Annotated in this window: 53 protein-coding genes and 1 pseudogene (2 of these 54 cut by a window edge); 27 read left to right on the top strand and 27 right to left on the bottom strand. The window is 71.9% G+C overall.

Features of this window, described 5'->3' with window-relative positions:
- From BMZ30_RS12635 to BMZ30_RS12620, 4 genes are all read right to left on the bottom strand, one after another.
- Nucleotides 1-704 carry the 5' end (the start) of an ABC transporter permease gene (locus tag BMZ30_RS12635; protein WP_093379480.1) on the bottom strand. The gene continues 1,036 nt to the left of window position 1, outside the view, so 704 of the gene's 1,740 nt are visible here — the first part of the coding sequence; it begins with the start codon at nt 702-704; its stop codon lies beyond the left edge, outside the window.
- 93 nt (nt 705-797) lie between these two features.
- Nucleotides 798-1,844, bottom strand: a complete 1,047-nt coding sequence (locus BMZ30_RS12630) for an ABC transporter substrate-binding protein (RefSeq protein ID WP_093379477.1) — start codon at nt 1,842-1,844, stop codon at nt 798-800.
- Nucleotides 1,845-2,060: 216 nt separating this feature from the next.
- Nucleotides 2,061-2,765 (bottom strand): response regulator transcription factor, encoded by a 705-nt coding sequence (locus BMZ30_RS12625; protein ID WP_093379475.1) that lies wholly within the window; start codon nt 2,763-2,765, stop codon nt 2,061-2,063.
- Nucleotides 2,762-3,592 carry a sensor histidine kinase gene (locus tag BMZ30_RS12620; protein ID WP_093379472.1) on the bottom strand — a complete coding sequence of 277 codons (831 nt, stop codon included), beginning with the start codon at nt 3,590-3,592 and terminating at the stop codon, nt 2,762-2,764. Before BMZ30_RS12620 ends, BMZ30_RS12625 begins: the two co-directional genes overlap by 4 nt.
- Before the next feature lie 41 nt (nt 3,593-3,633).
- Here BMZ30_RS12620 and BMZ30_RS12615 point away from each other — a divergent pair, with 41 nt between their 5' ends.
- Nucleotides 3,634-4,284 (top strand): GNAT family N-acetyltransferase, encoded by a 651-nt coding sequence (locus BMZ30_RS12615; RefSeq protein ID WP_093379470.1) that lies wholly within the window; start codon nt 3,634-3,636, stop codon nt 4,282-4,284.
- Nucleotides 4,285-4,312: 28 nt separating this feature from the next.
- On the opposite strand, the gene BMZ30_RS12610 is transcribed toward BMZ30_RS12615, so the two are convergent.
- Together BMZ30_RS12610 and BMZ30_RS12605 are read right to left on the bottom strand one after the other, a co-directional pair.
- Nucleotides 4,313-5,074, bottom strand: a complete 762-nt coding sequence (locus BMZ30_RS12610; RefSeq protein ID WP_093379467.1) for a hypothetical protein — start codon at nt 5,072-5,074, stop codon at nt 4,313-4,315.
- Nucleotides 5,071-5,970 carry an ABC transporter ATP-binding protein gene (locus BMZ30_RS12605; RefSeq protein WP_093379465.1) on the bottom strand — a complete coding sequence of 300 codons (900 nt, stop codon included), beginning with the start codon at nt 5,968-5,970 and terminating at the stop codon, nt 5,071-5,073. Before BMZ30_RS12605 ends, BMZ30_RS12610 begins: the two co-directional genes overlap by 4 nt.
- A gap of 172 nt (nt 5,971-6,142) precedes the next feature.
- Between BMZ30_RS12605 and BMZ30_RS12600 the strand changes: the two genes are divergently transcribed.
- Genes BMZ30_RS12600 through BMZ30_RS12590 form a run of 3 tightly spaced genes read left to right on the top strand, consistent with a single transcriptional unit; the run spans nt 6,143 to nt 9,453 of the window.
- The gene (locus tag BMZ30_RS12600; protein ID WP_093379462.1) at nt 6,143-7,360 is read left to right on the top strand and encodes a sensor histidine kinase; all 1,218 of its coding nucleotides are present in this window, start codon (nt 6,143-6,145) and stop codon (nt 7,358-7,360) included.
- A complete protein-coding gene (locus tag BMZ30_RS12595; protein WP_229828420.1) occupies nt 7,348-8,019 on the top strand; it encodes a response regulator transcription factor in 672 nt (223 codons plus the stop codon). Before BMZ30_RS12600 ends, BMZ30_RS12595 begins: the two co-directional genes overlap by 13 nt.
- Before the next feature lie 60 nt (nt 8,020-8,079).
- Nucleotides 8,080-9,453 carry a DUF2254 domain-containing protein gene (locus tag BMZ30_RS12590; RefSeq protein ID WP_093379459.1) on the top strand — a complete coding sequence of 458 codons (1,374 nt, stop codon included), beginning with the start codon at nt 8,080-8,082 and terminating at the stop codon, nt 9,451-9,453.
- On the opposite strand, the gene BMZ30_RS12585 is transcribed toward BMZ30_RS12590, so the two are convergent.
- Together BMZ30_RS12585 and BMZ30_RS12580 are read right to left on the bottom strand one after the other, a co-directional pair.
- A complete protein-coding gene (locus BMZ30_RS12585; protein ID WP_143073209.1) occupies nt 9,454-9,882 on the bottom strand; it encodes a hypothetical protein in 429 nt (142 codons plus the stop codon).
- Nucleotides 9,883-9,923: 41 nt separating this feature from the next.
- Nucleotides 9,924-10,442 carry a GNAT family N-acetyltransferase gene (locus tag BMZ30_RS12580; RefSeq protein WP_093379454.1) on the bottom strand — a complete coding sequence of 173 codons (519 nt, stop codon included), beginning with the start codon at nt 10,440-10,442 and terminating at the stop codon, nt 9,924-9,926.
- An 88-nt stretch (nt 10,443-10,530) separates the two neighbouring features.
- Between BMZ30_RS12580 and BMZ30_RS12575 the strand changes: the two genes are divergently transcribed.
- Nucleotides 10,531-11,448 (top strand): SDR family oxidoreductase, encoded by a 918-nt coding sequence (locus BMZ30_RS12575; protein WP_093379452.1) that lies wholly within the window; start codon nt 10,531-10,533, stop codon nt 11,446-11,448.
- Nucleotides 11,449-11,526: 78 nt separating this feature from the next.
- Nucleotides 11,527-12,309, top strand: a complete 783-nt coding sequence (locus BMZ30_RS12570; RefSeq protein ID WP_093379629.1) for a VOC family protein — start codon at nt 11,527-11,529, stop codon at nt 12,307-12,309.
- Between the two features lie 3 nt (nt 12,310-12,312).
- Here BMZ30_RS12570 and BMZ30_RS12565 read toward each other — a convergent pair whose 3' ends face one another.
- From BMZ30_RS12565 to BMZ30_RS12545, 5 genes are all read right to left on the bottom strand, one after another.
- Nucleotides 12,313-13,635, bottom strand: a complete 1,323-nt coding sequence (locus BMZ30_RS12565; RefSeq protein WP_093379449.1) for a hypothetical protein — start codon at nt 13,633-13,635, stop codon at nt 12,313-12,315.
- Entirely contained in the window at nt 13,623-14,969 is a 1,347-nt protein-coding gene (locus BMZ30_RS12560; RefSeq protein WP_093379447.1) for a hypothetical protein, read from the bottom strand. Before BMZ30_RS12560 ends, BMZ30_RS12565 begins: the two co-directional genes overlap by 13 nt.
- Nucleotides 14,957-16,294 carry a hypothetical protein gene (locus BMZ30_RS12555; RefSeq protein ID WP_093379444.1) on the bottom strand — a complete coding sequence of 446 codons (1,338 nt, stop codon included), beginning with the start codon at nt 16,292-16,294 and terminating at the stop codon, nt 14,957-14,959. Before BMZ30_RS12555 ends, BMZ30_RS12560 begins: the two co-directional genes overlap by 13 nt.
- Nucleotides 16,267-17,499, bottom strand: coding sequence for a hypothetical protein (locus BMZ30_RS12550; RefSeq protein WP_093379442.1), 1,233 nt, complete (start codon nt 17,497-17,499; stop codon nt 16,267-16,269). The genes BMZ30_RS12555 and BMZ30_RS12550 overlap by 28 nt, the downstream gene beginning before the upstream one ends.
- 129 nt (nt 17,500-17,628) lie before the next feature.
- Nucleotides 17,629-17,802: a CsbD family protein gene (locus BMZ30_RS12545; protein ID WP_093379439.1), complete on the bottom strand. Its 174-nt coding sequence runs from the start codon at nt 17,800-17,802 to the stop codon at nt 17,629-17,631.
- A gap of 99 nt (nt 17,803-17,901) precedes the next feature.
- On the opposite strand from BMZ30_RS12545, the gene BMZ30_RS12540 reads away from it, so the two are divergent.
- Nucleotides 17,902-18,558: a pyridoxine/pyridoxamine 5'-phosphate oxidase gene (locus BMZ30_RS12540; RefSeq protein ID WP_093379437.1), complete on the top strand. Its 657-nt coding sequence runs from the start codon at nt 17,902-17,904 to the stop codon at nt 18,556-18,558.
- 4 nt (nt 18,559-18,562) lie between these two features.
- Here the strand turns inward: BMZ30_RS12540 and BMZ30_RS12535 are convergent, their stop codons facing one another.
- Genes BMZ30_RS12535 through BMZ30_RS12525 form a run of 3 tightly spaced genes read right to left on the bottom strand, consistent with a single transcriptional unit; the run spans nt 18,563 to nt 21,208 of the window.
- A complete protein-coding gene (locus BMZ30_RS12535; RefSeq protein WP_093379434.1) occupies nt 18,563-19,138 on the bottom strand; it encodes a 1-acyl-sn-glycerol-3-phosphate acyltransferase in 576 nt (191 codons plus the stop codon).
- Between the two features lie 52 nt (nt 19,139-19,190).
- Nucleotides 19,191-20,006, bottom strand: a complete 816-nt coding sequence (locus tag BMZ30_RS12530) for a hypothetical protein (protein ID WP_093379432.1) — start codon at nt 20,004-20,006, stop codon at nt 19,191-19,193.
- A 29-nt stretch (nt 20,007-20,035) separates the two neighbouring features.
- A complete protein-coding gene (locus BMZ30_RS12525; protein ID WP_093379429.1) occupies nt 20,036-21,208 on the bottom strand; it encodes an ROK family transcriptional regulator in 1,173 nt (390 codons plus the stop codon).
- 192 nt (nt 21,209-21,400) lie between these two features.
- On the opposite strand from BMZ30_RS12525, the gene BMZ30_RS12520 reads away from it, so the two are divergent.
- The 6 genes from BMZ30_RS12520 (at nt 21,401) to BMZ30_RS12495 (ending at nt 27,721) form a co-directional block, all read left to right on the top strand.
- Complete coding sequence (locus BMZ30_RS12520) at nt 21,401-22,885, top strand: sugar ABC transporter ATP-binding protein (RefSeq protein WP_229828480.1); 1,485 nt, start codon at nt 21,401-21,403, stop codon at nt 22,883-22,885.
- On the top strand, nt 22,882-23,961 hold the full coding sequence (locus BMZ30_RS12515) for an ABC transporter permease (RefSeq protein ID WP_093379424.1): 1,080 nt from the start codon (nt 22,882-22,884) through the stop codon (nt 23,959-23,961). The genes BMZ30_RS12520 and BMZ30_RS12515 overlap by 4 nt, the downstream gene beginning before the upstream one ends.
- 69 nt (nt 23,962-24,030) lie before the next feature.
- Nucleotides 24,031-25,101, top strand: a complete 1,071-nt coding sequence (locus BMZ30_RS12510) for a substrate-binding domain-containing protein (RefSeq protein WP_093379422.1) — start codon at nt 24,031-24,033, stop codon at nt 25,099-25,101.
- Nucleotides 25,102-25,171: 70 nt separating this feature from the next.
- Nucleotides 25,172-26,326: a Gfo/Idh/MocA family protein gene (locus BMZ30_RS12505; protein ID WP_093379626.1), complete on the top strand. Its 1,155-nt coding sequence runs from the start codon at nt 25,172-25,174 to the stop codon at nt 26,324-26,326.
- Between the two features lies 1 nt (nt 26,327).
- Nucleotides 26,328-27,332, top strand: a complete 1,005-nt coding sequence (locus BMZ30_RS12500; RefSeq protein ID WP_093379419.1) for a sugar phosphate isomerase/epimerase family protein — start codon at nt 26,328-26,330, stop codon at nt 27,330-27,332.
- Between the two features lie 26 nt (nt 27,333-27,358).
- Complete coding sequence (locus tag BMZ30_RS12495; RefSeq protein ID WP_093379417.1) at nt 27,359-27,721, top strand: cupin domain-containing protein; 363 nt, start codon at nt 27,359-27,361, stop codon at nt 27,719-27,721.
- Between the two features lie 63 nt (nt 27,722-27,784).
- On the opposite strand, the gene BMZ30_RS12490 is transcribed toward BMZ30_RS12495, so the two are convergent.
- Entirely contained in the window at nt 27,785-30,364 is a 2,580-nt protein-coding gene (locus BMZ30_RS12490) for an MMPL family transporter (protein WP_093379414.1), read from the bottom strand.
- A gap of 45 nt (nt 30,365-30,409) precedes the next feature.
- On the bottom strand, nt 30,410-31,072 hold the full coding sequence (locus BMZ30_RS12485) for a TetR/AcrR family transcriptional regulator (protein ID WP_093379413.1): 663 nt from the start codon (nt 31,070-31,072) through the stop codon (nt 30,410-30,412).
- Nucleotides 31,073-31,178: 106 nt separating this feature from the next.
- Here BMZ30_RS12485 and BMZ30_RS13815 point away from each other — a divergent pair, with 106 nt between their 5' ends.
- Complete coding sequence (locus BMZ30_RS13815; RefSeq protein ID WP_093379410.1) at nt 31,179-31,724, top strand: hypothetical protein; 546 nt, start codon at nt 31,179-31,181, stop codon at nt 31,722-31,724.
- Entirely contained in the window at nt 31,721-32,257 is a 537-nt protein-coding gene (locus BMZ30_RS13810) for a GrpB family protein (RefSeq protein WP_177191373.1), read from the top strand. The genes BMZ30_RS13815 and BMZ30_RS13810 overlap by 4 nt, the downstream gene beginning before the upstream one ends.
- Before the next feature lie 55 nt (nt 32,258-32,312).
- On the opposite strand, the gene BMZ30_RS12470 is transcribed toward BMZ30_RS13810, so the two are convergent.
- Complete coding sequence (locus BMZ30_RS12470; protein ID WP_093379408.1) at nt 32,313-32,522, bottom strand: hypothetical protein; 210 nt, start codon at nt 32,520-32,522, stop codon at nt 32,313-32,315.
- Between the two features lie 121 nt (nt 32,523-32,643).
- On the opposite strand from BMZ30_RS12470, the gene BMZ30_RS12465 reads away from it, so the two are divergent.
- Nucleotides 32,644-33,102, top strand: a complete 459-nt coding sequence (locus tag BMZ30_RS12465) for a DUF4825 domain-containing protein (protein ID WP_093379405.1) — start codon at nt 32,644-32,646, stop codon at nt 33,100-33,102.
- 3 nt (nt 33,103-33,105) lie between these two features.
- On the opposite strand, the gene dnaB is transcribed toward BMZ30_RS12465, so the two are convergent.
- Nucleotides 33,106-35,565, bottom strand: coding sequence for a replicative DNA helicase (gene dnaB / locus BMZ30_RS12460; RefSeq protein WP_177191372.1), 2,460 nt, complete (start codon nt 35,563-35,565; stop codon nt 33,106-33,108).
- Nucleotides 35,566-35,841: 276 nt separating this feature from the next.
- On the opposite strand from dnaB, the gene BMZ30_RS12455 reads away from it, so the two are divergent.
- Nucleotides 35,842-37,209, top strand: a complete 1,368-nt coding sequence (locus BMZ30_RS12455; protein WP_373296826.1) for an MATE family efflux transporter — start codon at nt 35,842-35,844, stop codon at nt 37,207-37,209.
- A 59-nt stretch (nt 37,210-37,268) separates the two neighbouring features.
- On the opposite strand, the gene rplI is transcribed toward BMZ30_RS12455, so the two are convergent.
- The 5 genes and pseudogenes from rplI to BMZ30_RS12430 form a co-directional block, all read right to left on the bottom strand.
- Complete coding sequence (gene rplI / locus BMZ30_RS12450) at nt 37,269-37,715, bottom strand: 50S ribosomal protein L9 (protein WP_093379398.1); 447 nt, start codon at nt 37,713-37,715, stop codon at nt 37,269-37,271.
- A 20-nt stretch (nt 37,716-37,735) separates the two neighbouring features.
- Nucleotides 37,736-37,972 carry a 30S ribosomal protein S18 gene (gene rpsR / locus BMZ30_RS12445; protein ID WP_093379395.1) on the bottom strand — a complete coding sequence of 79 codons (237 nt, stop codon included), beginning with the start codon at nt 37,970-37,972 and terminating at the stop codon, nt 37,736-37,738.
- Between the two features lie 81 nt (nt 37,973-38,053).
- Nucleotides 38,054-38,545: a single-stranded DNA-binding protein gene (locus tag BMZ30_RS12440; RefSeq protein ID WP_093379393.1), complete on the bottom strand. Its 492-nt coding sequence runs from the start codon at nt 38,543-38,545 to the stop codon at nt 38,054-38,056.
- A gap of 144 nt (nt 38,546-38,689) precedes the next feature.
- Nucleotides 38,690-38,980: pseudogene (gene rpsF, locus BMZ30_RS12435) on the bottom strand (30S ribosomal protein S6); the annotation flags it as partial.
- A 187-nt stretch (nt 38,981-39,167) separates the two neighbouring features.
- Nucleotides 39,168-41,558, bottom strand: a complete 2,391-nt coding sequence (locus BMZ30_RS12430) for a penicillin-binding protein (protein WP_143073207.1) — start codon at nt 41,556-41,558, stop codon at nt 39,168-39,170.
- Nucleotides 41,559-41,798: 240 nt separating this feature from the next.
- Between BMZ30_RS12430 and BMZ30_RS12425 the strand changes: the two genes are divergently transcribed.
- From BMZ30_RS12425 to BMZ30_RS12415, 3 genes are all read left to right on the top strand, one after another.
- Nucleotides 41,799-42,488 carry a PadR family transcriptional regulator gene (locus BMZ30_RS12425; protein WP_093379385.1) on the top strand — a complete coding sequence of 230 codons (690 nt, stop codon included), beginning with the start codon at nt 41,799-41,801 and terminating at the stop codon, nt 42,486-42,488.
- Nucleotides 42,485-43,576, top strand: a complete 1,092-nt coding sequence (locus tag BMZ30_RS12420) for an inositol-3-phosphate synthase (RefSeq protein ID WP_093379383.1) — start codon at nt 42,485-42,487, stop codon at nt 43,574-43,576. The genes BMZ30_RS12425 and BMZ30_RS12420 overlap by 4 nt, the downstream gene beginning before the upstream one ends.
- A gap of 192 nt (nt 43,577-43,768) precedes the next feature.
- Complete coding sequence (locus BMZ30_RS12415; RefSeq protein WP_229828418.1) at nt 43,769-45,061, top strand: MFS transporter; 1,293 nt, start codon at nt 43,769-43,771, stop codon at nt 45,059-45,061.
- On the opposite strand, the gene BMZ30_RS12410 is transcribed toward BMZ30_RS12415, so the two are convergent.
- Nucleotides 45,027-45,947, bottom strand: coding sequence for a phosphotransferase enzyme family protein (locus BMZ30_RS12410; RefSeq protein ID WP_093379378.1), 921 nt, complete (start codon nt 45,945-45,947; stop codon nt 45,027-45,029). The genes BMZ30_RS12415 and BMZ30_RS12410 overlap by 35 nt on opposite strands.
- The gene (locus BMZ30_RS12405; RefSeq protein WP_177191371.1) at nt 45,944-47,437 is read right to left on the bottom strand and encodes a CCA tRNA nucleotidyltransferase; all 1,494 of its coding nucleotides are present in this window, start codon (nt 47,435-47,437) and stop codon (nt 45,944-45,946) included. Before BMZ30_RS12405 ends, BMZ30_RS12410 begins: the two co-directional genes overlap by 4 nt.
- 91 nt (nt 47,438-47,528) lie before the next feature.
- Between BMZ30_RS12405 and BMZ30_RS12400 the strand changes: the two genes are divergently transcribed.
- From BMZ30_RS12400 to BMZ30_RS12370, 7 genes are all read left to right on the top strand, one after another.
- Nucleotides 47,529-48,125, top strand: a complete 597-nt coding sequence (locus BMZ30_RS12400) for an NUDIX hydrolase (RefSeq protein WP_093379373.1) — start codon at nt 47,529-47,531, stop codon at nt 48,123-48,125.
- Nucleotides 48,125-50,143: a DUF6049 family protein gene (locus BMZ30_RS12395; protein WP_093379371.1), complete on the top strand. Its 2,019-nt coding sequence runs from the start codon at nt 48,125-48,127 to the stop codon at nt 50,141-50,143. The genes BMZ30_RS12400 and BMZ30_RS12395 overlap by 1 nt, the downstream gene beginning before the upstream one ends.
- Nucleotides 50,140-51,780, top strand: coding sequence for a murein biosynthesis integral membrane protein MurJ (gene murJ / locus BMZ30_RS12390; protein WP_229828415.1), 1,641 nt, complete (start codon nt 50,140-50,142; stop codon nt 51,778-51,780). The genes BMZ30_RS12395 and murJ overlap by 4 nt, the downstream gene beginning before the upstream one ends.
- Nucleotides 51,781-51,911: 131 nt before the next feature.
- Nucleotides 51,912-53,630 carry a protein kinase family protein gene (locus BMZ30_RS12385; RefSeq protein ID WP_143073206.1) on the top strand — a complete coding sequence of 573 codons (1,719 nt, stop codon included), beginning with the start codon at nt 51,912-51,914 and terminating at the stop codon, nt 53,628-53,630.
- A 70-nt stretch (nt 53,631-53,700) separates the two neighbouring features.
- Entirely contained in the window at nt 53,701-54,768 is a 1,068-nt protein-coding gene (gene trxB / locus BMZ30_RS12380) for a thioredoxin-disulfide reductase (RefSeq protein WP_229828414.1), read from the top strand.
- Nucleotide 54,769: 1 nt separating this feature from the next.
- Nucleotides 54,770-55,105 (top strand): thioredoxin, encoded by a 336-nt coding sequence (gene trxA / locus BMZ30_RS12375; RefSeq protein WP_093379367.1) that lies wholly within the window; start codon nt 54,770-54,772, stop codon nt 55,103-55,105.
- 202 nt (nt 55,106-55,307) lie between these two features.
- Nucleotides 55,308-56,354, top strand: partial view of an aminotransferase-like domain-containing protein gene (locus tag BMZ30_RS12370; RefSeq protein WP_229828474.1) — the 5' portion only. Its footprint extends 186 nt past the window's final position; only the first 1,047 of its 1,233 coding nucleotides appear in the window; it begins with the start codon at nt 55,308-55,310; its stop codon lies beyond the right edge, outside the window.

The following is a 56,354-nucleotide window of genomic DNA, read 5'->3' as shown; positions in this document are numbered from 1 at the left end:
ATCACGAGAGGGTTGGCGAGGTCGGCGATCGCCTCGACGAACAGCAGCAGGAAGGCGCCGCCGAAGCCCGGGACGAGCATCGGGAGCGTCACGGTCCGGAAGATCTGCCACTTGTTGGCGCCCATGCCCGACGCCGCCTCGTCGAGTGCGGGATCGAGGCTGCGCAGCATCCCGAGGAGGTTCATGTACGCCACGGGGAAGAACGACAGCGCGAGCACGATCGTCAGGCCGGTGAGCCCGTAGATGTTGGTCTCGAGGCCGAAGACCTTGTTCGTGATCAGGCCGCTGCGGCCGAACAGGGTGATGACCGCGGTAGCGACCGCGAACGGCGGCGAGACGATCGGCAGGAGCGCGATCAGGTGCAGCAGCTTCTTGCCCCGGAACTTCATCCGCGCCTGGGCATAGGCCATCGCGAAGCCGATCGCGGTGCCGATCGCCCCGACGAGCGTGCCCAGGATCACCGTGTTGACGACGATCTTGCGGTTCACCGGGGAGGTGAACATCGCCTGGGCGACCTCGAGGCCCTCGGCCGACACCGCGGTGACGAGGATCTTGCCGAGCGGCAGGCCGATCAGGAGGAGCAGGGCCACGGAGACGAGGACGATCACGACGACCGTGGGGATGTCCCGCTTCGTCTTCGTCCGGGTCGTCGGCGCCGCCGGGGCGGCAGCCGGGACCGTCGCCGGCGTGAGGGTGGCTGTCATGGGAGGTGGCCTCCGGGGTCGGGGCGCGAGGGCCCGAGGGTGCTGACGTCGAGCGGTGGACCGGCGGGGCGCTGTGGCCCCGCCGGCCGAGCGTCACTCCTTGGGGGCGGAGGCGATCTCCTCGTCGAACCGCGTCGTCATGCCCTTCTTGGCTGCGGCGGCCTCGACGAAGTCGTAGTCGACGAGGTTCACGTCATCGAGCTTGACCATCCGGTCGTCCGAGGTGGCGTCCGGGTTCGTGAGCACCTGGTAGGACCCGACGGTGGGTCCGAAGCTCTGCGCCTCGGCGGTCAGCGTCCAGTCGATGTACTTCTGGGCTGCGGCCTGGTGCTTGGAGCCCTTGATCAGCGCGACGCCGCCGATCTCGTATCCGGTGCCCTCCTCGGGGAAGGAGACGACGAGGTCCGTCATGCCCTCCTCCTGGTACTTCACGCAGTCGTGCGAGAACACGAGCCCGACGGCGACCTCGCCGCGGCCGGCGATCTGCCCCGGGGCGGTACCGCTCTTGGAGTACTGCAGGATGCTGTTGTGCAGCTGGCTCATGTAGCCGAAGGCCTCTTCCTCGCCGCCCAGCCGCTCGACCTGCGTCCACAGCGTGGTGAACGCCGTGCCGGAGGTGGAGGGGTGCGCCGAGGAGACCTGCTTCTTCAGCTCGGGGGCCAGAAGGTCGTCCCAGGAGCTCGGGACGTCGACGCCGAGCTTGTCGAGGGAGGACTGGTTGGAGCAGAAGCCGAGGACGCCGACGTACACGCCGGTCCAGTAGCCGTCCGGGTCGCGGTACTCCGCAGGGATGGCTTCGGCGTTCGGGGACTTGTAGGCCTCGATGAGGTCAGCGTTCTTCGCGGCACCGAACCCGTCGACCGGTCCGCCGTGCCAGACGTCGAACTCGGGGGAGTCCTTCGACGCCTCGAGGCGGGCCACGGTCTCACCGGACGAGAGGCGCACGAAGTTCGCCTCGATGCCGCTCGTCTTCGTGAACTCCTCGGTCATCTTCTGGCACCAGTCCTCCATGGCTCCGCACGCGATGGTGATCGGGCCGTCCTCCGACTGGCTCCCCGACTGCGAGTCAGCGGCGCAGGCGGTGAGGGTCATGGCGAAGCCCATCACGCTGGCGAGGGCGACTGCCTTCCTGATGTTCATGGGTGCTCCTTTGCACGGTGAAACACGGGATCGCTGCTGGGCCGCGGTAGGAACCGGGCATCTGGGTCGACGTTAGGCCGGGTCCAGCGCACGAGCGGTCACAGCAGGGACACGAAGGGTCACAGTCCTGTGACCTAGGTCCCTTCTCGCCCCGCCGCGGTCGCAGGTCCGTGACCTGCGCTCGTTGCGGGCCCGCACCGCACCGTGAGGAGCCGTTCAGCGGGGCAGCATCCGGTAGCCGACGCCACGGACGGTCAGGATGCGCTCAGGGCGTGACGGGTCGGCCTCGAGCCGCGAGCGCAGCCGGTACACGGCGGTCTTGAGCATCTCGCGGCCGCCCTCGTCCGACACGGTGGCCCAGACCTCGTGGACGAGGTCGCGCCACGCGATCGGCTCGCCCGGTCGCGAGGCGAGGGCGACGAGCAGGCGAAGCTCGTTCACGGACAGCTGCAGGGGCTCGCCCTGGTCGCTCGCGCGCATGGTGGCGAGATCGATCTCGAGGCTCCCGACGACGATCCGGCCGGGGCTCACGGCCGGCCGGGAGCGGCGTACGACCGCCTGGGCTCGCAGCGCGAGCTCGCGCGGGCTGAACGGCTTGGTGAGGTAGTCGTCGGCGCCGGACTCCAGCCCCTCCACCCGGTCCCCCACCTCGCTGCGCGCCGTCAGGAGGATCACGGGCACCTGGTAGCCCTCGCGGATGCGTCGGCACAGGGCGATACCGTCCTCGCCCGGGAGCATGACGTCGAGGACCACGAGGTCGAGCGGCGTCGTCTCGACCAGCTCCCACGCCCGCTCCGCGGACCCAGCCTCGAGGCAGCGGAAGCCCTGGGTCTCGAGGGCGAACGTGACGATCGCGCGCATCTGCGGCTCGTCGTCGACGACGAGCGCGACGGGGGCGAGGGAGGCCTCCGTCGCGGTCATGCCAGCCGCTCCGCGGACTGCACCGTACGGGGGAGGCTGAGCAGCACCACGGTCCCCACGCGTGCGGCGGTGTCGACGAAGATCCGCCCGCCGTGCAGGTCGACGATCTCACGGGTGATGACCATGCCGAGGCCGGTGCCGCTCGTGCGCGCACCGACGCCGAACGGGACGAAGAGGTTCTCCCGCTCCTCGGGCGTCATCCCCGGGCCGTCGTCGGAGACGGAGACGAGGACGTCGTGGTCCCCCTCGGTGATCCGCACGACGATGACGACCCCCTCGCCCCCGTGGCGGGCGGCGTTGTTCACGAGGTTCCAGATCACCTGGCGGATGAGGTTGCGGTCGATGTCGAGCCACAGCGGGGCGCCGCGCGAGTCGAGGAGGATGCGGCCGGGGTGGACGCGCCGCATCTCCCGCACGGTCTGACGCACGAGGGCGCGCAGGTCGGTGCGCTCGACGTGGAGCTCGAAGAGCTGGGCCTCGAGCCGCGCAGTGATCAGGAGGTCCTCGGCCATCGCGATCATCGACTGGCAGTTCTGGGTGATCGTGTCGACGAACTGTCGCTGCCGGTCGTTGAGCGGCCCGGGCGTCTGCTCTGCCAGGAGCTCGGCCGCGCCCTTGACGAGGGCGAGCGGGGTGCGGATCTCGTGCGAGAGCACCGACGAGCGCGAGGCCCGCGCCTGGGCGAGCGAGCGGAGACGTTCGGCCTCGTGCCGCGACGCCTCGAGCCGACGGCGCAGGGTGCGCGCCCGTGCCCACCCGGCGATGGCCGACGCGCCGAGCGCGACGGTCGCGGCGGCCAGCACCCACCACGTCGCCGAGTCCAGCATCCCCGCAGACTACTCCGCGGGCGCAGCGGTAGATTCGCGCCATGACGGACCCGGCCCACCCCACCGCGCGGCTCACGATCCGTCCCGCACGCACCCACGACCCGGCCGAGGTCGAGCGGCTGTACGAGATCTGCCTGTGTACGGGCGCCGACGGCGCGGACGCGTCCGGTCTCACCGCTGAGCCACGCCTGCTGGGCGACGTCTACCTCGGCGCCTACCTGCGCTTCGCTCCTGAGCTGGCGTTCGTCCTGGCGGACGCGTCGGTCGAGGGCCCCGCGGGTGTCGTGGGATACGTCGTGGGCACGGCAGACACCGCTGCGTTCGCGGAGCAGCTCGAACGCCAGTGGTGGCCGTCGCTGCGTGAGCGCTACCCGCTCGCAGCGTTTTCGGCGGGCACCTTCGACGCAGGCCCGGTCCGGGCGATCCATCGACCGCACGCCGTCGACCCTGCGCACCTCGAGCGATACCCGGCGCACCTGCACGTCGACCTGCTGCCGGCGGCGCAGGGCGGCGGCTACGGACGACGCCTGCTCGCGACGCTGTTCGACGCCCTGCGCGCGGCCGGGGCGCCCGGGGTCCACCTCGGCGTCTCTCTGCAGAACACGGCCGCGATCGGGTTCTACGAGCACCTGGGCTTCCGGCGGCTGACCGCCGACGGCGGGCTCCTGGGTCTCGACCTCTCGACCCGGTAGCCCGCCGCGGCGGCTGCGTCCGATCGCGCTACTTCACCTCGCGCCGCGCCATCCGCCACATCCCGGCGGCCAGCGGCAGGAGCACCCACAGCGTGGTCGCGACCGCGAGCCGCGCCCACTCGCCACCGGTCATGGCGCCCGACTCCAGCAGGGGCGCCGTCGCGATACCCAGGTCCAGCCACTCGGCCGGCTCCCGCATGGCCGCGATCAGGTTCGTGACGATCGTCCACGCGGTGGGCAGCACGTAGTACGCGACGAGCGCGACCGGGGTGTTCTGCAGGAGCATCCCGAAGCCCACGCCCTGGGCGATGAAGATGATCTGCATCAAGACGATGCTGCTGATCAGCTGCCCGTCGAGGGACCACACCATGCCGGTGTCCCGCGCGAGCGTGCCGACCACGTTGGCCACGGCGGCGATGAGCGCGGTCGCCACGATGACGACGAGCCCGAGCCCCACGGCACTGACCAGCTTCGCGACGGCCACGCGCAGGCGGCGCGGCTCGTGCGTGAAGGTGACCATGGCGGTCCGCTGGGACCACTCGGAAGTGGCGGCCATGATCCCGATCACCGGGAGCAGGAACATCTGGGGCAGGACGGCCGCCCCGAAGAACCCCATGAAGGTGAGGTCAGCCGGTTCGCTGAGCCACGCGACCGGGACCATGACGAGTGCCGTGATGGCTGCGATGACGATGACGAACCAGCGCCCCGAGCGCGTGTCGAGCTGCTTGCGGAGCTCGACGCGGGAGAGACGGGAGAAGGGGACCGGCGCGTGCACGGCGAGGGCGCTCATGCCGCCACCCCCTCGCGGCTGGTGCTGGCGGTGAGCTCGAAGAAGAGGTCCTCGAGGCCGTTGCTCTGCGCCGCCGTCAGGCGGGTGAGCGCGATCCCCGCGGCGAGCGCCACCTGGCCCACCGCGTCGGGCTTCGCGCTCGTGCTCAGGCCACCGCTGGCGTGCGGGGCGACCTCGATCTCCGCCCGGGTCAGGGCATGGGCGAGCGCGGCGTCGTCGGTGCTCGACACCACGCTACCGGGGACGGCCAGGAGGTCCTCCTTGGCGCCCTGCGCGACGATCCGGCCGTGGCCGATGACGACGAGGTCGTCGGACACAGCCTCCATCTCCATGAGCAGGTGGCTCGAGAGCAGCACGGTGCCGCCCTCGGCCGCGAAGGAAGCCAGCAGCGATCGCATCCAGCGGATGCCCGCCGGGTCCAGGCCGTTGACGGGCTCGTCGAGGACAAGGACCTGGGGGTCGCCGAGCAGCGCTCCGGCGATCCCGAGCCGCTGCCGCATCCCGAGCGAGTAGTTGCGTACCCGCCGCCCCGCCTCGTTGGAGGTGAGCCCGACGACGTCGAGCAGCTCGTCGACGCGCTTGCGGTCGACGCCCATCATCAGCGCGCCCAGGTTGAGGACCTCGCGACCGGTGCGGCCGGGGTGCTGGGCTCCGGCGTCGAGCAGGACGCCGACGTGGCGGCCGGGGTTGGGCAGCGCGCCGTAGGGCTTGCCGCCGATGCGCGCGGTGCCAGACGTCGGGGTGGTCAGGCCGACCATCATCCGCATGGCGGTCGACTTGCCGGCGCCGTTGGGGCCGAGGAACCCGGTCACGCGACCGGGCTTGACCTCGAACGTCAGGTCGTCGACGGCGGTGAAGGTGCCGTACCTCTTGGTGAGTCGTTCGACTGTGATCATGGCTCCACCCTCGCGTCCGGGCCGCTTCCGTCGCATCGGTCTGCGGCATCGCTCGCGGCCCCGGCGCCGCGACCTGAGGCACCAGCGCTCCAACTTTGGTCGGTACCGGCATCGCCGCGCACCCGACCAGGGGACGTGTCGGCAAGTGTCAGGTGCCACCTAGGCTTCCCCTATGCCCGCCACCGCCGCCCCGCGCCTGGCCCAGGACTTTCGCCCGGAGCCGCTGGGCACTTGGGGCAAGACCTGGCGCTTCGTGGTCGCGCTCGTCTTCGGTCTCGCGGTGTTCGTCGGCTCGGTCGGCACTGCCCTGGAGGACGCGACCACCCAGCCGGAACCCGCGCTGGTGCTCGTGGACGTCCTCGCCGGTGTGCTCGCCCTCGTGCTCCTGTGGTTCCGCCGGCGCTGGCCGCTCGCCGTCGGGATGATCGTCGCCGCGTTCTCGGCTTTCTCAGCACTGAGCATCGGCGCCGTGATCCTCACGGTCGTCTCCGTCGCAACCCGCCGCCGCTGGCGCGAGGTGCTGCTCATCGGTGTCCTGTGGCTCGCTGGGGGGTTCACCTTCGAGCAGATCTACCCGACGGTCGAAGGAGCGGCACCCTGGTGGGTGACGGCCCTCATCTCGGTGCTGCTCTACGGCATCTGCATCGCGATCGGCTTCTACATCGGGGCGCGCCGGGAGCTCGTCGCGACCCTGCAGCTGCGTGCCGAGACGGCCGAGCGCGAGCAGTCCGCGCGAGTCGACCAGGCCCGTACGCAGGAGCGCTCCCGCATCGCCCGCGAGATGCACGACGTCCTCGCGCACAGGATCTCTCTGGTGGCCATGCACTCGGGTGCCCTCGCCTACCGCACGGACCTCACGCGCGAGGAGACGGCTGACGCCGCGGCGATCATCCGGGACAACGCCCACCTGGCGCTCCGGGAGCTCCGGGAGGTCCTCGGCGTGCTGCGCGACGACGACGCGTCGGGCGACGGACGGCCCGAGCTGCCCCAGCCCACGCTCGTCGTGCTCGACGCCCTCGTGGCCGAGGCGCGGTCGATCGGCGCGGAGATCGACTTCACGATGGCTCTCCCGGTGTCGGCGCACCTGACGGACCTGCCCGACTCGACCAGCCGCAGCGCCTACCGCATCGTCCAGGAGGCGCTGACGAACGCGCGCAAGCACGCTCCCGGGGCTCCCGTCGTCGTGAACGTGACCGGAGCCCCGGGCGAGGGGATCTCGCTCGAGGTGCGCAACCCCGCCGTCACGCGGGCGGGCGCGCCCCTGCCCCCGTCCGGCCTCGGCCTGACGGGGCTCACCGAACGCGCCGAGCTCGCCGGCGGCACCCTCACGTCCGGCGTGGACCGGTCCGGGGACTTCGTCGTGAGAGCGTGGCTCCCGTGGCAGCGGTGAGCGACGACGGCGTGCGGGTGGTCCTGGTCGACGACGACCCCCTGGTGCGCGCCGGGCTGCGGATGATCCTCGGCGGCGACCGCGCGATCGAGGTCGTGGGCGAGGCTCGCGACGGGATCGAGGCCGAGGACGTCGTCGCCGAGCACGCGCCCGACGTCGTGCTCATGGACATCCGGATGCCGCGCCGGGACGGACTCGCGACGACGTCGGCCCTGCTGCGCCGCTGGCCGACGTTGCGCGTGATCGTCCTGACGACGTTCGACGAGGACGACATGGTGCTCACCGCACTGCGCGAGGGCGCGAGCGGGTTCCTGCTCAAGGACACCCCACCCGAGCGGCTCGTGGACTCGGTGCGTCGCGTCGCGGCCGGGGAGCCCATCCTCTCGCCGTCCGTGACCGCGCAGCTGATCGCGACCGTCGCGGGGGACAACGGCGCCGCCCGGTCGCACGGCGCGCAGGACCGGCTCGAGCGGCTCACCGAGCGCGAACGGGAGGTGGCCGTCGCGATCGGGCGCGGGCTGTCGAACGCGGAGATCGCCGAGCAGCTGTTCATGAGCGTCCCGACCGTGAAGTCGCACGTCGGGCGGCTGTTCGCCAAGCTCGACGTCGACAACCGGGTGCAGATCGCGATCTGCGTGCACGACGCCGGGCTCGTGTAGCGCCCGGTTGCGGCTCCCCCCGCGCGCGGCCATGGTGGAGGCCCAACCTCAGGAGGCTCGATGTCGCGCCGCACCGGCAGGTCCCCCGAGCAGCGCGAGCCGCGCTTCGACCGGTCGTCCGCGGAGTTGTGGAAGTGGCCGACGACCGGCGCGATCGCCGCCGCCGTGCTCGCGCTCCTGCTCGCACCGATCCGCCCCGACCGGGACACCATGTGGCTGCGCACGCTGTGGCCCGGCGACATCGACAACGCCTCCGCCGTCCTCCAGGTGATGGCGGGCGCGTCGATGACGACGATCACGCTGACGTTCTCCCTCACGGTCGTGGCGCTCCAGCTCGCGTCGCAGCAGTTCTCGCCGCGTCTGCTGCGGGACTTCGTCCGAGACCGCGTCACCAAGGCCGTCCTGACCGCGCTCGTGTCCACGTTCGTGTACTCCCTGATCCTCCTGCGGACCTTGGGCGACGACCTCACGGTGCCGGTCCCGGCGATGACGGTCGGGGCCCTGATGGGGCTCGGGTCGCTCGCAGCCGTGCTCGCCTTCATCACGCACATCACCAGCCTGCTCCGGGTCGACACGATGATGCGCACGGTGCACGAGGAGACCAGCGCCGTGATCGACGCCGCGTACCAGCACCGCGACCAGCCCGCGCCGCCCTCCCCGGACGGCCTCGCCCTGGACGACCCTCCCGCTCGTCGGGTCTGCGCGGACCGCAGCGGGTTCGTCAGCGACGTGGACGTCGACCGGCTGGTCTCCGTCGCTCGCTCGCACCACGTCCTCGTCCGGGTGGTCGCCCGGCCGGGGGACCACGTCGTCAGCGGGACGCCGATCGCGGAGATCTGGGACCGCCCGGGCTCGGTCACCGGTGACGCCGACGAACCCGAGCGGCTGGGCGACGAGGTCCGCGGCGCCATCAGCCTCGACTACGAGCGCACGACCCACGCGGACCCCGCCTTCGGGCTGCGCCAGCTCACCGACATCGCGGTGAAGGCGCTGTCCCCCGGCATCAACGACCCGGTCACCGCGGCACACGCGATCGGCCACAACGCCGACGTCCTCGTGCGCCTGGTCCACTCCCACCTGGGCCCGCGCCTGTACACCGACGACGACGGGGCCCCGCGCGTCGTCGTCGGCGACCGGGACCTGCGCTACTTCCTGGACCTGGCCTGCGGCCAGGTGCGCCGCTACGGCCGGCGGGAGCCGACCGTGCTCGGCGCGCTGCTCCGGATGCTCCGCGACGTGGCCATGAACACGCGCGACCTGGCCGAGCGCGCGGAGATCGAGCGGCAGACCACGCTCGTCCTGGACGAGATGACGACCGACCTGCTCGAGCCGGACCAGGAGGACGTCCGCCGGGTCGCCCGCCAGGTCCGCGCCGTGCTCGCGGACGACTCGCTCGCGTACCGGGACCGCTCGGGCGAGACCCGCTCGATCTGACTATCCGTGCGCTGCGCTCGGCGCAGTGTCGTGCCTACGCCAGTACGTGGCGGCGGCGAGCACGAGCACCAGGTAGCCGGCTCCCGCGATCGCACCGACGACGCGGAACGAGTCGAAGCTGTGCTCGGTGATCAGTCCCGTGCCCTCCGCGACCGACCAGGCGCACTCGGCGCGCGGCGGCAGGAGCGAGAAGGACGCAGCCTCGAGCTCGACTCCGGCCGGGTCAGCGAGCAGCTCGTACAGCTCGTGCGACTCTGCAGCCAGGTGGCGCGAGCTCGTGCAGGCCTCGGTCGCGTCGAGCGTGCCACCGGCCTCGACGAGGATGCCCCCGACCCACCCGAGTGCCAGGCCGAGGCCGAGCCCCACCAGCTGGGCGACCAGCAGCGGTCGGGGCCGACTCGTGGCCCATCGGACGAACCTCGCGCGCATCACGTGCCCCTTGCCCCCGGCGGATCGGTCGCCAGACGCTATCAGCGCACCAGCCGGATGTCGTGGACGTTGTCCCAGTGCTCGATGATCTTGCTCGCGCCGTCGGGCTCGAAGCCGTTGCGGGCGTAAAAAGCCCGGGCCCGCGGGTTGTTGATCGCGACCCACACGAGCGCTGGCCGGTCGCCGATCGCGGCGTCGAGCATCGCCTGGCCCAGGCCCGTGCCCTTGGCGCGCTCGAGGGCGTAGATCATGTTGAGCTCGAGGTCTCGAGGGGCGTCCGGGTCTTGGCCGGGGTACGCGAAGGCGAAACCCGAGACGACGCCGTCGAGCAGCCCGACCACGACGCCGTCGGCCCACTCGCCCGTGAGGATCTTCCTCCACAGCCGCTCGTGGTCCGCGACGCGCAGGTTCGCGAGGAGCTCGTCGGACAGGATCCCCGGGTAGGTCTCTCGCCACGCCTGGACGTGCACCGCCGCGAGCGCGGGGACGTCGTCCGGCGTGCCGCGGCGTACCGCGACGCGCGCGCGGGCGGGGGCGGCGGGGGCGGCGTCGTTCGGCACGCCACGAGGATAGGACGCTCCCGGGTGCGAGTCTCCCGTCCCTGTCGCATCGTGGAACTCCGAGACCCTGCACGAAGGAGTCACCTCGATGTCCGACGACGCCCACACCACCACCGCGGACCAGCTCGTCTTCCAGTCGCCCGTCGACCGCTACCCGGCGATCGAGCCGCCGGAGCAGCACCAGCCGGAGCCCGGCCTCGACGCGGAGATGACGCCGATGGCGGACCTCGGCGAGCACTCCTACCGCGGCACCGGGCGGCTCGAGGGCCGCAAGGCGCTCGTGACCGGGGGCGACTCGGGCATCGGCGCCGCGGTCGTCATCGCGTACGCCCGCGAGGGCGCGGACGTCGCATTCACCTACCTCCCCGCCGAGGAGGAGGACGCCCAGAAGGTCGCGCGCATCGTCACCGAGTCCGGACGCCGGTGCGTCCCCATCGCCGGTGACCTCGTGGATCCCGCGTTCGGGCCGGAGGCGGTCGAGCGTGCCGTTGCCGAGCTCGGCGGTCTCGACATCCTGGTGAACAACGCCGGCAAGCAGATCGCCGTCGAGAGCCTCACGGACCTCACGGACCAGCAGGTCGAGGAGACGTTCCAGGTGAACATCCTGGCGATGTTCCGCACCACGCGTGCGGCGCTTCCCCACCTGGCGGCCGGGTCGACCATCATCAACACCACGTCGGTCGTCGCGTACCAGCCTCCGCCGGTGCTCCTCGACTACGCGGCGACCAAGGCCGCCATCAACAACTTCAGCAAGGGGCTCGCGGAGCAGCTCGCGCCGCAGGGGATCCGGGTGAACACCGTGGCACCCGGTCCGATCTGGACGCCGCTGCAGCCCAGCGACGGTCAGCCGACCGAGGCGCTGCCGGAGTTCGGGCAGTCGACCGCGCTCGGGCGCGCAGGACAGCCGACCGAGCTCGCGCCCGCGTACGTGTTCCTCGCCTCCCCCGAGTCCAGCTACGTCGTCGGCGCCACGATCCACGTGAACGGCGGCATGCCGACCCCGTGACAGCCGGGGGCGCCGAGGTCTAGCCTGCGGGTGTCGGGATCGTCCGATTCGCGGAGATCCGTGGACGAGGAGACCGCCATGCCCGCTGTGACCACCTTTCCCCTCGGCGCCCCCTGCTGGATCGACCTGATGAGCTCCGACGTCCCCGGGGCCAAGCGCTTCTACGGTGAGCTCTTCGGCTGGGAGTTCGTCGACGGTGGGCCGGAGTACGGCGGCTACCTCACCATCACCTCCCACGGGCTCGACGTCGGCGGTCTGATGGCCCAGGAGGAGGGCTCCGAGATCCCCGACTCCTGGTCCGTCTACCTCTCGGTCACCGACTCGTCGGCCGTCGCGTCCCGGGTGGAGGGCCAGGGGGGTGCCGTCGTCGTGGAGCCGATGACCGTGCCCGACATGGGCACGATGGCCTTCTACATGGATGCCGTGGGCGCCGGGATCGGCAGCTGGCAGCCGGGCTCCTACCCGGGCTACGCCGTCGTGGACGAGCCGAACGCACCCGGCTGGCACGAGCTCGTCACGCGGGACTACGCGAAGGCCGTCGACTTCTACACCGCGGCCTTCGGGTGGCAGACCACCGACATGGCCGAGCCCGGCTTCCGGTACACGCGGCTCATGGTCGACGGCAGGCCGTACGCCGGCATCATGGACGGGGCGGGTCTCCTGCCCGACGACGTCCCCAGCTACTGGCGGACGTACTTCAGGGTGACCGACGTCGACGCCGCGGTCGAGCAGGCGACGACGCTCGGCGGCGCGGTCCTGGAACCCCCGACCGACAGCCCCTACGGCCGCATGGCGCTGCTGGCGGACCCGAGCGGCGCCGTGTTCATGGTCTACCAGGTCGAGACCACCGACGAGGCGTGAGGGTCAGCCCGTCCAGCGGGCGTAGGTCATCGCCGGCGCGAACGACGTCGCCTCGGCCCACCCGAGCATGTCCGTGCTGTTCAGCCAGACGCCGTGCAGGAGCCCCGGCAGGCGCCACACGACGCCGGCCTCGGGGTCCATGACCAGGTAGGCCGTGCCGCCCTCGGTGACGGCGCCGTCCGCCCACGCCGCGAGCCGCGATCCCCCCATGGCCGGACCGGCCCAGTAGTCCACAGTGTTCTGGACGAGCGCGCGACCGACGGCGATCGCGCGACGCTCGTCCGGGTGCACGGCGACAACGGCCTCCTGGGACGAGAGCAGCAGCCACGGCCCGACCGCGCCGTCGAGGTTCATCCCGCCGCCCTCGAGGTCGACCGGAAGCTCCAGCACCGGGTCCCCGCCGACCCGGACGACCCGCGTCCCGGCACCGCCGCGGTACTCGAGGGTGAACACCGCGTCGGTGGTGGCCACAGGCGTACCCATACCCACGCCCTCGAGCCGTGTGTCGCCGCCGGACAGGTCTCGCGAGACGATCGCCGACGGCGACCCGGTGCCGTCCGATGCCAGCGCGATCACGAAGAACACCCGATCGCCGACGACGACGGGCGCGGGATCGGCCCACCTGGCCTCGTCGCCGGAGGCGGCATCCTCGTGGACGCTCGTCCAGTCCTCGCCGACCTCCGCGACGACCGACACCCGTCCGGCCTCGTCGGCGGCGAGCACCCTCCAGTCCCCGCTCGATCCGTCCTCCGACCAGTACGTCTCGCTCCACGCGGCGCCCCGCTCGCCCACCGCGACCATGCCCGTTGAGAGGCCGGACTCATCGTCGGTGTGGGGCTCGACGCCCGACATGTCGAAGGGCCGGAACTCCTGGTCGCTCCCGACCTCCATGAGCCCGAGCGCCTGCTGGAACCCGTCCCCGCTCACGTAGGTGTCGTTGCGCACCACGAACGCGCCGTCCGCCATCGCGCCGAACGGCCAGGCGAACTCCGGGAACGCGTCGAGCATCCTCGTGAAGTGCTCCCCGTCCACGGCCGGGACGATGTCGTCGTGCTCGACCACCGCGGGCACCACCTCAGAGCCGTCCGCCCAGCGCAGGCCGAGGTCGCGGACAGCGGCCGCGCGCACCTCGCCCGGGGGCGGCGTCCACAGCGGGACGCGCGTCTGCTCGGGTGCCGGGCGGGGAACGGGTGGAGCGTCTGCGCTCCGGGTGACGACGGGCGGGCGCGCGTTCCCCGTGCAGCCCGAGAGCAGCAGCGCGCCGACGACGAGGAGGGCACCAGCGATCCGGGCGGTCCGGTCGGCGCGGGCCGTCACGGCTGCCACCGGACGTACCGCACGCCCTGGGACGCCCCGGTGGCCTCCATCCACCCGAGCATCCCGCGCGAGCTCAGGACGACGCCGTGCAGCAGGGACGGCAGCGCCCAGACGGTCGCGGCGTCGGGATCCATGACGTAGTAGATCCCGCCGTCCTCCTCGTACGGGTCGTCCGACCAGACCGCGACGTCAGACCCGCCCATCGCCGGCCCCGAGCCCGACCAGTCGGGGTCTGACGACGTCGCGCGTCCGATCGCGACGACCCTGCGCTCCTCGGGATGCACCGCGACCACCGCGTCGCTCGCGGACAGGAGCAGCCAGTCCCCCACGGTGCCGTCGAGCGACAACGGCGACGACGACGGCACGAGCAGCACCGGGTCGCCGCCCACGCGCAGGATCGATGTCGTGAGAGCGCCATCGACCAGAGCGGACTCACCGCGCGCGTACACGGCGTCCGTCGTGGCAACCGGGTTCCACACCCCTTCCGCCTCGACCCGCGTGTCCCCTCCGGCCAGATCGCGAGAGACGAGCACCGTGCTGACGTCGCCGCTGGTCGCCGCATCGTCCACGGGGATAAGGAAGTACACGCGGCCCCCGGCCACGATCGGCGTCGGCGCTGAGCCCACGTACTGTGGGCCGTCGAGCGCGTGATCATGGACCGCATGCCAGTCCTCCTCCGAGGAGGCCACCAGGGTCACGACTCCGGCGTCGTCGGCCGCCAGCACCTGCCACCCGGCTGCCGAGGAGCTGATGTCCCCCGAGGCGAGCTCGAGGGTCCAGACCGCCGTCTGCCCCTCGACCGAGACCTCGCTCGCCAGGTAGAACACTGAGGTGTCGTCCTGACTGACGCCGGATATGTCGAACTCGCGGAACGGCTCGTCGCCCTTCGGGCCCACGACCCCCATCGCCTCCGATACCCACTCACCGTCGTCGTTCGTGACAATCTCGCCGCGCACGACCATGGACCCGTCCGCGAGGACCGCCAAGGGCCAGGCCGTGGGCATGGCGTGGGACGCGAACGGGCGGAAGTGCTCGCCCTCGACCGCAGGCACGACCTCCGCAGGCGCGACCACCTCGGGCTCGACGGGCGTGCCGTCCGGCCACCGCAGGCCCAGCCGTTGCACGGCCTGCTCCCTGGCCTCCGTCGGGTCCGGCGTCCACACCGGCACGCGGGTCTGCTCGGGCGTGGGGGCGGGGACGGGCGTGGCGTCGGCTGTCCGGGTGACGACCGGTGGGCGGGCGTCGCCCGTGCAACCCGCGAGCAGGAGCACGCCGACGACGAGGACCGTCCCCGCGCGGCGGGTCACGGACTCTCTGGTCGCGCGCCCGGTCACGACCGCCACCGGACGTAGCGCACACTCCGGCCGGGCCCGCCTGACTCCATCCAGCCAAGGATCCCGTGCGAGTTCACCACGACGTCGTCCAGGAGCGAGGGCAGCCCCCAGACCGCTGCGGCGTCGGGGTCCAGGACGAAGTGGGTACTGCCGTGCTTCGCGTACGGGTCATCGGACCACACGACGAGGTCCGAGCCCCCGCTGGCATGTCCCGCGCCGGGCGACTCTGGGTCCGTGGGTGTCGACCGCCCCACCCCGACGACCCTCCGGTCCGTCGGGTGCACCGCGAGCACCGCCTCGGGCGAGGAGAGGACCAACCACTCGCCCGCGGCTCCGTCCAGCACCATCGGCGAGGCGGCGGGCAGGAGCAGCACCGGGTCACCGTCGACCCGACGGATCTCCGTCATGCCGTCCCCGGCTCCGTCCGCGGACTCGCCGCGCACGTAGACGGCGTCCGACGTCGCGACCGGGTCCCACACCCCGACCTCCTCCACCCGCGTGTCTCCGTCGACGAGGCCACGGGACACGAGCATCCACCCGTACCCGCTGCTCATGGCTGCGTCGTCGAGGGGGATCGAGAGGTACACCCGCCCGCCGAGCGCGATCGGCGCAGGCCCCCCGTTGATGTAGCTCGGGCCGCCGAGGGCGTGCTCGTGGACCGCGCCCCAGTCTTCGGCAGAGGACGCCACGACCGACACAGCCCCGTCCTCGTCCGCCGTCAGCACCTGCCACCCGATCGCACCGTCGTCGGCCTCGAACTCCATCGTCCAGACGGACCTCTGGCCGTCGACTGCGACCGTGCCCGCGAGGGTCGAGGTCGACTCGGAGCCCGGAACCACGCCGGCCATGTCGAAGGGGCGGTACGGCTCTTCCACCTGGGGGCCGACGAGCCCCATCGTGTCCCTCCAGCGCTCTCCGTCCTCGGTCGCGATCTGCTCGCCGCGGACCACCATGGATCCGTCGCCCAGGACCGCCAGCGGCCACGTCGTGGACGGCACGGGGGACGCGAACGGCAGGAAGTCCTCACCCTCGACCGCGCGCACGACCGCGGCGGGCGCCACCACCTCGATCTCGACGGGCGTGCCGTCCGGCCAGCTCAGCTCGAGGGCACGCACGGTCTGCTCGCTGGCAACGGTCGGACCCGGCGTCCACATCGGCACGCGGGTGTGCTCGGGCTCGGGGGCAGGGAGGGGCGTGGCGTCGGCGGACCGGGTGTCGACCGGTGGGCGGGCGTCGCCCGTGCAACCCGCGAGCAGCAGCACGACGACGAGCCCGCCGGCCGTGATCGCCGTGCGCCGGCCGGTGCTCACGGTGCCGCCGCCGTACGCTGCCACCGGACGAGCGTCGCGTTCGCCGAACCGCTCCCGTCCGCCGTGGCGCCGTCCTCCTCCCACGAGCGCAGGACGACGAGGTCACCGCCGAGCGCCTGTGCGAAGCCCAGGAGACCCGTGAGCCGGACGACCCGCTTCGAGCGCAGGTCGACGACCACGCTGGGCACCTGGACGTCCGACCGCTCGCCGAAGAACGTCCACGCCACGAGGTCGTCGCCGATGCTGACGGAGCTGACCTGCGCGGACTCGGCCACCGGGAGCGCGTACGCCTCCCGCGCGGTCGGGTCCAGCACGACGGCGTGCGTGCCGGTGTCGAGCGCGAGCCAGCGCCCGTGTGCGGCGACGGTGTGCGCAGCCGTCTGGGCCTCGAGGACCGGCTCGACGACGCCGTCCGGCTGCACGGCGCTGATCGTCGTCGCCTCGTCCTCGCGGCCCTGAGCGACGTAGAGGCCCGTCTCGGTCGCCGCCGTCCAGTCGACGTCCTCGACGTCGACCCGGTGGTCCGATCCGTCGGGCAGGCGCGAGACCAGCGTCCCGGGCGTGTAGGAGCCGTCCCCCGGGGACCCTGCTCCCGGGACGATGAAGTAGACGCGCCCGTCGTGCAGCGTGGGCTGCGGCTCGGGGCCGATCTGGTCGGCGCCGTCGAACTCGTCGCTGGTCGCCACGACCGCGGCCACGCCGGCGTCCGTGGCCGTGAGGACGCGCCACTGGGTCTCGTGCAGGGAGGTGGTGTCCGTCCACGCGACCGCGTCCTCGGCCACGTCGACGTCGACGATCGACGTCGCGGAGCCGCCCGAGCTGCCGACGGCGGTGAACGGGTCCATGGTGCCTCCCGCGCGGATCCTGCCCAGGAGATCGGACTCGAGGATGGTCATCGAGCCCATGTTCACCGCGCCGACCTGGCGGACGATCAGCGTGTCGTCGGCCCGCGCCCGCACCGGGTCAAGGTCGACGACGGTGGTCTCGCGGGCGAAGTCGGTGTCGGTGTCCACGTCGCGGGCTGGACCGAGCTCCCCGACGAGGACGGGCGCGCCGTCAGCCCAGGTCAGGCCGAGCGACGTCGGCTGGTCGGCAGCGACCGCCGGCGCAGGACGGCTGGTCGCGGGCGCTCCCCCAGCCGGCGTCAGCGTCGAGTCGCCGCCCGTGCACCCGGACAGCAGGAGCGCCGCCGCGAGCGCACCTCCGACGGCACTGTGTCCCCTGGTCATCGCCCTGCCCCCTGTCTCACCCGCGCACGCGAGCGAGACCACTGTGCCAGAGCGCGCCCTGCGCTGACCAGAGACGAAAGGTGCCCGCCCCGGAAGATCTCCGGGGCGGGCACCGTCGTTGCGAAGAGGTCAGCCCTTGAAGGCGTCCTTCACGTTCTCGCCGGCCTGCTTGAGCGAGGCCGAGGACTGGTCCTTGTGACCCTCGGCCTCGAGGCGCTCGTTGTCGGTCGCCTTGCCGGCGCCCTCCTTGCCCTTGCCGGTCAGGTTCTGGGCAGCGTTCTTGATCTTGTCGTCGAGACCCATGAGGTCCTCCTTCGATCGGTGTGCTTCGACCGTACGACGGCCCCCCGGCGTGCGCATCCGGAACGCTGCGCCGACCTGGAGCCTGGATAGGGTGGGGACGTGGCCCCGACTCTGCGCGAGACACTCCGAGCCCTGCCGGTCCTGCCGCGAGACGGGCTTCCCGTGCTCGATCCCGATGCGGCTCCTCCTACGCCGCACGCACTGTTCCGCAGATGGCTCACCGAGGCGATCCACGCGGAAGTCCCGGCACCCCACGCCGCGACGCTCGCCACGGCCGACGACGCCGGGAACCCGAGTGCTCGCGTGCTGATCCTCAAGGACGTCGACGACGCCGGATGGTGGTTCGCCACGCGCCGGTCGTCGCCCAAGGCGAGCGAGCTCGCCGCCACCGGGGCGGCCGCGATGACCTTCTTCTGGCCGAGCCTCGGTCGCCAGGTCCGTGTCGCAGGCCCGGTGACGGCTGCCGACCCCACCGTGAGCGCCGCGGACTTCCGTGCGCGGTCGGACTTCTCGCGAGCGGGCGCGATGACCGGCCCGCCGACCACGGCGGTCGCGAGCGTGGACGTGGTGCGCGAGGAGCTGGCGGCAGCGCTCGTACAGGTGCGCGCAGATCCTGACCTCGTCAGCGCCGACTGGGGCGCCTACGTCCTGCAGCCGCGTTACGTCGAGATGTGGCAGGCCGCGGACGGCGGGTCCGTCCGCCTGCGCTACACCCAGGAGGGAGCGACGTGGCGTCGCGCGATCCTGCGCCCGTGAGACTTCAGCGATCTTCCTCGCGCAGGCGGGGCTCGGTGCGCTTGTTGGGGTGGTAGCCGGACTTGTCGGCGTAGAAGGCGCGGACCGTGTCCATGTCTGTGCGCACGTCGCCGGTCGGCACGAACGTCAGCCCGAGACCGGACGTCTTGGTCGTCCGGTCGACGAAGCCGAGCGTGATCGGCAGACCGGCCTCGACCGCGATTCGCAGGAAGCCGGACTTCCAGTACTCGCCCTTCGCGCGAGTGCCCTCGGGGGTGACCACCAGCGAGAAGCTCTCGCCCTGCTTCACGCGCGCGACGACGTCGTCCACGATCCCGGCGGGGTTGCGCCGGTCGACGGGGATGCCTCCGAGCGCGCGCATGAGCGGGCCGAAGGGACGCTTGAACAGCGTGTGCTTGCCCAGGTACTTCGCACTGAGCTCGAGGTCCCAGAGGATCCCCAGCATGAAGATGAAGTCCCAGTTGGACGTGTGCGGCGCTCCGATGAGGATGCGGATCGAGTCGTCCGGCAACGGCTGCGAGACGTGCTTCCACCCGGACAGTGCCCAGCCGGCACGAGCGATGCTGCGTCGGATCCTCATGGCGTCCGAGAGTACGCGATCCCCCGCGCCGTGCCGTCCGCGACGTCCCCGGTCAGTCGACCTCGGGTCGCGGGATCTCGACGGGCTCGCCCCAGTCGCGGAACGTCTGGGTTGTCGTCGTCGTGAAGCCCATGAACGTGCCGGTCGCCACGGTCTCGATGCCGAGGAAGTCCGGGTCGACCACGATGCGGTACGAGCTCATGGTGACGCCCATGGCGTCGAACGGCGCGGTGCACTCGTAGGCGATCGCGTTGCCGGCGTCGGCATGGGTGATCAGGCCCGACGACTCCCACTCCGGGCACGCCCCGATCACGGCCGCGGACGCCCGCGGGTCGCTGAAGGCCCGCAGGACGCCGAGCCCGTCGGCGAGCAGGTCGCCCATCGCGCCGTCACCCTCGCGGTGCCACTGCCCTTCGATGTTCATCCACGCGGTGTCGTCCACGACGACGAACGTGAGCGCCGGTGCGCGGTTCACGATGGCCAGCTCAGGGGTGTACTCGAACTCGACCTCGGTCGGTGGTTCCCCGTCGTCGGCTACCACCGTCATCTTGCCGCTGCCCGCAGCGACCATCGCCGTCACGATGCACTCGCCGAGCGCATCGCCAGCCGCGATCTCCCGTGGCCCCGTGGGTACACCGGTGCAGGTCGCAGCCGACCCTCCCGCGCCAGGGGCGTCCCCGTCAGCATCGTCGCGGGTCTCCGTCGCGGCGGCGGTGGACTCAGGCGCGCCGTCGGTCGGTGTGGGCGCCGCGCTGCTGACTGGGGCGGTCGGGGCAGAGACGGCACCGTCCGGTGCGTCGCCGCCCGAGCAGCCCGCGAGCAGGAGGGCGCCGACCAGTGCGAGAGATGTCCGGGTTGCCAGGTTCACGCCCTCACCGTAGCGAACCGGTGGAGCGTCTAGGCCAACCCTTCCAGCACGTCGCTCGAGAACACGTGGTCGATCACCATGGCGCTCGCGCCGAGGATCCCGGCGCGGCCCGTCGTCTGGCTCGTGACGATGCGCAGGTGCTGCGTCGCCAGCGGGAGCGACCGGCCGTAGACGACCTCGCGGATCCCCGCGAGGAGCTGGTCACCGAGTGCGGCGAGGCTGCCGCCGACGACGATGACGGACGGGTTGAGCATGCTCACGCAGGCGGCGAGCACCTTGCCGAGCGAGCGACCGGCCTCCCGGACGGCGCGCGACGCCGCGGCGTCCCCCGAGCGCACCAGCGCGACGACGTCGTCGACCGAGGACACCTGCTCCTCACCCCCGGAAAGCTGCGCCGCGATCGCCCCACCACCCGCCACGGCCTCGAGGCAGCCGAGGTTGCCGCAGCGACAGACGACGTCCTCGCACCCCGGGACCGCGATGTGGCCGAGGTCGCCCGCGGCCCCCTGGGCACCGCGCCGGATCGCGCCGTCGCTGATCACGCCCGCGCCGACACCGGTGGCGACCTTGACGAACAGCAGGTGGTCGACGTCGCGGTAGCGCGCGCTGTGCTCGCCGAGCGCCATCAGGTTGACGTCGTTGTCCACCAGGACCACCCCGCAGCCGAGCAGGGCCGCCAGCCCCCCGGCGACGTCGTAGCCGTCCCAGCCCGGCATGATCGGGGGATTCACGGGCCGTCCCGTCGTGTGGTCGACCGGGCCTGGGAGCCCCACGCCCACGCCGACCAGCCGTCCGGACGCGTCGGGCGTCTCCGCCAGAAGCCGGCGGGCGATCGCGGCGACCCGGTCGAGCACCACCTCCGGCCCGTCCGCGATCGAGATCGTCTCGAGGTGCTCGACCAGCACGGTGCAGGCGAGGTCGGTCACGGCCACCCGCGCATGCGTCGCACCGAGGTCGATCGCGACGACGGTGCGGGAGGCGGGGTTGAACGCGAACGTCGCCGGAGGCCGCCCGCCGGTCGACGACGCCTCGCCGGTCGGGCTGACGAGCCCGAGCGCGAGGAGCTCGTCGACGCGGCCGGCGACGGTGGACCGCGACTGGCCGGTGACCTGCGCGAGCTCCGCGCGGGTGCGGGGCCGGCCGTCCCGGAGGAGCTGCAGGGTGTCGCCGAGGCCACCGGACCGCTGGGCAAGCTGTGACATGCAGCAAGTCAAGCACAGATGCGCACAAGTCCCTCACGGTCGAGTAACTACCTTGCGACTTTTGCTTGACTCCCGGCAGAAGGCGGCTAGGTTGTCTGCATGGTCAACGATGACAACAGCGGGCATCCCTCGCGTATCGCCCCCTCGGAGCGGGGAGGCGCGGACCCCTCGGCCGATCGCCCGCTCCTCGAGATGCGCGGGATCGTCAAGTCCTTCTCGGGGGTCCGTGCGCTCGACGGCGTCGACCTCGACGTCCGGGCCGGGGAGGTGCACTGCCTGCTCGGCCAGAACGGGGCAGGGAAATCGACCCTGATCAAGGTGCTCGCGGGCGCTCACCACCCTGACGCAGGCACCGTCACCTGGCAGGGCCGCAAGGCTTCGCTGGCATCCCCGGTCGCCGCCCTCGCCACCGGCGTCGCCACGATGTACCAGGAGCTTGACGTCGTCGACGGGCTCACGGTCGCCGAGAACGTCTTCCTCGGCCACGAGCTCGCCGCGGGAGGCGTGACGCGTCGCCGTGAGGCCCGCGCCCGGACGCAGGAGATCCTCGACCGCCTCGGCCACGGAGACATCCCGACCAACCGCGACGTCGGGCGCATGTCGGCCGCCGGCAAGCAGATCGTCAGCATGGCGCGCGCCCTCTCGCACGACGCCAGGCTCATCGTCATGGACGAACCCTCCGCCGTCCTCGACTCCGAGGAGGTCGCCAACCTCTTCCGGGTCGTGCGCGAGCTCACCTCGGCCGGCGTCGCGGTGCTCTACATCTCGCACCGGCTCGAGGAGATCCGTCAGATCGGCGACCGCATCACCGTTCTCAAGGACGGGCGCACCGTCGCGAGCGGGCTGCCCGCAGCCACGACACCCACCGCCGACCTGATCCGCCTCATGACCGGGCGCACCGTGGAGCAGGTGTTCCCGCCCCGCCGCGCGGTGCCCGCGAGCGCGGAGACGCTGCTCGAGGTCGAGGGGCTCGGCCTGAAGGGCGTGTTCACCGACGTCTCGTTCTCCGTCCACGCCGGCGAGGTCGTCGGCCTCGCCGGGCTCGTCGGCTCCGGCCGGTCCGAGATCCTCGAGACGATCTACGGGGCGCGCCGCGCGACGGCGGGCACGGTGAAGGTCGCCGGGCAGCAGCTGCGCCCGGGCTCCGTCGCCGCGGCCGTGCGCCGCGGCATCGGCCTGGCCCCCGAGGAGCGCAAGAGCCAGGGCCTGCTGCTCGACGAGGCCGTCTACCGCAACGTCACGCTCTCGACCTTCAGCCGCTTCGCTCGCGGGCCCTGGCTCAACGAGACCGCCGAGCGCGCCGCAGCCCGTGACCAGATCACGGCGCTCGAGCTGCGTCCCGCGGACCCGGACCGGCCGGCACGCACGCTCTCCGGCGGGAACCAGCAGAAGATCATGCTCGCGCGCTGGCTCGTGCACGGCTGCCGGGTGCTGCTTCTCGACGAACCGACCCGCGGCGTCGACGTCGGCGCCCGGGCCGAGATCTACCAGCTGATCCACGCCCTCGCCCAGGCGGGCAACGCCGTCGTCGTCGTCTCGAGCGAGATCGACGAGGTCCTCGGGCTCTCCGACCGGGTCCTCGTGATCGACGACGGCCGAGTCCTGCACAGCGGGCCCGCAGACCAGATCGACGAGCACCGCGTGCTCGACCTCGTCATGGAAGGAAGTGCCGCGTGAGCGAGCAGATCCCCCCCTCGCTGGCCACGGCCGGCAGCGTCCCACCCGACCCGGACGCACCCGCCCCGCTCGAGCGCACCGGCAAGGACGCCGCCCCGCCGACCGGGGGCTATCGCCGCCTGCTGGGCGGCGGGGCGGGCCGCAACATCGGGCTCGTCGTCGCGCTCGCGCTCCTGTGCGTCGTCGGCGTCGCGACCTCGGGCGAGCGGTTCGCCAGCATCGACAACGTCATGGCGATCCTCCGGCTCGCGGCCGTCCTGGGCGTGCTGAGCGTCGGCATGACCTTCGTCATCACCGGCGGCGGGATCGACCTGTCGGTCGGCTCCGTGCTCGGCCTCGCGTCGGTCTGGGCGACGACCCTCGCCACCCAGACCATGGCCGAGGACACGCACTGGAGCGTGATGGTGCTGACCGCGCTCGCTGTCGGGACGGTGTGCGGCCTGATCAGCGGGGTGCTCATCGCCTACGGCAAGGTCGTGGCGTTCATCGCGACCCTGGCGATGATGGTCGCGGCCCGCGGCCTGGCCGAGATCATCGCCAACCGACGCACCCAGATCGTCGAGGTCAACGCGTTCAAGGACGTCTTCCAGGCCGAGGTGCTCGGCATCTCCGCGAGCGTCTGGATCTTCATCCTGGTCGCGATCGCCGGGTGGTTCCTGCTCAACCGCACGACGTTCGGGCGCCGCACCGTCGCCGTCGGCGGGAACCCCGAGGCCGCGAGGCTCGCGGGCATCAAGGTGCAGCGCCACACCATGTACCTGTACGCCCTGTCGGGCTGCGCCGCCGGCATCGCCGCCGTGATGATGCTCGCCCGCACCAACTCCGGCTCGTCCACCAACGGCATGCTCTACGAGCTCGACGCGATCGCGGCCGTCGTCGTCGGCGGCACCCTCCTCGCCGGCGGACGCGGCACCATCGTCGGCACCGTCCTCGGCGTCCTGATCTTCACGACGCTGACGAACATCTTCATCCAGAACAACCTCTCGATCTCGGCCCAGCAGGTCGCCAAGGGCGTGATCATCGTCGTCGCCGTCCTGCTCCAGCAACAGCTTGCCGCGCGATCACGCCGGACCTGACCCCGGCCCCAGCCCTTCACAGCCAGCCCACCCCTGAGCCGCTCGGCTCGTCGTTCAAAGGAGAACGCCATGTCCGCACGTCCTACCTCTCGCCGCTGGTTCGCCACGGCCGGTGCCCTCGCCGCGAGCGCACTCTTGCTCGGCGCCTGCACGTCCAACACGGCACCGGAAGACGACACGACCGCCGCCGGCACGTCGACGAGCACCGGAACCTCCGGGGCCGGCGGCGCGAACGACGAGACCGGCGAGACCGTCGTCATCGGCTTCTCCGCTCCCGCGGCCGACCACGGCTGGATGGGCGCGATCACCGCGGCGGCCTCGGCCGAGGCCGACAAGTACGAGGACGTCGACCTGCGCGTCGCCGAGGGCACGAACGACGTCAACGTGCAGATCAGCCAGATCGAGCAGTTCATCAGCGACGGCGTGGACGCGATCGTGCTCCTGCCCTTCGACGGGGCCGCCCTGACCCAGGTCGCCATCAAGGCGATGGAGGCCGGCATCCCCGTGGTCAACGTCGACCGCGAGTTCTCCAGCCCGTTCGCCGCACGCACCACCGTCCTCGGCGACAACTACGGCATGGGGGTCTCCGCCGGCACCTACATCTGCTCCGAGCTCGGGGGCGAGTCCGGCGCCGTCGTCGCGGAGATCGCCGGGATCGACTCCCTGCCCCTCACCCAGGACCGCAGCCAGGGCTTCGCCGACGCGCTGGCCGACTGCGGCCTGAGCGTCACCAACCGCGTGGCCGCCGAGTTCACCGTCCAGAGCGGCCAGGCCGCCGCCGCGAACCTGCTGCAGGCGGCTCCGGAGATCGACGCGCTGTGGAACCACGACGACGACCAGGGCGTCGGCGTCATGGCCGCCATCGAGGAGGCCGGGCGCGACGAGTTCATCATGGTCGGCGGCGCCGGGTCGCGGAACGTCATGGAGGAGATCCAGGCCGGCGACTCCGTGCTCAAGGCGACGGTCGTCTACCCGTCCACCCAGGCTGCGGACGGCATCCGCCTCGCGCGACTGCTCGTGCAGGACAAGGCCATGACCGACCTCGTCGAGGTCGAGGTGCCCCGGACGATCCAGCTGTTCGCCCCGGTCGTCACGGCCGAGAACGTCGAGCAGTACCTGCCCACCGCGTTCGACTCCTGAGGACGGCGCCGTGCAGCACACAGACGACGACCCCGTGACGGGTCCCGAGCGCGCCACCCTGGGGGTGGGGATGGTCGGCTACGCCTTCATGGGCGCCGCCCACTCCCAGGGGTGGCGGGTCGCTCCCCGATTCTTCGACCTCCCCCTCGACCCCCGCATGGTCGCGGTGGCCGGGCGCACCGCGTCGGGTGTACGCGAGGCGGCTGCCCGGCTCGGGTGGCAGGACTCCACGACCGACTGGCGCACGTTGCTCACCCGGGACGACGTCGACCTCGTGGACGTCTGCACCCCCGGCAACACTCACGCCGAGATCGCCATCGCGGCGCTGGAGGCCGGCAAGCACGTCCTGTGCGAGAAGCCGCTGGCCAACAGCGTCGCGGAGGCCGAGGCGATGGCGGCCGCGGCCAAGCGCGCGGCAGCCTCGGGCGTGCACGCGATGGTGGGCTTCACGTATCGACGCGTGCCCGCGATCGCGCTCGCTCGGCAGCTCGTCGCGGAAGGGCGCATCGGCACCGTGCGGCACGTGCGGGCGCAGTACCTGCAGGACTGGATCGCCGACGCCGACGCCCCGCTGTCCTGGCGGCTCGACAAGGCGCAGGCCGGGTCGGGCGCGCTGGGGGACATCGGCGCCCACGTGGTCGACCTCGCCCAGCACCTCACCGGGGAGCTGATCACGGGGGTGAGCGGGATGCTGGAGACCTTCGTCGACGAGCGTCCGGTCGCCGCGGCCTCGTCGGGGCTCCACGCCACCGCCGGGACCGAGCGAGGTCCGGTGACCGTCGACGACGCCGCGATCTTCACGGCCCGCCTGTCAGGCGGGGGGCTCGCCTCCTTCGAGGCGACGCGCTTCGCCTGGGGACGCAAGAACGCCCTGCGCATCGAGATCAACGGTTCGCTCGGGTCCCTCGCGTTCGACTTCGAGGACATGAACGTCCTCCACTTCTACGACGCGCGGGACGACGCCCGGGTGGCCGGCTTCCGGCGGATCATCGTCACCGAGCCCGGGCATCCGTACGTCGGGGCGTGGTGGCCCGCGGGTCACGGGCTCGGGTACGAGCACGGGTTCGTGCACCAGGTCGTCGACCTGGTCCGCGCGCTCGGGGAGAACCGGGCGCCCGAGCCGACCTTCGCCGACGGCCTGCAGGTCCAGCGGGTGCTGGCCGCCGTCGAGGACAGCGCCGCCCACAGCAGCACCTGGACACCGATTCAGACCGGAGGACGTTGACATGGCACGACCGATCACGCTGTTCACGGGCCAGTGGGCCGACCTTCCCTTCGAGGAGGTCGCGCGCCTCGCGTCGGGCTGGGGCTACGACGGCCTCGAGATCGCCTGCTGGGGCGACCACCTGGACCCCTGGCGCGGCGCCGAGGACGACGCCTACATCCAGTCCAAGCGCGACGTGCTGGAGAAGTACGGCCTCAAGGTCTACGCGATCTCGAACCACCTCAAGGGCCAGGCCGTGTGCGACGACCCGATCGACCAGCGCCACCGGGACATGCTGCCTGACGCGATCTGGGGCGACGGTGACCCGGAGGGCGTGCGGCAGCGCGCGGCGGAGGAGATGAAGCTGACCGCCCGGACGGCGGCCCGCCTGGGCGTCGACACGGTGGTCGGCTTCACGGGATCGTCGATCTGGAAGTACGTCGCGATGTTCCCGCCGGTCTCCGAGGAGCTCATCGAGGCGGGGTACCGGGACTTCGCCGACCGGTGGAACCCGATCCTCGACGTGTTCGACGAGGTCGGGGTGAGGTTCGCCCACGAGGTGCACCCGAGCGAGATCGCCTACGACTACTGGACGACGGTGCGGACGATGGAGGCGATCGGGCACCGCGAAGCCTTCGGGCTGAACTGGGACCCGAGCCACTTCGTGTGGCAGGACCTCGACCCGGTCGGGTTCATGTGGGACTTCAAGGACCGGATCTACCACGTGGACTGCAAGGACGCGAAGCGCCGCGTGGGCAACGGTCGCAATGGGCGCCTGGGCTCGCACCTGCCCTGGGCCGACCCGCGGCGCGGCTGGGACTTCGTCTCCACCGGGCACGGCGACGTCCCGTGGGAGGACTCCTTCCGGATGCTCAACACGATCGGTTACACCGGGCCGATCTCCGTCGAGTGGGAGGACGCGGGGATGGACCGCCTCGTCGGCGCACCGGAGGCGCTCGAGTTCGTCAAGCGACTCGCGTTCGACCCGCCCTCGGCGGCCTTCGACGCGGCGTTCAGCACCCGCTGAGCCGTCGTCGGTGGCACGATCGCCCCATGCGTATCGTCTCCCTGCCCCGCCTCGACATCACAGGTTTCGGCAGCACCGGCGTCGCCATGGACTTCCTGCCCGCCCTCGGGGCCGCCGACGGCGCTCGCGTGCACGTCGCGCACCTCGCGGCGGGCGGGACCATCGGCCGGCACCCGGCGCCCGTCCGTCAGGTGTTCGCCGTCGTCGAGGGCGAGTGCCGCGTGGCGTCCGGGGACGAAGCACCACGGCTCGCGACCGCGGGTCAGGCCGTCGTCTGGGAGCCCGGCGAGGACCACCAGACCTGGGCCGTCACCGACGTCGTCGCCGTGATCGTCGAGACGCCGGGAGACGTGCTCCTCGACGAGCACTTCACCGACGTCGAGGCGTAGCGGTCCCGGACGACGACGGCCCTCCCGCGAGTCACGAGAGGGCCGTCGTGGCGTCAGGCCGGGTCAGCGCGTGGGAGCCGCGCTCGCCTCGTCGAGCTCGACGTGCGGGTGGCTGCGCTCGAGCTTGGCGCCCTCCACGTCGACGTCGGGCAGGAGCTTGTCGAGCCACCGGGGCAGCCACCACGCCTTGTCGCCAGCGAGGTGCATGAGCGCCGGGATCAGGAGCATGCGGACCACGAACGCGTCGACGAGGACGCCGAACGCCAGGGCGAAGCCGATGGGCCGGATCATCGCGCTGTGCGAGAAGACGAACCCGCCGAACACGGAGATCATGATGATCGCCGCCGCGGTGACGACCGAGCGTCCCGCGTGGAAGCCCTGCACGACGGCGAGCCGAGCGGGGGCGCCGTGGGCGTACGCCTCACGCATGCCGGACCCGAGGAACAGCATGTAGTCCATCGCGAGCCCGAACAGCACGCCCACGAGGATCGTCGGCAGGAAGCTCAGCACCGGGCCGGGCGACTCCACGCCGAACAGGGTCGAGAGCCAGCCCCACTGGTAGATCGCCACGACGCCGCCGAGGGCCGCGAAGTACGACAGGATGAAGCCGAGCGTCGCCACGACGGGCACGAAGATCGACCGGAACACGATGATCAGGATGATCAACGACAGGCCGACGACGACCGCGAGGTACAGCGGGAGGGCGTTCGCCAGCTTCTCCGAGACGTCGATGTTGCCGCTCGCCGAGCCCGCGACGCCGAGGTCACCCTCGACACCCTCGGGCGAGAGGTCGCGCAGCGTGTGCACAAGCTCCTCGGTGGACTCGCTCGTCGGGCCCTCGGCCGGCACCACCTGGAAGGCCGTGACCGTGCGGTCCTCGGACGCGCCGATCGGGGCGACCGCGACGACGTCGTCCTGCTCGAACAGCTCCTGGGCGACGCTCAGCTGCGCCTGGGCGAGCTCTTCCTCGCTCGGCGAGCCCGGGAGGTCGGCGACGACGACGAGGGTGCCGTTCTGGCCCTCGCCGAACTTCTCGGAGATGGTCGTGTAGGCCTGGTACTGGCTCGACTCGCGCGGCTCCGACGAGCCGTCGGGCAGGTTGAGACGCAGGTCCAGGGCGGGCACCGCGACCACGAGCAGGCCGACGACGCCGACGACGAGCCGGACCACGGCGGACGACGTCTTCATGGGCGTGAGGGCCGTCTGGGCCGCGCGCTCCTGGGCCTGAGCCTCGGGCCCACGGTTCGCGCGCTCCTTGCCGCTCAGGATGCGCATGCCGATCAGGCCGAGCAGCGCGGGGGTCAGCGTCACGGCCACGAGCACCGCCACGGCCACGCTCGCGGCGCCGACCGTTCCCATGAGGCCCAGGAACGGGATGCCGGTGACGTTGAGCGCGAGCAGCGCAATGATGACCGTCGCGCCGGCGAACACGACCGCGTTGCCGGAGGTGCCGTTCGCGAGGCCGATGGACTCGTCGACGTCGAAGCCCGCCTTCAGCTGGCGGCGGTGGCGGTTCACGATGAACAGGGCGTAGTCGATGCCGACCGCGAGGCCGAGCATGAGTCCGAGCACCGGCGTCACCGAGATCATCTCGATCGTGCCCGAGAGCGACAGCGCACCGAGGGCAGCGACGCCGACCCCGACCAGCGCCGTGATGATCGGCAGCCCCGCACCGATCAGGGTGCCCAGCATGACGACGAGGACGATCGCGGCGACCACGAGGCCCACGGCCTCCGCGGCACCGAAGATCGCCGGGATACCCTGCGTGATCTCGCTCGAGAAGGTGACGTCGACGCCCTCGACCTGCTCGGTCTCGAAGAGCTCGACCACGGCGTCCTTGGTCTCCTGCGGGACGTCCATGAGCGAGTCGTCGAACAGGATCGTCGCGACGGCGGTCGTCCCGTCCTCGGAGACCAGGCGGATCTCGGCGGCCATCTCGAGCAGCGGCGCCCCCATCTCGAGCTGCGCCGCCTGGGTCTCGAGCTCAGCGGCCTGCGTCTCGAGCTCGTCCGCGCCCGCCTCGAGCTCAGCGGCCTGCGCGTCGATCTGGGCGAGGCCCTGGTCGAGCGCCTCCTGCTGGGCATCGAGCTCCGGCTTCATCGCCTCCGCCATCCCCGCGGCCTCGGCCTGGGCGCGGGCGGCGTCGAGCTGCTCCTGCCCGGCCTCAGCCTCGGCGCGGGCGTCCGCCAGCTGTGCGCGGCCCTCCTCGAGCTCCGCGCGGGCGGCCTCGATCTGCTCGCGCCCCTCGGCGATCTGGGTGCGTCCGTCGGCGATGGCCTGGGCCTGCGCCGCTCGCTCCGCCTCGGTCGCGAAGGGGTCGACGACCTCTGCGACGCCGTCGAGCTCGCTCGCCTGGGCGATGACCTCCGCGAGCGCCTGCCGCTGAGGGTCGTCGAGCGCGGCGTCGTCGCTCGTGCTGAACACGATGCGGCCGGTGCCGCCCGAGGCCGCCGGCAGCTCGCCCGCGAGACGGTCCGAGACCTCCTGGGTCGGCGTGCCCGGGATCGTGATGCTGCTCGACATCGTGCCCGCGCCGAACGCATAGGCGACGCCGACGAGGACCATCACCGCGAGCCAGGCGGCGAGCACGGTCTTGGCGCGGTACGCGGCGCCGCGACCGAGGCGGTACAGGAGTTCAGCCATGGAGGTGTCCTTGGTGAGTACGGGTGGAGGGGTCGTGCGCTCGATTCACCGCGCCGCGCGCAGCGTGGTGACGTACCCGCTGCTCGTGGCGTCGATGAGGTGGTCGAGGAGTCGGTGCCACACGAGGCGGGAGTCGGGGGTGTCGACGGCTCCGGTGGTCTCGGTCCAGTCTCGGTAGATCACGGCCAGCCCGCTCATCAGGGCGCTGACGAGCAGCCGGACGTCCAGCGGATCGTTCTCGGGGTGGTACCGCAGCAGCTCGGTGACCATGCGTTCGGCGACGTCGCCGAGGGCCTGCAGCAGGAGGACGGCACGCCGGGGCGAGATGTCCCCGCGGGCGCCGCCGAGCACGCGCGTCAGGTAGGACATGGGCCCGACGAGGTCGGTGTCGCGCAGCGCAGCGGCGACGGCGTCGATCAGGAGCGCCGGGTCCGCGCTGGTGTCGACCGTGCAGCTCGTGGCGCGAGCCTCGAGCGACTCCACGATGGTGCCGAGGACGCCGCCGCACACCGCGGCGATCACGTCGTCGACGCCAGCGAAGTGGTTGAAGATCGTCCGGCGTGAGACGTCCGCGCGCGCGGCGAGCTCGTCGACCGTGAAGTCCGTGCCGTCCGCCTCCGCGATCAGGGCCGCCGCGGCGTCCACGATCGCCTGCCGGTGCCGCTCCTTGAGGGCGGCACGCCGGTCGGGCGCGCGGTCGGTGGTCACCTGGCGACACTAAGTGCAAGGTTGCACGGAGTGCAACTGAATGCGGGCGTGCCTTCCGTCACTCGCACCCTTGTGCCGCTCGCCCGCGAACGGGACACTGCCAGACATGACTGCGACGACCGACCGGCACGGCGCCCCTGCGGACGCGAAGGCCACCCGGTCGCTGCGTCGGCGGGGCTCCTCGATCGCCTTGGCGGGCGGCGTGGTCGCTGCGCTCCTGGCCGGCCTCTGGTGGCACACCCACCCGAACGTCTTCCCCGGCCCCGGCAACAGCTTCGAGGCCCGGCCGGACGACCAGACCCCGATGTACGTCGGCGTGGCCTACCCGCCAGACGGCGCTGCCACACGGGTGCGGGTGCTCGACGCGGAGCCGCGGGCCGAGATCTTCGGCGAGGCGACCGCCGAGGTCTGGGCGTGCACCGGCGGAACGATCGGCGTCGTCGGCGAGGACTCCCCGGAGGCGGCAGCGTGCGTGCCCCTCGGCGAGGGCGCGGAGTCCTGGGACCAGCTGGTCGTCCGCGTCGCACCCGAGGAGCCGGGAGCCGTGGTCGTGCTCGACGGCATCGACGTCACCTACTCGACCGGCCAGCAACGAGGCACCCAGCACACCGGGAAGGGCGGGGTCATCGTCTACCCCGCCGAAGCATCGTGACGGGAGAGCCGCGCTCCGCCAACGACGGGGCACCAGGCAACGTTGTGGCGCTCGTCGATGCTCGCCCCGACGACTGGGCGCACCGCTTCACCGCCCTCGCCCTGCGGGTCCGCTCGGCGCTCGGGGCCGACGTGTCGATCGAGCACATCGGCTCCACGGCAGTCCCGGAGCTCCCGGCCAAGGACGTCGTGGACGCGCTCGTGGGCGTTCCACTCACGAAGATCGACTCGGCGGGGCAGACCCTGGCGGCAGCAGGCTTCGTCGTCGAGGGGCGCCGGGACGGGCACGTGTGGCTCTCTCAGCATCGGGAGGGACGCCGCGAGAGCATCGTGCACGTCGTCGAGGCGCACGGCCGACGGTGGGAGCGTCGGTTGGCCTTCCGGGACCTGCTCCGCCGCGATCCGGAGGCACGCAGGGAGTACCTGGCGGCCAAGCGCGCGGCAGCCGAGTCGCACTCGTCCTGGGACGCCTACGGGACCGCGAAGGCAGACGCGGTCCAGCGCCTGCTCGCGCCGGCGGAGACCTCGCAGTAGTACTGCACGCCGTGGCCGTGCCGTAGTGCTCCCAAGATCGGGGCGCGGGCGAGGGTCAGTCCAGATACCCCGTGGCAGGGTTGATCCCCGCGAGGAAGTCGCTGATGGCTGCGCGCAGATCGGCGTCGTCGATGACGGAGCCGTCGGAGCGCGCCATCGCAAAGCCGTAGTCGTTCGGCCCCGTGAGCCAACGGCAGTTGTACTGACCGGGCAGTGCCGGGTCTGTGGTGACCTCGAACGTCTCGCCGTCGACGACCAGCTTCATCGCTCGAGCCTATCGAGTCGGCCAAGATCGCCCTTGTGGGAGACTCGCCCAAGATTCTCAGCGCAGCCCGCCGAGATGCCAACATCTGGGTCGGGCAGGACCGGATGACTAGGAGCTCACCATGAAGCGACGACTCGCTGCCCTCCCGCTCGTCGCCATGATCTTGCTCACGGGATGTACCGAGACAGAGCCCCGACCCGAGCCGACGACCCGAGCCGAGTCGCTGTGGTCCGCGCGGACCCCCTACGTGGGCGACAGCTCGAAGGTTGCGTCCCTCGTGAGAGAGGTCCAGCCGGAGGACGCCGGCGCCTACACCATCGTTCTGCAGACCACGAGCGAGCCCTACGGTCTGACGATCGAGATGACGGAGGCCGACGATCTTGCCGAGCAGACTGCGCTCACCGAACAGGCGACGCTCCTGCTCGGCCTGGTCGAGAACCTCGACGAGGTGTCGATCGCTGCCGTGGACGACACCTACACCGTGACCCGCGCTGACGCCTCGGCGGGCCTGGGCTTCGACGTCAAGGAGCTCGGCCGCGAGCGGGAAACGCTCACGACGTACCTCGGAGAGAGCGGCTGAACCTCACGCCTGCATGTCGACGAAGCGCGAGTAGTGCCCCTGGAACGCCACGGTGATGGTGTCGGTGGGTCCGTTACGGTGCTTGGCGACGATGAGGTCGGCCTCGCCCGCGCGCGGCGACTCCTTCTCGTAGGCGTCCTCGCGGTGCAGCAGGATCACCATGTCGGCGTCCTGTTCAATAGAGCCCGATTCGCGAAGGTCGCTCATCGCCGGACGCTTGTCGGTGCGCTGCTCCGGGCCACGGTTCAGCTGCGAGATCGCGATGACGGGGACCTCGAGCTCCTTGGCGAGGAGCTTCAGGGCGCGGGAGAACTCCGAGACCTCTTGCTGGCGCGACTCGACGCGCTTGCCCGACGTCATCAGCTGGAGGTAGTCGATCACGACCAGCTTGAGGTCGTGGCGCTGCTTGAGACGCCGGCACTTGGCGCGGATCTCCATGAGCGACATGTTGGGGGAGTCGTCGATGAACAGCGGCGCCTCGGAGATCTTGCCCATGGTGCCGGCGAGCTTGTTCCAGTCGTCCTCGCCCATCGCGCCCGTGCGGAGCTTCTGCAGCGGGATGCGCGCCTCGGCTGACAACAGACGCATCGTGATCTCGTTGCGGCCCATCTCGAGCGAGAACACGACGGACGTCATGTTGTGCTTGATCGAGGCGGAACGGACGATGTCGATCCCGAGCGTGGAGTTGTGCGTGGGCACCATCGCGGTGCTCGCCAGGTAGAGGTGGCTGGGGTGCGCGATCTCGACGCACCGGACGGGCACCGAGGCGACGGGCCGCACGTCGACGATGAAGCGCTGGCGCAGGCGCGCCGTCGACGGGCGACGGCGCGCCTTGTGCGCCAGCAACTTGCGCTCGAGCGCGAAGACGTCGTCGTCCGTCGTGAAACTCACCGTGAACGCGGTCGAGGAGCTCACCGTCCGCCCGCGCACCGTGCGCTCGGACCAGCCCGTGCGGTAGCCGAGGCTGTGGACCAGCTCGCGGAAGCCCAGTGCGAGCCGTCGGTTCGTCACCGTGAACTGCGGGCTGCCCGTCGGGTTCACCGTGCCATCGGTGTCGAGCAGGCCCGCCAACAGCTCCCGGCGCTGGGTCTCGCTCGCCCGCAGGTACGACTGCGGGATGTGCTTGTCCCCGAACACCCCCAACGATCGGAGGATGCCAGCGACGGTCCCCCGAGCGTTGTGGCACTCCTGGCACCCCGTTCCGCAGACCTCGCACGACCGCTGCGCTGGCCCCGCCTCTTTGGGCAGCTGCATCGCGTAGAGGCGTGCCGCGCCCGTCATCTGATAGGTCTCCCGGACCGCGAGACCCAGGCCCTCGAGGCGCATGGCGATCTCAGGGTCCGCGGAGGTGAAGCGAGCGGATCGCGAGTGTCCGTCCCCGAGCCAGACGCCGAGCGCGTAGGGATGCAGCGGCAGGTCCGCGTCCGGCAGCCGGATCGCGCGACCCGTGGCGACCGCATGGTTGGCACGCGCGTCGGCCGTCTGGCAACGCACGGTCCCGGCGATCTCCTGGGTGGTGCGAATCTCGCCACTCGGTTCAGGCGCGCGCCGGTCAGCACGTGTCGTCGTCAACCACTCGTGCTGGGCGTCCGCGACGATCACAGTGCCGTCGTCGAACTCGATCTCGTAGCACGGACGATCCATCATGACGTCGGTCGCGCGCACGACCGTCGTCGGGGTGCCATCAGCCGCGACGAGCTGGTCGCCGACCCGCACCTCGCCCATGCTCGTCCAGCCGGTCGGCGTCACGAGCGGAGTGTCCAGCGCCAACGCCTTGCCGATGGCCGGCCTCGCCGCCAGGACGATCATCTGTCCCGGGTGCAGGCCGTTGGTCAAGCGGTCGAGGTCCGCGAATCCCGTGGGGACGCCGATCATGCCTTCGCCGCGGTGCCCGGCGGCCTCGATCTCGTCGACCGTGCCGCCGATGATCTCGCCCAGGACGGCGTAGTCCTCGGACGTGCGGGTCTCGGTGACCGCGTAGACCTCGGCCTGGGCGTTGTTGACGATGTCGTCGACGTCGCCGCCGTCGGTCGCGTAGCCGAGCTGCACGATCCGGGTGCCGGCCTCGACGAGGCGCCGCAGCACCGCGCGCTCACGGACGATGCGCGCGTAGTAGCCGGCGTTCGCGGCCGTGGGCACCATCGAGATGAGCTCGTGGATGTACGGGGCTCCGCCCACGCGGCCGATCTCGCCGCGCTTGGTGAGCTCCGCGAGGACCGTGATCGCGTCCGCGGGCTCGCCGCGGCCATAGAGGTCGAGGATCGCGTCGTAGATCAGCTCGTGCGAGGGACGGTAGAAGTCCGTGCCGCGCAGCTGCTCGATGACGTCGGCGATGGCGTCCTTCGAGATGAGCATGCCGCCCAGCACGCTCTGCTCCGCGGCGACGTCCTGCGGCGGGGTGCGATCGAACGCAGGCCCGCGCGAGGGGCCTGGACTGTAGGACTCGAGCTCCTCGACGGACACCGCGCGACTCCCTCTTCTCGTGCGCCAGGTGCGCCCATGTCTACCTCGTGCCTGTGACACGATGCCTCCGGCTGCCCGCAGGCTATGCCCACACCGCCCGCCGATCACAACCCGCCCTCCACCGGGGTTATCCACAGAGGTTGTCCCACTTGTGGGAATCGCAGGTGGGACTGCACACAGACTGTGGACACAGCCGTGGACAACCGTGGAGACGATTCCCACACTCACGGGTTTTCGTTGGAATGACAGGGCTGAGCCCTGTGGACGGAGATGTTTGTGACTGACCATCCACGTGCTGGACGACGGCGCTCCGCCGGTGGACAGCCGCGCGACCGGGTCCTGGATCGCCAGATCCTGGCGCTCGCACTGCCCGCTCTTGGCGCACTCGTGGCCGAACCGTTGCTGGTGCTCGTGGACAGCGCCGTCGTCGGGCGTCTCGGCACGCCCGAGCTGGCCGGCCTCTCTCTCGCCTCCACGCTGCTGCTGACTGTCGTGGGACTGTGCGTGTTCCTCGCCTACGCGACCACGGCCGCCGTCGCCCGGCGCGCCGGCGCGGGACGCCAGGCCGAGGCGCTGCAGTCCGGCGTCGACGGCATGTGGCTCGCCCTGGGCCTAGGCATCGTGCTCGCGGCGGGGCTGTGGCTCGCCGCGCCGTGGGCCGCGACTGCGCTCGGGGCCGAGGGCGCCGTCCACGCTCACGCGGTCACGTACCTGCGCTGGTCCGCCCCGGGCATGCCCGGCATGCTGCTCGTCCTGGCGTCCACGGGCGTCCTGCGCGGCCTGCAGGACACCCGCACGCCCCTGTGGGTGGCCGCCTCGGGCGCGGGGGTGAACGCCGTCCTGTCCGTCGGCCTGGTCTACGGAGCGAGCATGGGCACCGCCGGCGCCGGGCTGGGCACCGCCCTCGCGCAGACCGCCATGGGTGTCGTCCTCGGCATCGTCGTGGCCCGGGGCGCCCGGGCGGCCGGAGCGTCCCTGCGCCCGCGCTCGGGCGGGATCTGGGCGAGCACCCGCGCGGGCCTCCCGCTGCTCGTGCGGACGCTGTCGCTGCGCGCCGCCATCCTGCTCACCGTGTTCGTCGCGACCGGCCTCGGTCCGGTGACGCTGGCCGGGCACCAGGTGGTCAACGCCGTGTGGGGTCTGGTCGCCTTCGCTCTCGACGCCCTCGCGATCGCCGCCCAGGCGCTGATCGGCCACACGCTAGGGTCCGCCGACGTCGCCCGCACCCGGGCGATCCTGCGCCGGTGCCTGCAGTGGGGCCTGGGAGGCGGCGCCGTGCTGGGCGTGCTGGTCGCCGCGAGCGGCCCGCTGCTCGCGCCCCTGTTCACCACCGACCCCGCCGTGCGCGCCGCCATCGTGACCGGCCTGCTCGTGGGCGCGGTCTTCATGCCCGTCGCGGGCTGGGTGTTCGTGCTCGACGGCGTGCTCATCGGAGCGGGCGACGGCCGATTCCTCGCGTGGGCCGGGATCGTCACGCTCATCGCGTATGCCCCGGTCGCCCTCCTGGTCCGGGCAGCAGCTCCCGAGGGTTCCGCCGGCATCGCCGCGCTCTGGGCGGCGTTCGCGGGCGTGTTCATGCTCGCCCGCGCCGTCACGACGGGCCTGCGTGCGCGCTCCACGTCGTGGATGGTCACCGGGGCCTGACGCACGAAGACCCGGCCCCTCGAGGGGACCGGGCCTCCGGATCAAGCGGGCGGGCTACCTCAGGCAGCGACGACCTTGAGCTTGATGTTGGCGGACACGTCCGCGTGCAGGCGCACGGTGACGGTGTACTCGCCGGTGGTCTTGATCGGCTGGCCGATCTCGATCTTGCGCTTGTCGACGGCCGGCGCACCAGCGGCGGCCACGGCCTCCGCGATGTCCGTGGTCGTCACGGCGCCGAACAGACGACCGGAGTCGCCCGCCTTCGCCTTGATGACGACAGCCTTGGACTGCAGCGAGTCGCGCGTCGACTTCGCCTCGTCGAGGGTGGCGATCTCGCGGGCCTTGCGGGCCTTGCGGATCGCGGTCACCTGCGACTCGGCGCCCTTGGACCAGGCCGTGGCCAGACCGCGGGGCATGAGGAAGTTACGGGCGTAACCGTCCTTGACGTCGACGACGTCGCCAGGCTCACCGAGACCGGTGACCTCGTTCGTGAGGATGAGCTTCATGGTGCGTCTCCCTTTCTTGCTCAGCGAGCCGAGGAGGAGTAGGGGAGGAGCGCCATCTCACGGGCGTTCTTCACGGCACGTGCGATCTGACGCTGCTCCTGGACGGAGACGCCGGTCACGCGACGGGCACGGATCTTCCCGCGGTCGGAGATGAACTTGCGCAGCAGCGCGGTGTCCTTGTAGTCGACGAGCTCGATCTTCGCGGACTTGAGTGGGTTGGACTTCTTCTTGGGCTTACGGAGAACGGCCTTCGCCATCGTGTGCTCCTTGTGAGGTGCTGATGCTCAGACGGACGCGGGGCGTCGGGCTGAGCGAGTCTTGTCTGGTGCCGGAACCGGTCAGAACGGGGGTTCGTCGGCGAATCCGCCGCCGGAGCCTGCCGCGGGGCCAGAGCTGGCCCACGGGTCGTTCTGCACGGGGCCGGACGTTGCGCCGAACCCGCCACCACCACCGCCGCCACCCGAGCGCTGGGCCCGGGTGACCTTGGCGGAGGCGTAGCGCAGGGAGGGACCGATCTCGTCCACCTGCAGCTCGACGACGGTGCGCTTCTCACCCTCGCGGGTCTCGTACGAACGCTGGACCAGCCGGCCCTGCGCGATCACGCGAGTGCCCTTGGTCAGGGACTCCGCCACGTTCTCGGCCGCCTCACGCCACAACGAGCAGCGCATGAACAGCGTGTCGCCGTCCTTCCACTCGTTGGACTGACGGTCGAACGTGCGTGGCGTCGACGCGATCGTGAAGTTGGCGACCGCGGCACCCGAGGGGGTGAAGCGCAGCTCTGGGTCCCCGGTCAGGTTCCCGACCACCGTGATGACAGTCTCACCAGCCATCCCGACTCCTTCGATGTTCGTACGGGCCCCGCCCGGCGTGCACCGGAGCGGGGGTGAAGCGTGAGATCAGGAAGCGGCCGGCTCGGCCGACTCGTCCGTGGCCGCGGTCTCTTCCGCGGCAGCGGCCTCGGCAGCGAGGCGAGCGGCCTCGACGCGGAGGATCTTGGTCCGCAGGACGACCTCGTTGAGGCCGAGCTGACGGTCCAGCTCCTTGGCCGTGGCGGGCGAGGCGGTGAAGTTCACCACCGCGTAGATGCCCTCGGACTTCTTCTGGATCTCGTAGGCAAGACGACGGCGACCCCAGATGTCGACCTTGTCGACAGAACCACCCTCGGTCGTGATGACCGTGAGGTACTTGTCGAGGGACGGAGCGACCGTGCGCTCTTCGATCTCGGGATCGAGGATGATCATCAACTCGTACTGACGCAGGCTCATACCCACCTCCTATGGACTCAAGACGGCCACGGGACTTCCGTGACAGGAGGGTTGCAGCGTCGCTGCGTGATTCCCCCGGGACGCGATCCCGATAGGCGGGCGCGGCGGCGAGGGCACAGCAGTGGCCCAGACTACCAGCGCGCGGGCCGACCGCTGGCACGGTCCACAGACCGCCGTGCCAGCGACGTCACGCGTCCTCGCGCGGCGACCGGGACGGCTCAGGCCTGCCCGGCGCGGCCTCGGGCTCGTCGCTCGGCTCGGCCGTCGGCTCGGAGGGCTCGGTCGACGGCTCCTCGGGCTGCTCGGGCTCCTCTGGCTCCGTGGGCTCGGGCGGGCCGGCGGAGACGATCAGCACGATGCTCGATCCCTGCGGCACCTCGGTCCCCTCCCCGGGCTCGACCCGGATCACGGTCCCCACCGGCTGGTCACCCGGCTCGGTGCGCACGACGGGCTCGAGGCCGGCATCGATCAGTGCCGCCCGCGCCGCCTCCTCGCTGCTCCCGACGAGGCCGGACGGGACGGTCGGGTTGGCGGGCTCCTCGGTGGTCTCCTCGTCCGTCGGCTCCTCGGACGGCTCCTCGCTCTCCTCGGGGCTCGGAGTCGCCGTGGGCTCCGGACGCTCCGGCTCCGGGCGGTCGGGGAACTCGAGCACCTCGGCGCCCTCGAGCGCGGCGCTCATGTACGACGTCCACAGCTCGACCGGAACGCTGCCCCCGGTGATCTGCTCATACCCGCCGAATGGTGTGATCGGCTCCTGCTCGCCTCCCTCGCCCTTCTGCGCGAGCATCACGGCCGTGGACAGCTGCGGCGTGTAGCCGACGAACCACGCGGACCGGTTGGCGTTGGAGGTACCGGTCTTGCCGGCCACGGGACGCTCGAGCGCCTGGGCGGGCTCGCCGGAGCCGTTCTCCACGACCTGCGTCAGCGCGTAGGTGGCCTCGGCCATGACGTCCTCCTCGAACACGCGGGAGACGACGTCGCCGCCCTCGTAGACGACACCGCCGTCGAGGTCCGTCACCGTCTGCACGATGTAGGGCTCCGCGTGCTCGCCCTGGGCGGCGAACGTCGCGTAGGCCTCGGCCATGTCGACCGTGTGCACCTGGGCCACGCCGAGCACGTTCGACAGCACGGGCTCGAAGTCACCGCTGTCCTCGGGGATGCCCGCGCGGACGGCGACGTCGCGCGTGGCCTCGGGCGTGACCTCCTCGTTGACGTCGACGTAGACCGTGTTGACCGACTGCTCGGTCGCCTTGAGCAGCGACACCCAGCCCGGGCTGTAGTTGCCGAAGTTGTTGACGGGCTTCTCGAACCCCTCGAAGCTCCGGCCCGTGCGCCCGTCGTACGTGTCGTCGAGCGTGATCCCGTCCTCGAGCGCCGCGACGAGCGTGAAGGGCTTGAACGTCGAACCGGCCTGCGCGGTGTCCTGCGTGGCGGCGTTCAGCTGCACCGCGACGTAGTCCTTGCCGCCGTACATCGCGCGGATCGCGCCGGTGCCAGGCTCGACGGAGACGACCGCCGTGGTGAGGTTGTCCGGGGCGTCCTCAGGCATCTCCTCGGCGATCGTGCGCTCGACCGCCTTCTGCATCTTCGGGTCGATCGTCGTGACGATCTTGAGGCCGCGCGTGGCGATCTCCTCCTCCGTCACCGGCGCCTTCTCCAGCACCTCGGCGCGCGCCTCCTCGAGGAGGTACCCGGTCGGGCCACCGAGCGCGTCGGACTTGCGCACCTCGATGGTCTCCGGGTACTCGAGCGCGTCGCGCTCGGCCTGGGTCAGGGCGCCCGTGGCAACCATCCCGTCCAGGACGTAGTTCCAGCGCTGCTCAGCCTTCTCCGGGCTGACGCGCGGGTCCCAGGCGCTCGGCGCGGGGATCACGCCGGCGATGAGCGCGGCCTGCGCGACCGTGAGCTCGGACGCCGGCACGCCGAAGTAGGCCTGCGCCGCGGTCTCGATGCCGTAGGCGCCCCGGCCGAAGTAGATGGTGTTCAGGTAGTTCGCGAGGATCGTGTCCTTGTCCTGCGACTGCGCGAGCTTGACTGCGAGCAGCGCTTCCTGGAACTTGCCCACGTAGTCCTTGGTGGTGCCGAGGTAGTAGCGCTCCGCGTACTGCTGCGTGATCGTCGACCCACCCTGCTGGTCGCCACCACGGACGTTGACCCAGAACGCGCGGGCGATACCCGTCGGCGAGATGCCGGCGTTGTCGTAGAAGGTGCGGTCCTCGGCGGCGACGACGGCGTCCTCGACGTGCTTGGGGATCACGTCCGCGTCCACGATCACCCGGTTGACCTCGCTGAACCGGCCCATCTCGGTCTCGCCGTCGGCGTAGTAGACGGTTGTGACCTGCGCCTCGGTGAACTCGTCGGCCTCGGGGATGTCGGTCGTGACGTACGCGGTCGCGACGATGCCGATGCCGAGTGCCACGAGGAACAGGAAGGATCCGACGACGAAGCGCCACGAGGGCACCCAGCGGTGCACCGGTCCCTTGCCCGCTCGGGGGTAGTTCCACCACCGCCGCTTGGCGGGCGCAGTCGTCTTGCGAGCGCCGCCGCGGGGCGCGCTCGTCGTCCTCGAACCTGCCACGGTCCACCCTTCTCGACTCAACAGAACACCTGAACAGTAAGCGCTCCGGCCCGGGCCCGCTGTGACGTGAGGGGGTTCTCACGCATGACTACGGGCTCTTCACAGGACCCGCACGGTCCCGCCTCCGGGCCTCCCACGGCGCCGGCGCCGTGGGCTTGCTTGCTGCATCGTGCATATCGACCTAACCTGTCGATGTATCGGTTCGATACATCGAACTGCAGTCGACCGCGAGGAGGGGATGTGCGGAGCCGCTCTGAGGTGCTCACCACCGCCATCCTCGGCATCCTCAACGAGTCGCCCCTGCACGGCTACGAGCTGCGCAAGCGGCTCAACGTCATGCTCGGCTCCTTTCGCGCGCTGTCGTACGGCTCGCTGTACCCCAGCCTGAAGGCGCTGGTCGGACGCGGCCTGATCTCTGCGTCGGACTCTGCGGACGCTCCGCCGCACGCCCTCGCGGGCAAGCGGGCACGGATCGTCTACGAGCTGACGGCGGACGGCAAGGAGTACCTTCAGGACGTCCTTGCGACGTCGGGCCCCGCAGCCTGGGAGGACGAGAGCTTCGACGTCCGCTTCGCGTTCTTCGCGCAGACGGACGCCGAGACCCGGCTCCGGATCCTCGAGGGACGCCGGACCCGCCTGGCGGAACGGCTCGAGCTCGTCCGGGAGAGCGCGGCTCGCACCCGCGAGCGCCTCGACGAGTACACCCTCGAGCTGCAGCGGCACGGCCTGGAGCAGGTCGAGCACGAGGTGCGTTGGCTGGACGGCCTGATCGACGTCGAGCGTGGCCGCGGCCGCGCAGCGACCTCGGGCGGCCCCGCCGGCGCACGGAGCACCACGAGCACCAGCGGGGGCAACGTTCCCGCTGCGCACACCGAGACAACCGGCGACGGCGACAAGCGCCCCGCCACTGAGAATGAGGAGCGAGGATGACCTCCATCCGCGTCGGAATCGTCGGCGTCGGCAACTGTGCCGCATCGCTGGTCCAGGGCGTTCACTACTACCGTGACGCCACGCCTGACACGACCGTGCCGGGCCTGATGCACGTGAAGTTCGGCCCGTACCACATCTCCGACATCGAGTTCGTGGCGGCGTTCGACGTCGACGCGAAGAAGGTCGGCTTCGACCTCTCCGAGGCGATCGTCGCGAGCGAGAACAACACGATCAAGATCACGGACGTCCCGCCGCTGGGCGTGACCGTCCAGCGTGGCCACACGCTCGACGGCCTCGGGAAGTACTACTCCGAGACGATCGAGGAGTCGGACGCTCAGGCGGTCGACATCGTGCAGGCGCTCAAGGACGCCGCCGTGGACGTCCTGATCTGCTACCTGCCCGTGGGCTCGGAGCAGGCCGCGAAGTTCTACGCGCAGTGCGCGATCGACGCGGGCGTGGCGTTCGTTAACGCCCTGCCGGTCTTCATCGCGTCGGACCCTGAGTGGGCCGCGAAGTTCGAGGCAGCTGGCGTCCCGATCGTGGGCGACGACATCAAGTCCCAGGTCGGTGCCACGATCACGCACCGCGTGATGGCGAAGCTGTTCGAGGACCGTGGCGTCACGCTCGACCGGACGTACCAGCTCAACGTCGGCGGCAACATGGACTTCAAGAACATGCTGGAGCGCGACCGCCTCGAGTCCAAGAAGGTCTCGAAGACCCAGGCCGTCACGTCGAACCTCGAGGGCGCTCTCGCCAACAAGACGAGCGACCGCAACGTGCACATCGGCCCGTCGGACTACGTCGCGTGGCTCGACGACCGCAAGTGGGCGTACGTGCGCCTCGAGGGTCGCGCGTTCGGTGAGGTTCCCCTCAGCCTCGAGTACAAGCTCGAGGTCTGGGACTCGCCCAACTCGGCAGGCATCATCATCGACGCCCTGCGCGCCGCGAAGATCGCCAAGGACCGTGGGGTCGGCGGCCCGATCCTGTCGGCGTCGACGTACTTCATGAAGTCCCCGCCGGTGCAGATGGAGGACCAGAAGGGCCGTGCCCAGCTGGAGGCCTTCATCGCCGGTGACGCGGAGCGCTGAGCCGAAGCGCAACGCAGGGTGAGTCCTGAGCTTGCGAAGGACTCGCCGGAGTGGAGCGGAGGCTCAGCGCGACCAAGAAGACAGCGCGCTGAGCCCGCCACCCAGCACCACCCACGCACCACCCGAAGCAGCCTCGCCCGGATCCGTCCGCGCGGGGCTGCTTCGCGCGTGCGAGCAGGTACCGTGACGCCCGTGACCGTCGCCTCCGAGCTGGCTCAGCTTCTCCGGCTCGAGCGGTTCCGCCGGCTCTTCACGGTCCGGGTGGTCAGCCAGTCGGCTGACGGTCTGTTCCAGGTGGGCCTTGCGACGTTGTTCTTCTTCTCGCCCGAGCGCCAGACGTCGGCCGGGCAGGTGGCTGTCGCCTTCGCGGTGCTCCTCGCGCCCTTCACGATCGTCGGCCCGTGGGCAGGGGTACTGCTGGATCGGTGGCGCCGCCGTCAGGTCCTGGTCGTGGCGAACGTGGTGCGCGCGGTGGTGTGCGGGGCGATCGTCGTCGTGATGGTCGCGACGCCGCCCGGCGAGCCGCTGGGTGCGTCCGTGTACGTGCTGGCGCTGGCGACACTGTCGGTGAACCGCTTCTTGCTTTCTGCGCTCTCGGCCGGGCTGCCGCGCGTGGTCGCGGGCCCGCTGCTGCTGACGGCGAACTCGCTGACGCCGACGCTGGGTGCGGTGGCGGCGGGGGTCGGCGCGGCGGGGGGCTTGGTCCTCGGCCTGGCGCTCCCGGAGGGCCGGGCGACCGACGCCGGGTCGGTGGCCGTGTCCGCGGTCGCGATGGCTGTGGCCGCGGCGCTCGCCTTGCGGTTGCGCGCGGACGAGCTGGGGCCGGAGCGAGGGGCCGTGGGGGCGCCTGCGGGTGTCCAGCTGCGCCGCGTGGGCCGCGACCTCGCCGATGGCGCGCGCCATCTTGCCGACCGGCGCACCCCGGGACAGGCGCTGCTGGCGATGGCGCTGGGTAGGTTCCTGTTCGGGCTCGCGCTGGTGGCGTCGATCCTGGTGAGTCGTCAGATCCTCGCGGATCCCGCGGACACCACCGCTGGCCTGTCGACGTTCGCGCTGGTGGCGGCGGTCACGGGGGTGGGTTTCGGTCTGGCTGTCGTCCTCACGCCGGTGCTGAGCCCGGCGATCGGCCCGCAGCGGTGGATCGCCGCGTGCTTGGGGCTGGGCGCGGTCGCGCAGGTGCTCCTGGTTCCCGAGCCGACGCTCGTCCTGGTGTGCGCGGCCGGGGGTCTGCTCGGGTTGTCGTCCCAGGCGGCGAAGATCGCTGTGGACACCGTGGTGCACCGGGACACCGCTGACGAGTTCCGTGGCCGGGCGTTCGCGCTCTACGACGTCCTCTACAACGCCGCGCTCATGGGCGCCGCGGCCCTCGCCGCCCTCCTGCTTCCCGACGACGGGCACGCGCCTGCGCTGATGGTCGCCGTCGGTGTGGCGTACGCGGTGGGGGCGGTCCTCATGGCGACGCGGGCTGCGCGCGAAGCTCACTGAGCGCTGCTTCTGCCTGCGCGGAGAAGAGAGCCGGCCCGGACACGCTCGCTGCGCACGCCCAGGCGGCGACGAGGAGCTGGCGTGCCCGCAGCATCGGGGCTAGCTCGGCGTCGGAGGGTTCGGGCATGCCGCGCGCACGGGCGTAGGCCGCGAGCGCGGCGCGTCCGTCGGTCGCGCGGGAGCGTCGCAGGGTCGCGAGGTCCCACAGCACGGGCCCGCGGCAGACTTCTTCGAGGTCGAGCCAGAGCCATCGGTCTGCGGACCGCACGAGGTTGCCGGGGTGGGCGTCGCCGTGCAGGACGACGAGCGGCTGGTCGGTGACGGCGTCGGCCATGAGGGCGACCACGTCGGTGTGCTCGTCGCGCAGCATCGTCATGTCGGCGTCGTCGAGCGCGCCGGCCTGTGCGAGGACGTCGAGGCAGGAGGCCGTCTGGTCGAGCACGGGGGCGAGCACGGGCAGGGCGGCGGCGACGTCGTCGGGCAGGCGCTCGCTCGCTTCGTGCAGGCGCGCGAGCGCGACCCCGGTCTCTGCGGGCGTCGGGCGCTGCGGATCGTCACCGGCGTCCTCCCAGAGGGACACGACGACGGGGCCGACGGCGTACGGGCCGGGGTCGACGGCGCGGGCGGGCGCGACGACGTCGGCGTCCTCGTGAGCGAGAGCTCGGGCGACGGCGACCTCCCGGGCGTACCAGGCGGCGGGGTCGGCGCGGACGGCGGCCGTGTGCGTCGAGGCGCGCGCCACGAGGCCGGTACCGTCGAGCCGGACGACGACGCTGCCCCCTTCGGCGACGACCTCCGAGGAGGTGGGGGCGAGGCCTGCGCGCGCCACGACCGTCGCGATCGCGTCCAGGGCGGTCGCACGAAGGTCGTGGGGTGCGCGGCTCACTCCTGCTGGTCCGCCCACCAGGCCAGGAGCGCGGCGCGGGCGTCGTCGGGGGACATCGGGCCCTGCTCCATGCGGAGCTCGAGGAGGTGTTTGTACGCACGTCCCACCGTGGGTCCCGGGGCGATCTGCAGGATCTCCATAATCTGCTGGCCGTCGAGGTCCGGGCGGATCGCGGCGATCTCCTCCCGCTCGGCGAGCTCCGCGATCCGCGCCTCGAGCGAGTCGTACGCGGCGGACAGGCGCTGCGCCTTGCGCCGGTTGCGCGTGGTGCAGTCGGCGCGGGTGAGCCGGTGCAGTCGCTCCAGCAGGGGGCCGGCGTCGGTCACGTAACGCCGGACCGCGGAGTCGGTCCACTCGCCGTCGCCGTAGCCGTGGAAGCGCAGGTGCAGCTCGACGAGGCGCGAGACCTGCGCGATGGTCTCCTTGTCGTAGCGCAGCGCCTTGAGCCGCTTGCCCGTGAGCTTCGCGCCGACGAGCTCGTGGTGGTGGAAGCTCACGCCACCGCCGGGCTCGAACCGGCGCGTCGCGGGCTTGCCGCAGTCGTGCATGAGCGCCGCGAGGCGCAGCACGAGGTCCGGCCCAGGCACGGGACCGTCAGGCCCGGTCTCGAGGTCGATCGCCTGGGCGACGACGGTGAGCGTGTGCTCGTACACGTCCTTGTGCCGCTTGTGCTCGTCGACCGTCTGCCGCATGGCGTCCAGCTCCGGCAGCACGTGCGCGGCCAGGCCCGTGTCCGTGAGGACGGCGAGGCCGGGCCGCGGGTCGGCCGCGAGCAGGAGCTTGTCGAGCTCGGCGCGCACGCGCTCCGCCGAGACGATGGTGATCCGGTCGGCCATGGCCTCGATCGCCGCCCGGGTCGCGGGCTCGACGTCGAAGCCGAGCTGGGCGGCGAAGCGCGCCGCCCGCATCATCCGCAGGGGATCGTCGTCGAACGACATCTCGGGGGCGATGGGCGTCCGCAGGAGCCCCGCTGCGAGGTCGCGCATCCCGTCGTGCGGGTCCACGAACGTCAGGGACGGCAGCCGCAGCGCCATCGCGTTGACCGTGAAGTCACGCCGCGACAGGTCGCCCTCGAGCGTGTCGCCGAACGTCACGAGCGGCTTGCGCGACGCAGGGTCGTACTCGTCTGACCGGTAGGTCGTGATCTCGACGACGACCTCGGGCACGTCGCCGCGAGCGTGGCGCTTGGCGCCGATCGTGCCGAACTCCTTGCCGATGTCCCAGTGGGCGTCCCCCCAGGCGGCGAGGAGCGCCAGCGTCTGGTCCGGGCGCGCCGACGTCGCGAAGTCGAGGTCGGCGCTGACCCTGCCGAGGAAGGCGTCGCGCACGGGGCCGCCGACGAGCGCGAGCTCGTGCCCGGCGTCGGCGAACACCTGCCCGAGCTCGGCCGCGGCGGGCGCGATCTCCGTCAGGACCGTGAGCGCACGGCGCTGCAGGGCCGCGAGCGCGGCGTCGTCCACGGGAGGGGTCGGTTCTGGGTGCTGGGCCACAACGCCCAAGCCTGCCACGCGCGGGGGGTCGCAGGCGCGCTGCCGAGCCGCCGCCGGTCCCACCCGCGCCGTCCTTCGTTACAGTGTCGTTATGAGTCCCGCAGCGTCGCAGTCGGACAGGCAGCGGATCCCCGCGCCGCCTGGCGGCCACGCGCTGCGCATCGACCCTCGCCGGCGCGTCGGTCCGGGCCTCACGCTGATCCCGTCGTCGCAGATGCCCATCGTCGAGGAGACGTCCGCCGGGGGCCTGGTCATCGACGTCACACGGGCCGGTGTGCACCGGGCCGCGGTGATCGCGCGGCGCAACCGTGCCGGTCGGCTCGAGTGGTGCCTGCCGAAGGGGCACCTCGAGGGCACGGAGACGCCCGAGCAGGCGGCGGTCCGGGAGATCGCGGAGGAGACCGGAATCTCGGGCGCGATCCGCCTGCGCCTCGGGATCATCGACTACTGGTTCTCGGGCGAGGGCCGGCGCGTGCACAAGGTGGTGCACCACTTCCTGCTGGAGGCCCTCGCGGGTGACCTGACGGTCGAGCTCGACCCGGACGGCGAGGCCGAGGACGCCGCGTGGATCCCCGTGCCCGAGCTGGCGCGTACGCTGTCGTACCCGAACGAACGTCGGCTGGCAGCGGAGGCTCAACAGCTGCTCGACACCGGCGCCCACTCCTTCCTCGAGGCCCCCGGACACTGATGGCTGCTCGCGCTGTTCGCGGTCGCGTCGCGACCGCGCTGGTCACGCTGTGCACGCTCGCGCTCGTCGCGCTGCCCGGCCTCGGCGTCCCCGCGCAGGCCGTCAGCCCCGAGGAGGCTCCGGGCGCCACGGTCGCCGTCTCAGGTCTCGCACCGACCGCGGTGACGCCCGAGAGCGTCGTGACCCTCGACGTCGCCGTCACGAACCCCACGGCCGAGGAGATCGAGGCGCCACGCGTCGACCTGTCGATCGTGCGCTACCGCATGTCGACCCGGTCGGTGCTCGACGCCTGGTACCTCGACGATCAGTACCTTGTCGCCCCCGGTCTGATCGCTCGGGAAGAGCTCGCGCCTCTCGCTGCGGGCGAGACCCGCAGCGTCCGGCTGACCGTCCCGGCCGAGACCCTCGGGCTCCTGACGTACCCCGAGGCCGCGGGTCCCCGCGGCCTCGTCGTGGAGCTCGTCGCCGACGGGCGCCTGCTCGACGAGACCCGGACGTTCCTGCTGTGGCAGCCCGAGCCGGACCCTGACCCCATGACCCTGGGCATCCTGGCCCCGGTGACGACACAGGCTGCGGGCACGCTCGAGGCGCGCGCCCAGGGGCTCAGCACCGAGATGGCTCCCGGGGGGCGCCTCGACGCGCTGCTGCAGGCGACCCGGGCCCAGCCCGGGGTGACCTGGGCCGTCGACCCGGCCGTCGTCGAGGACGCCGCCGCAGGCACTGCCGGAGATGCGGGCATCACCTGGGCGCAGACCCTCGTCGCGTCGGCCGAGGGCCGCGACGTCTACGCGCTCGACCCGTACGACCCCGACGTCGCCGCCCTCGCGCACGCCGACGTCGATGCCTTCCTCACGACGTCGTCGCGGACGCCCGGGTCGGCCCTGACGGGGTGGCGCCAGGACCTCACCCTGCCGGGACCGGGTGTCGTCGACGTCGCGACGCTCACCGCGGCGGTCCGCGCCGGGCGGGGCACCGTGGTCCTCGACCCTGCGGCCCCGCCCGAGCCCGGGCTGCCGACGCCCCCGGCCCTCGCCGCCCTGGCGACCAGCGCCGGGCCGGCCACCACGCTGACTCCGGACGCGGAGCTCTCGGGGCTCCTCCAGGGCGCCGTGCCGGACGTCGTCGGCTCCGCCTTCGAGTCGCGTCAGCTGCTGCTCGCCGAGCTCGCGATCGTCAGCCTCGAGCAGGACGGTCCCGAGCACCTGCTGCTCGCGGCCGGGCGCGACTGGCACCCGAACGCGACGGACACCGCAGCGTTGCTCGACGCCGTGGCGCAGGCCCCGTTCGTGGAGCTGCGTCCGCTGTCGGAGTGGACCGCGGACGCCGGGAACCCCTTCGACGCCGACGCGCCGGCCGAGGCGATCGCACCCGGAGAAGCGTCCAGCCGTGCACTGAGGCTCGCGGACGAGCTCGCCGAGGACGCGCGCCGGGTGGCGCAGGTGGCCGCCGAGCCCGACGCCCTCCTGGAGCCGTACCTGACGACGCTCGCGGCAGCCTCCTCGCTCGCTCTGCGCGGGGACGACGCCGTGCGAACCGCGCTGCTGGAGTCGGCCCGGGAGCAGGGGCGAGCGCTCGCGTCGGGTCTGAGCGTCGTCGAGGGCAGCACCGTCAACCTGATCGCGGCGAGCGGGGACCTGCCCGTGACGCTGCGCAACGACCTCGCCCAGGCCGTCACCGTCGGGGTGATGCTGCGTCCGAGCGACCCGCGGCTGAGCGCGGAACCGAGCGAGCGCGTGACGATCGAGCCGGGCACCACCGCGTCCGTGACGGTCCCGGTGACCGCGATCGGGTCCGGCAACGTCGACGTCGACGTCCAGGTGCTGGCGGACGACGGCACGGTGGTCGCCGCGCCGGCCGCGTTCACCGTCCGGGTGCGCGCCGACTGGGAGTCGACGGGCACCGCCGTCGTCGGCATCGCCCTCGCCGTCCTGCTCGTCGCCGGGATCGCCCGCACCGTGCGCCGCGGCCGCTCCGCGAGCCGGATGGCCCCGATGCGCCCCGAGGAGGACGCGCCGTGAGCGGCCTCGGCCGCAGCTCGATGATCATGGCCGCCGGGACCGCCGCGTCACGCGCCCTGGGCTTCGTGCGCAACATCCTGCTGGTGGGTGCCATCGGTGGCACGGGCCTGGCAGCCGACTCGTTCGACATCGCGAACAAGATCCCCAACATGCTCTTCGCGATCCTCGCGGGCGGCGTCCTCAACGCGATCCTGGTCCCGCAGATCGTGCGGGCCTATCAGGGCCGCGACCCGGAGCGGTACGTCAACAAGCTCCTGACCGTCGCGACGCTCGCGATCGGCGCCATGACCGTGCTGCTGACGGCAGGGTCAGGACTCGTCATCGCCGTGATGTCCGGCCCGAACTGGACCGAGCCGCAGCGCGCGCTCGCCGTGACCTTCGCGCTCTGGTGCATCCCGCAGCTGTTCTTCTACGGGCTCTACACGCTGTGGGGCCAGGTCCTCAACGCGCGCCGGCAGTTCGGTCCGTTCATGTGGGCCCCCGTGCTCAACAACATCGTGTCCATCGCCGGCTTCGCGCTCTTCATCGCGATGTTCGGGGGGTACGCGGTCGACGGCTGGGTCGACGATCCCGCGCGCTGGAACGGTCCCCGCGTGGCCGTGCTCGCCGGGACCGCCACGCTCGGGGTCGCGTCCCAGGCCCTGATCCTGCTGTGGCCCCTCGTGCGCGGCGGCTTCCGGTTCTCGTTCCAGCCGGACCCCCGCGGCGTCGGCCTCGGCTCCGCCGGGCGCGTCGCGGCGTGGACGCTCGCCGCGGTGCTGCTCGACCAGGTCGGGGTGCTCGCCACCACGCGCATCGCCTCGGCCGCGCCGATCCTGCCCGGCACCGCGATCCCCGACCCGGCGATCGCCGGGAACGCGGCGTACAGCCAGGCGCTCCTGATCTACCTGCTCCCGCACTCGCTGGTGACCGTGTCGATCGCCACGGCGTTGTTCACCGGCCTCAGCGCCTCGGTCCAGGCGGGACGGATGGACGAGGTCCGCGCCCAGCTCTCCCGGGGGCTGCGGACGGTGAGCGTCTTCACGATGCTCGCGACGGCGGTCCTCGTCGTCCTCGCGCTGCCCCTGACCCGCCTGCTCGTCCCGACCATCAGCGACGTCGGGGCGGAGGCCGTCGCGCAGGTCCTGGTCACGATGAGCCTCGGGCTCGTGCCGCTCGGCGCGATGGTCCTGATGAAGTGGGCGTTCTTCGCGTTCGAGGACGGGCGCACCGTCTTCTGGATCCAGGTGCCGATGACGATCGTCCTCGTCGGCGGCTCCCTGGCGGCCATGTGGCTCGCCCCCCAGCAGTGGTGGGTCGTCGGGATCGGCGCCTCCGTGGCGGCGTCGAACGCAGCGGCGGTCGCCCTGCGGGCCGGAGCCCTGTCGCGCAAGATCGGCGGGCTCGACGGCCACCGCGTCGTACGGCTGCACGTGCGCGCGCTCCTGGCCGCCGTCGTGGCGGGTCTGGCCGGATGGCTGGTCATCCGGCTCTTCGGGGACCTCAGCGGGCTGTCCTGGGGCCGGGCCGCGCTGGTGACAGGCGTCGGCGGCTCCGTCATCACCGCCGTCTACGTGCTGGCCCTGACGGTCATGCGGGTCCAGGAGATGCGCGGACTCGTCGCGACGGTCACCCGAGCGGTGCGCCGCCGCCGCTGACGGACCGGGGAGGGAACCGAAGGGGCGTCGCGCCCGTTCACCCGTACGATGGAGCCGCCGGCCGTGCGGCCGACCGCCACCTAGTGTCGAGCACCGCGGTGCATGCTCGGAAAGGACTTCGCGTGCAGGGGATGTCACAGTCGGACGTGCTCGCCGGGCGTTACGAGCTCCTCGCTCGGACGAGCTCGGACCTCGAGGACGTCCAGGCCTGGACCGGCCGTGACCAGATCCTCGACCGCCCGGTGCACGCGAGCCTCGTCGGCGGCGAGCACGCGGAGGCCGCGCTCGACGACGCACGTCGCGCCTCGCTCATCGCCGACCCGCGCCTCCCGCGCATCCTCGACGTCGGTAGGGACGGCGAGCAGGCCTACGTCGTCACCGAGCCGTGGTCCGGGACCAGCCTGACCGAGGTCGTGGGCGCCGACGGCACCGGCGCGCTCGACCCTGCGCAGGCCCGCGCCGTCGTCGGCGAGGTCGCGACAGTGCTCGAGGTCGCGCGCAACCGCGGCGTCCACCACCTCGCGCTGCGCCCCGCCGTCGTGCGCCTCTCCGGCGCCGGTGCGCAGGTGACCGGCCTCGGGCTCGACGCCGCGCTGGGCGACCACACGTGGCGCGGCGCGGTGACCACCGCGCGCACCGATGTCGTCGGGCTCGCCCGCCTCCTGTCCTACTGCCTCACCGGTGTGTGGCCCGAGCCGGAGATCGCGGAGGACGACGCGGCGCTCGCCGGCCTTGCGGACGCCCCGGAGGACCTCGCCGCGCTCTGCCGCACGGTCCTGACCAGCCGGACCGCGGGACCCCGGACCGCCGGTGAGGTCGTCGCCGCGCTCGGCGAGTGGGAGCCCGTGGCACAGCCGAGCGGCGCCGTCACCGACGTTGCGCCTGAGCCCGAGCCCGCGCCGGTCCCGCAGCCGCCGGCGGCGCCCGGCCCGGTCGTCCGGCAGTCAGTGCGGACGAGCGTCGGGGAGCGGGTCGCCCGACCCGGGACACCGCCCCCCGCCATGCCTGCGCGGCCGCCCGTGGCCCGCACGAGCATCCGCGCCGGTGGCGCGGCCGCGGTCGGAGCCGCGGGCGTCGCCGGAGCCGCGAACGACGCGCCACCCACCGCGGGACCGTCGGCACCCCCCAGCATCGCACCGGGCAGCGGCCCCGCGCCCGCGGTCCCGTGGGACTCCGTGCTCGGCCCCGTCGCCCCCGCCGCGGAGCCCGCCCCGCCCCGCCGGCCCGCCGGCTCCGCGCTGCGCTTCGACCCGACCGCCATGACGCTCGGGATCATGGCGTTCATCATCGTGATCGGCCTCGTCATCGCGTGGCAGACCCTGGGCGAGGGCTGGCGGAACCCGTTCCAGCTCCCCGATGCCTCCAGACCCGTCGAGAGCGGCGAGGTCGCCACCACCGCGCCGGAGTCCGAGTCCCAGCAGGTCCCCGTGATCGCCTCAGGCGACCAGCTCGACCCGCAGGGCGACGACAACGAGCACCCCGAGGCCGTCGACCGCGCCATCGACCTCGACCCGACGACGTACTGGTACACCCGCACCTACAACTCAGCGACGTACGCCGGCCTCGGCAAGTCCGGCGTCGGGTACACGATCGAGCTCGAGGAGGCCGCCCCGGTGTCCACGATCTACCTCAGCACCAACAACTCGGGCGGCAACGTCGAGATCCGCGCAACCTCTCCCGAGACACCGGACGAGGGCGACATCCTGTGGTCCGGCCCGCTCGAGGAGGAGATGGAGATCGATCTGCCGTCCCCTGTCGAGGCGGAGGACCTCGTGCTGTGGTTCACCGAGCTCCCGCAGACCCCAGACGGCAGCAACCGCGTCGAGCTGCGCGAGATCTCCGTCGCGTGAGCGTGGGAACACCGACCGCCCCGCACGTGTTCTGCCCAGCAGACCCGGACAACGACCAAGGAGTCACCCCGTGACGATCCAGCTTCCCGCGCCCACCCCCGTCGACGACGTCGAGCCCCGGAACCTCGTGATCGTCGGCTCCGGCCCGGCCGGCTACACGGCCGCGATCTACGCGGCGCGCGCCGGCCTCGAGCCGCTCGTCCTCGCCGGCTCCATCACCGCCGGCGGTGCGCTGATGAACACCACGGAGGTCGAGAACTTCCCCGGCTTCCCCGACGGCATCATGGGTCCCGAGCTCATGGAGCACATGCAGAAGCAGGCTGAGCGCTTCGGTGCCGTCATCGAGTGGGACGACGCGAGCGAGGTCGAGCTCGAGGGCGACGTGAAGGTCGTCCGCACCGCCAACGGTGACACCTACCGCGCCCACGCCGTCATCCTCGCGACCGGCTCGGCCTACCGCGAGCTCGGGCTCGACGACGAGCGCCGCCTGTCCGGCCGGGGCGTGTCGTGGTGCGCGACCTGCGACGGCTTCTTCTTCAAGAACCAGCACATCGCCGTCGTCGGCGGCGGCGACTCCGCCGTGGAGGAGGCCACCTTCCTGACGCGGTTCGCCGAGAAGGTCACGATGGTGCACCGTCGTGACGCGCTGCGCGCCTCCAAGATCATGGCGGACCGGGCGGCCAACGACCCGAAGATCGAGTTCGCCTGGAACTCGGAGGTCGTCGGCATCTCGGGTGACGCGAAGGTCGAGTCCCTCACGCTGCGGGACACCGTGACGGGCGCCGAGCGCCCCCTCGACGCCACCGCGCTGTTCGTCGCGATCGGGCACGAGCCCCGCACCGAGCTGGTCCGTGGGCAGGTCGACCTCGACGAGAACGGCTACATCGAGGTCCAGGGTCGCACCACGCTGACGAACCTCGCCGGCGTCTTCGCCTGCGGCGACGCTGTCGACCACACCTACCGGCAGGCGATCACGGCGGCGGGGTCGGGATGCTCCGCGGCGATCGACGCGCAGAACTACCTGGCGCTGCTGGCTGACCGCGGCGCAGCCGCGGCCGACGCGGCGATGGAGCGCGGCGACGAGGACCCGAGCATCGTGGTCCCGCCGGCCGAGCTCAGCGACGCCCTGGAGAGCTGACGTGGCCTCCACGGTCGCCGTCACGGACGAGACCTTCAAGGCTGAGGTCCTCGAGCACGACCTCCCGGTGGTCGTGGACTTCTGGGCCGACTGGTGCGGTCCGTGCCGCCAGATCGCGCCCGTGCTCGAGGAGCTGGCGGCGCGGTACGCGGGCCAGGTGCGGATCGCGAAGCTCGACACCGAGGCGAACCAGGCGGTCACCGCGGCCTACGGCATCGTGTCCATCCCCACGCTGAACCTGTACCGGAGCGGCGAGCTCGTGCGGTCCCTGGTCGGTGCCCGCCCCAAGGCGGAGATCGCTCGCGAGATCGAGGAGCTCGTCGCGGGCGTCCGCTGACGAGCCGCGCGGCACGGAGGACTCCGTCGGCTCTTCACACGTCCCCCGCACACGGCGTGCCAAGATGGGAGACGTGAGTCTCGACGACCAGGACGTCCCCGGGCCGGGTGCTCCGGCTCCCACCGGGGCAGTAGCCCCTGCCCAGCGCGGAGGAACGCGCCTGGACCCGTGGTTCGGCGCCTACGCGCAGCGAACCCACGGGATGCGAGCGTCGGAGATCCGGGCGCTCTTCGCCGTCGCGAACCGGCCCGAGGTCGTCTCGCTCGCCGGCGGCATGCCGTACCTCGAGGGACTGCCCCTCGAGGTGATCGCTGACGCGATCCAGCGGCTCGTCACGACCCGCGGGACCACCGTGCTCCAGTACGGGTCTGGCCAGGGAGACGAAGGCCTGCGCGAGCAGATCGTCGAGGTCATGCGACTCGAGTCGATCGACGCGCACCCGGACGACGTCGTCGTCACGACCGGGTCCCAGCAGGCCCTCGACCTCGTGACCCGCATCTTCATCGATCCAGGCGACGTGATCGTCGCCGAGGCCCCCAGCTACGTCGGGGCGCTCGGCGTCTTCCGGGCGTACCAGGCCGACGTCGTGCACGTGCCGATCGACGAGCACGGGCTCGTCCCCGAGGCGCTCGACGAGGCGCTGGTGCGGCTCGCGCAGCAGGGCCGCCGGGTCAAGCTGCTGTACACGGTCCCCAACTTCCACAACCCGGCCGGGGTGTCGATCTCCCTCGAGCGCCGCCCGCAGATCCTGGAGATCGCCCGGCGCCACGGCGTCCTCGTCCTCGAGGACAACCCGTACGGGCTGCTCGGGTTCGACGGTGAGCCGTTGCCCGCGATGCGGTCGATGGACGACGACGGCGTGCTCTACCTGGGCTCGTTCTCCAAGACCTTCGCTCCCGGCTATCGCGTCGGCTGGGTCGTCGCCCCGCACGCCGTGCGCGAGAAGCTCGTCCTGGCGAGCGAGTCAGCGATCCTCTGCCCGTCCAACGCGAGCCAGCTCGCCATCTCCACCTACCTGACGACCTGCGACTGGCAGGGCCAGATCAAGGACTTCCGCGAGCTGTACCGCGAGCGACGCGACGCGATGGTCGGCGCGCTCGCCAAGTATCTGCCCCAGGCGAGCTGGACCGTCCCGGCGGGGGGCTTCTACACCTGGGTCAAGCTGCCGGAGGGCCTCGACGCCCAGTCGATGCTCCCCCGCGCCGTGACGAACAGGGTCGCCTACGTCCCGGGCACGGCCTTCTACGCC

Origin of the sequence: Flavimobilis marinus, assembly GCF_900113055.1 — a bacterium.
Lineage (GTDB): Bacteria > Actinomycetota > Actinomycetes > Actinomycetales > Cellulomonadaceae > Flavimobilis > Flavimobilis marinus.
The sequence above is the reverse complement of the archived record's forward strand: the minus strand, read 5'-3'. Positions and strand labels throughout refer to the sequence as shown.

Excerpts from the sequence above, each read along its gene's own strand:
- BMZ30_RS12505 (WP_093379626.1), top strand. The coding sequence starts at position 25,172 with ATGGTCGGCTACGCCTTCATGGGCGCCGCCCACTCCCAGGGGTGGCGG.
- BMZ30_RS12570 (WP_093379629.1), top strand. The coding sequence starts at position 11,527 with ATGCCCGCTGTGACCACCTTTCCCCTCGGCGCCCCCTGCTGGATCGAC.
- rpsR (WP_093379395.1), bottom strand. The coding sequence starts at position 37,972 with ATGGCGAAGGCCGTTCTCCGTAAGCCCAAGAAGAAGTCCAACCCACTC.
- BMZ30_RS12630 (WP_093379477.1), bottom strand. The coding sequence starts at position 1,844 with ATGAACATCAGGAAGGCAGTCGCCCTCGCCAGCGTGATGGGCTTCGCC.
- BMZ30_RS12510 (WP_093379422.1), top strand. The coding sequence starts at position 24,031 with ATGTCCGCACGTCCTACCTCTCGCCGCTGGTTCGCCACGGCCGGTGCC.
- BMZ30_RS12610 (WP_093379467.1), bottom strand. The coding sequence starts at position 5,074 with ATGAGCGCCCTCGCCGTGCACGCGCCGGTCCCCTTCTCCCGTCTCTCC.
- BMZ30_RS12440 (WP_093379393.1), bottom strand. The coding sequence starts at position 38,545 with ATGGCTGGTGAGACTGTCATCACGGTGGTCGGGAACCTGACCGGGGAC.
- BMZ30_RS12600 (WP_093379462.1), top strand. The coding sequence starts at position 6,143 with ATGCCCGCCACCGCCGCCCCGCGCCTGGCCCAGGACTTTCGCCCGGAG.
- BMZ30_RS12575 (WP_093379452.1), top strand. The coding sequence starts at position 10,531 with ATGTCCGACGACGCCCACACCACCACCGCGGACCAGCTCGTCTTCCAG.
- BMZ30_RS12500 (WP_093379419.1), top strand. The coding sequence starts at position 26,328 with ATGGCACGACCGATCACGCTGTTCACGGGCCAGTGGGCCGACCTTCCC.
- BMZ30_RS12590 (WP_093379459.1), top strand. The coding sequence starts at position 8,080 with ATGTCGCGCCGCACCGGCAGGTCCCCCGAGCAGCGCGAGCCGCGCTTC.
- BMZ30_RS12550 (WP_093379442.1), bottom strand. The coding sequence starts at position 17,499 with ATGACCAGGGGACACAGTGCCGTCGGAGGTGCGCTCGCGGCGGCGCTC.
- BMZ30_RS12520 (WP_229828480.1), top strand. The coding sequence starts at position 21,401 with ATGCGCGGGATCGTCAAGTCCTTCTCGGGGGTCCGTGCGCTCGACGGC.
- BMZ30_RS12400 (WP_093379373.1), top strand. The coding sequence starts at position 47,529 with ATGAGTCCCGCAGCGTCGCAGTCGGACAGGCAGCGGATCCCCGCGCCG.
- BMZ30_RS12615 (WP_093379470.1), top strand. The coding sequence starts at position 3,634 with ATGACGGACCCGGCCCACCCCACCGCGCGGCTCACGATCCGTCCCGCA.
- BMZ30_RS12495 (WP_093379417.1), top strand. The coding sequence starts at position 27,359 with ATGCGTATCGTCTCCCTGCCCCGCCTCGACATCACAGGTTTCGGCAGC.
- BMZ30_RS12605 (WP_093379465.1), bottom strand. The coding sequence starts at position 5,970 with ATGATCACAGTCGAACGACTCACCAAGAGGTACGGCACCTTCACCGCC.
- BMZ30_RS12465 (WP_093379405.1), top strand. The coding sequence starts at position 32,644 with ATGAAGCGACGACTCGCTGCCCTCCCGCTCGTCGCCATGATCTTGCTC.
- BMZ30_RS12490 (WP_093379414.1), bottom strand. The coding sequence starts at position 30,364 with ATGGCTGAACTCCTGTACCGCCTCGGTCGCGGCGCCGCGTACCGCGCC.
- BMZ30_RS12420 (WP_093379383.1), top strand. The coding sequence starts at position 42,485 with ATGACCTCCATCCGCGTCGGAATCGTCGGCGTCGGCAACTGTGCCGCA.
- BMZ30_RS12620 (WP_093379472.1), bottom strand. The coding sequence starts at position 3,592 with ATGCTGGACTCGGCGACGTGGTGGGTGCTGGCCGCCGCGACCGTCGCG.
- BMZ30_RS13815 (WP_093379410.1), top strand. The coding sequence starts at position 31,179 with ATGACTGCGACGACCGACCGGCACGGCGCCCCTGCGGACGCGAAGGCC.
- rplI (WP_093379398.1), bottom strand. The coding sequence starts at position 37,715 with ATGAAGCTCATCCTCACGAACGAGGTCACCGGTCTCGGTGAGCCTGGC.
- BMZ30_RS12585 (WP_143073209.1), bottom strand. The coding sequence starts at position 9,882 with ATGCGCGCGAGGTTCGTCCGATGGGCCACGAGTCGGCCCCGACCGCTG.
- BMZ30_RS12545 (WP_093379439.1), bottom strand. The coding sequence starts at position 17,802 with ATGGGTCTCGACGACAAGATCAAGAACGCTGCCCAGAACCTGACCGGC.
- BMZ30_RS12535 (WP_093379434.1), bottom strand. The coding sequence starts at position 19,138 with ATGAGGATCCGACGCAGCATCGCTCGTGCCGGCTGGGCACTGTCCGGG.
- BMZ30_RS12525 (WP_093379429.1), bottom strand. The coding sequence starts at position 21,208 with ATGTCACAGCTTGCCCAGCGGTCCGGTGGCCTCGGCGACACCCTGCAG.
- BMZ30_RS12395 (WP_093379371.1), top strand. The coding sequence starts at position 48,125 with ATGGCTGCTCGCGCTGTTCGCGGTCGCGTCGCGACCGCGCTGGTCACG.
- BMZ30_RS12385 (WP_143073206.1), top strand. The coding sequence starts at position 51,912 with ATGTCACAGTCGGACGTGCTCGCCGGGCGTTACGAGCTCCTCGCTCGG.
- BMZ30_RS12470 (WP_093379408.1), bottom strand. The coding sequence starts at position 32,522 with ATGAAGCTGGTCGTCGACGGCGAGACGTTCGAGGTCACCACAGACCCG.
- BMZ30_RS12625 (WP_093379475.1), bottom strand. The coding sequence starts at position 2,765 with ATGACCGCGACGGAGGCCTCCCTCGCCCCCGTCGCGCTCGTCGTCGAC.